A 55,875-nucleotide genomic window follows, 5' to 3' on the forward strand; every position below is an offset into this window, starting at 1 on the left:
AGCGCTCGAAACGCGACTCGAAGCGCCAGACGTCGCCCAGCTCGCCCTCGGCGAGGAGCCGGCGCAGGGTGAGGAAGTCGTTGTCCCAGCGGCGGTTCTGGAAGACGGACAGCAGCAGGCCGCGCTCCTCGGCCAGCGCCGCCAGCTCCCGCGCCTCGGCCGCCGTGCCGGCCAGCGGCTTGTCCACGACGACCGGCAGGCCCGCCTCCAGGGCGGCGGTGGCGAGCGGGACGTGCGTCTTGTTCGGGGACGCGACGACGAGCAGGTCGAGGTCGCCGGCGCGGGCGAGCAGGTCGTCCGGCGACGCGGCGACGCGCACGTCCGGGTGCTCGGCGCGCGCCTGCCGCTGCCGCTCGGGGTTCGAGGTGACCACCGTGTCGAGGGCGAGCCCCTCGGTGGTGGAGATCAGCGGGGCGTGGAAGACGGAGCCGGCCAGGCCGTAGCCGACGAGGCCCACGCGGAGGGGAGTAGCACTCATGCGCCCCACTTTCGCAACGCTGTTGCCAAAGTGCAAGCGCCAGGGACAATGGGAGGCGTGAAGAGGACGGAAGGCGGGGCCGGCGGGGTGAACCTGGGCGCCCTGCGCAGCCACAACACCGCGCTCGTGCTCGATCTGCTGCGCACGGCCGGCCCCGGCGGCATCAGCCGGCTCGAACTCGCCGAGCGCACCGGGCTCACCCCGCAGGCGGTCAGCAAGATCACGGCGCGGCTGCGGGACGACGGACTCGCCGCCGAGGCGGGCCGCCGGGCCTCCACCGGCGGCAAGCCGCGGACCGTGCTGCGGCTGGTCCCCGAGGCCGGGCACGCGGTCGGCGTGCACCTGGACCGGGACGAGCTGACGGCCGTGCTCTGCGACCTGACCGGCGCCGTCGTGGCCCGGCGGGGCGCTGCCCTGGATCTCGGGGCCGGGGCGGACACGGTCGTCGACCGGCTGGTGGGCGAGGTGACGGACCTGGTGTCCGGGGCCGCCCGGCCGGGCCCGGTGCTCGGCGTCGGGGTGGCGCTGCCCGGCCCGCTCGACCACCGGCGCGGTGTCCTGCACCGCGTCACCGGGTTCCCCGAGTGGAACGGCTTCCCGCTGCGCAATGTGCTCCTGCGGCAGCTGTCGCTGCCCGTCGTCGTGGACAAGGACACCAACGCCGCCGCCCTCGCCCTCGCCGTCGGCCCGGCGGAGACGGCCGGCGCCTCCTTCGCCTATCTGCACTTCGGGGCGGGACTCGGCGGCGGACTCGTCATCGGCGGGGCTGTGCACCGGGGCACCCGCACCGGCGCCGGCGAGTTCGGGCACCAGGTGGTCCAGCTGGACGGCCCGCCCTGCGGCTGCGGCAACCGGGGCTGTGTCGAGGCCCTGTGCCTGGCCGCCGTGGCCCGGGGCGACACGGCGGAGGCGGCCCGTGTGCTCGGCACCGCCGCCGGCAACCTGGTCGCGCTGCTCGACGTCGACCTCGTCCTGCTCGGCGGGCGCACCGTCGCCGCCGCACCGGACACCTTCGTCGACGGGGTCGCCGCCGTCCTCGACGCCCGCGCCCGCCGCGCCGGCGAGGAGGCGGTCCCCGTACGGCTCGCCCCCGGCGCGGGCGACGGAGTGGCCGAGGGGGCGGCGCAGCTGCTGCTCGCGCCGCTGTTCGGCCGGGCCGAGGGGTGACCCGGGCGGGCCGCGCCCGGCCGGGTGGCGGTCCTGCGCCGATCGGGCGGTTCCCCGCGTCCGTACGGGAAGGCGTCGCCCGAAAGGCCCTCCGGGCCGGCATGGTCATGTGTTCATGCGACTGCACACACCCGTAGCCCTCTGCCTCGCATCAGCCGCCCTCCTCAGCGTCGCGCCCCCGGTGGGCGCCGAACCCGCCGCCCCCGGCTGCGCCGGCGACGGCGGCACCTTCCCCCTGGCCACCCGCCTGCACGGCGGGCCGAAGACGTACACGGCGGGCGGCGGATCCGGCACCTGGTACCTGGACCTGAAGAACCGGACCGGACGCACCTGCACCGGCATCCACCCCGTCGTCGTCCTCGTCGACGACAAGCGCAGCCTGACCCCCTCCCAGCCGCGCCTGGAGTTCTACCCGGGCGGCCGCGACGACCGGCCCCGGCCCGTCCGCTTCGAGACCACCGACCAGGACGAACTCGTCGGCGCCTTCGACGGCTTCCCCGGCTTCACCGTCGGCCCCCGCAAGACCGTCACCGTGAAGGTGCGCCTCGCCCTCACCTCCGACGCCGTCCCCAACGAGGTCACCGCCAACGCGGCCGTCGTCCAGCGCCACGACGGCGACGGCGACTGGGTCGGCCAGTCCGACGACTACCGGTTCACCGTCGAGGCCGCCCCCGCCGACGAGGACGACCCGTCCCCGGCACCGGACCAGGACGGCACGGCCGGCCCGAGCGGCCCCGCCGAACGGGACGCCTCGGCCCTGCCCGCCGACCCGGACGCCTCCCCGTCCCCCAGCGAGACCCCCCGGGAGCGGCTCACCCTCGCCGACGAACTGGCCCGCACCGGCCTCACCTCACCGCCCGGCGTCACCTTCACCACCACCGTGGCCCTGCTGCTCGCCGGAGCCACCCTCCTGATCGCCCGCAAGCGCCGCTGAGCCGCCGGAGATCGGGCACGCGGCACGGGCCTTCCGGGGACGGCGGCCGGTCACGGATGATCGGCGAGGTCGGGGCCGTCCGATCCTGACTACGCTGGAGCAGCCGGTACGGCGTGGTTCCGGCACCCGCAGCCCGTCTCCGCACGCAGGCCAGGAGAGTCACATCACCATGGCAGACCGCAAGCCCATCGAGTCCTGGCTCACCGACATGGACGGTGTGCTCATCCACGAGGGCGTCCCCATCCCCGGCGCCGACGCGTTCATCACCAAGCTCCGCGACTCCGGCAGGCCCTTTCTCGTCCTCACCAACAACTCGATCTACACCCCGCGCGACCTGCACGCCCGCCTGAACCGCATGGGCCTGCAGGTGCCGCTGGAGAACATCTGGACGTCCGCCCTGGCCACCGCCCAGTTCCTGGCCGACCAGCGGCCCGGCGGCTCGGCGTACGTCATCGGCGAGGCGGGCCTGACCACCGCGCTGCACGACATCGGGTACATCCTCACCGACCACGAGCCGGACTACGTCGTCCTCGGCGAGACCCGCACCTACTCCTTCGAGGCCATGACCAAGGCGGTCCGGCTCATCAACGACGGGGCCCGCTTCATCTGCACCAACCCCGACGAGACCGGCCCGTCCGCCGAAGGGCCGCTCCCGGCGACCGGCGCGGTCGCCGCGCTGATCACCAAGGCCACCGGCAAGCAGCCGTACTTCGCGGGCAAGCCCAACCCGCTGATGATGCGGACGGGCCTGAACGCCATCGGTGCCCACTCCGAGACCAGCGCCATGATCGGCGACCGGATGGACACCGACGTCCTGGCCGGCATGGAGGCCGGTATGCAGACCTTCCTGGTGCTCACCGGCCTGACCCGGCCCGAGCACGTGGAGAACTTCCCCTACCGGCCGTCCCAGGTCGTCGACTCCATCGCGGACCTCGTCGAGCGGATCTGAAACTCCGTACGGGCCTGATCCGACCCGGATGGAGCAATGCGGGCCCCGCACAGGATGCGGGGCCCGCCTCGGCGGGGGAGCCTCCCTGTATCTGGAGGTTCACGATGGGATCACTGCGCGTCACCCTGAGTGCTGTCGCCGCCCTGGGGGCGGTGAGCGCCGTCCCGGCGGCCCACGCGGCGGACGGGGGTGTCTCGGTCGGCCCGTCGCCCGCCGTCCCCGGCGACGACGTCGCCCTCCGGGTGAGTGGGTGCCCGGGCCGGACCGCCACCGCCGTCTCCCCGGCGTTCGTCGCCGACGCCCGCCTGACGGTCACCGAGGACGGCGCCCTCGGCGGGGAGAGCCGGGTCCGGTCCACGCTGAAGGACGGCAGCTACGACGTACGGGTCCGCTGCGGGGAGACCACCCGCGCGGGTTCCGTCACCGTCGCGCGCCGCACGACCGGTCCGGCCGGGGCACAGCGCCACGGGGCACCGCCCCCGCCCGCCGCCAGCCCGACCGCCCCCGTCCGGGCCGGTGGGGGCGGCGCCACCCGCCTCGCCATGGTCGACGCCCGCGAGGCCGGACCCGGCACCGCCCACACCGTGACGGGGCTGGTCCTCGCCGGTGTCGCCGCGACCGCGGTGGCACTGCGCAGCGCCCGGCGGAGCCGGCGGCCCCGCTGACCGTGACCGCACGCGAACGCACCGGCCTCGGCGGCCGCCTGCTCACCGGCACGGTCTGGGCGGCGCTGCTCCTCGGGCTGTGGCTGTGGGGCTGGGAGGTCACCGACGTCCGGCCGCACCCGTCCACCCCGCCCGCGGCGGGCACGCTGATCCCCGCCGGCCCGCCGCCCGACGTACGGCTGCCCCCCGCGGCGCGGCCCCTGACCGACGCCGTGCCGCAGCGGGTCGAGATCCCGGCGCTCGGCGTACGGGCGCCCGTCGTCGCCCGCGGCCTGGACGCGCACGGCGCCGTCGACCCGCCCCCGTACCGGCAGGCGGCCGCCGTCGCCTGGTACGCGGCCGGCCCGGCACCCGGGGCCGCGGGAGCCGCGCTGATGGTCGGGCACACCGACACCGAGGCCCGCCCGGCCGTCTTCCACCGGCTCGCCGCGCTCCGGCCGGGCGCCCGGGTGCGGGTGCTGCGCGCCGGCGGCCAGGTCGCCGAGTTCACCGTGGACGAGGTGCGGACGGTGCGGCGCGAGCAGTTCGACGCCGGGTGGGTGTACGGCCCGCACCGCCCGGGCCGCGCGGAACTGCGCCTGATCACCTGCGCCGGCACCTTCGACCGGGCCACCCGGACGTACTCCGCGAACCTGGTCGTCTCCGCCTATCTCACCGGCCGCGGATAGCGCCGGAGGCGGCCCGCGGACCTCACGTGGCCCGCCACCGGGTATGTCAGGATTGAGCCTCGGAAGAGTGCACCCGAGGGGGAGCTGGATGTACCAGAAGAGGGGGGCCTGGGGGGTCGCTCGTGCGCGCACGTCCGCGGTGCTGCTGGGGGCGGCACTGCTGGTCGCGGGATGTTCCTCCGGGGACGGCGACACATCGGACGGCGAGAACGCCGCCGGGATCAGCCAACAGCCCAAGGACAGGAACCCGTTCTGGGTGAACCCGGACGGGAACGCGGCCGGACAGGTGGCCGCGTACGAGAAGGACGGCGAGAAGGAGGACGCCGAGCAGATCCGCAAGATCGCGGAGCAGCCCACCGGCGAGTGGATCGGCCCGGAGAACCCGGAGCGCGAGGCGCGCGGGTACACCGAGGCCGCCGCCAAGGCCGACCGCACCGCCCTGCTGGTCCTCTACAACATCCCGCACCGCGACTGCGGCCAGTACTCGCAGGGCGGCGCCGCCGACGGCGACACCTACCGGGAGTGGATCGACGGGGTGGCCAGGGGCATCGGCGACCGGGGCGCCACGGTCGTGCTGGAGCCGGACGCCGTGCTGCACCTGGTGGACGGCTGCACCCCGGACGAGTTCCACGAGGAGCGGTACGACCTCCTCAAGGGCGCCATCACCAAGCTCAAGTCGCTGAAGGACACCAAGGTGTACCTGGACGCGGGCAACGCCGGCTGGGGGCACCCGGACCAGATCTTCGAGCCGCTGAAGTGGGCGGGCGTCGAGCAGGCCGACGGCTTCGCGGTGAACGTCTCGAACTTCTACACGACCAAGGACTCCATCGCGTACGGCAAGCAGCTCTCCGCACGCGTGGGAGGCAAGCCGTTCGTCGTGGACACCAGCCGCAACGGCAACGGCCCCTACACGGGCGGCGACCCGAGCGAGCGCTGGTGCAACCCGCCCGGCCGGGCGCTGGGCGAGACCCCCACGACGAAGACGCCGGACCCGCTGGTCGACGCCTTCGTCTGGGTCAAGCGCCCCGGGGAGTCGGACGGCGAGTGCAAGGGCGGCCCGAAGGCCGGCCAGTGGTGGGCGAAGTACGCCCTCGGACTGGCCAGAGCCAGCAAGTGACCCGGTGAACGAGACGGCCCCGCACCCTCACAGGTGCGGGGCCGTCGTCCGTGCGGCCTCGGGAGCGCTACGGCACCCGGACCCACTGCGCCTCGGACGGCGTGCCCTGGTCGTCCGTCACGAAGAGCATGTACCAGCCCGACGGCACCAGGTTCCGGTTCGTCGGCACGGTCACCGTGAGCTTGTCGCCCGACGCCTGGAAGTCCAGCTTCACCGACCGCTGGTCCACGTCCGTGACGTGCGTGGACGCGCTCGGCCGCATCAGCCGTACGTTCTTCACGGACGAGGCGTGCCGCGAGCTGAACGTGCCCTTCCCGCCGCGCTTGATCGTCTGCGGGCCCCCCGACAGCGACGGGCGCGCGTCCCGGTACAGATACGGCGGCGTGTAGATCTCGATGCGCTGCTCGAACTTGCCCGGCTTGGTGTTGGCCTTGTCGGCGTAGAGCGAGTCCGAGCCGAAGAACATCACGCGGCCGTCGGGCAGCAGGATCGAGCCCGAGTGGTAGTTGCGTCCCACCAGCGGGTCGGCGACCCGGTCGAGCTCCTGGGCGCCCGGCCGGTACAGGTGCGCCTGGAGGATGTCGGAGTCGCCGCGGCCCCGGTAGTCCTCCGAACCGCCCGACACCAGCACCGTGTCGTCCGGCAGCACCGAGGTCTGCGGGTAGCGCGTGCCCTTCTCCAGCGACGGCCCGTCCACGAACTCGGGGTTGTCGTCCTTCAGGTCGATCAGCCGGGTCTTCTCGCTGGACTCCTTGGACTCGCCGACGCCACCGCCGCCGACCACCATGTACTTCTCGTCCTGCGCCGGCGGCAGCAGCACCGTGCCGGACGTCTCCATCAGGTTCGCGTCGCTCAGGCCGCGCAGCTTGGTGAACTTGTTGGTGTCCACGTCCCAGATGCCAGGCTCACGGCCCACGTCGTCGGGACCGTAGCCGGCGTTCGAACCCGAGTAGAAGATCTTGCCGTTCTGCAGCGGGAACAGCGCCGGGTACGTCGGGAACTGCCGGGTCTTGTCGAGGTACGTCCACTTCTTGGTCTTCGGGTCGTACACCTCGTTCTTGCCCGGCACGAGCTGCCCGATGTCGTCGAGACCGGAGACGCTGAGGATCTTGCCGTCGCCCAGGGTCGTGAGCGTCGGGTACCAGCGGGCCTCGTGCATCGGGTCGACCTTGATGTACTTCTCGGCCACCGGGTCGAACTCGTAGGCGTCCCGGATGCCCTGGAAGTCCTTCTTGTCGAGGGCGAGCTTCTGCGCGATGCCGTAGGTGTTGCGCGCGTCCACGCCGGACAGGCCCTGGATCCGGTAGTTGTCCTGGGTGCCCGTCTCGTACCTGGTGCCCTGCTTCTGCGCCTCGACGTAGATCCGGCCGAGACCGGGGTCGTTGCGCAGGAACTCGCCGGTGACCTTGTCGAACACCTTCTTCGCGCGCGGCACCAGCACCGGGTCCTTGGAGACGAACGTCTTGCCGTTCTCCTTGCCGGTGAACTTGGTGCCCGCGGGCAGTGTGATCGGCTGGTCCGGGTTCTCGTTGTGGACGATCATCAGGCCGCCGGCCTTGGTGACGTCACCCTTGAGCTTCTCGTACCGCTTGGTGCCGCCCGCGATCAGCAGGTTGCCGTTGGACAGCTGGGTGTGGCCCGTGCAGAACAGGTCGTTCGGCGTCGGCACCTTCTTGATGGTGCCCTTGACCGGGTCCCAGATCCGGGTGTCGTACTGCTTCGCGTCGAAGTTGTCCTGGTTGTTGCCCGAGCCCGCGATGAGCAGCACCTTGCCGGTGTGCAGGAGCGCCGCGTGAATCGTGTTCTGGCGGTACTCCTCGGGAAACTCGACGATCTCCCACTTGCCGTTCGCGGCTTTGTACTCGGGTTTGTTGATCTGGTACTGGTGGTATTTCTCGGTGCCGACGCGATAGAGCCACGGCCCGTTCATTCCGGCCAGCGCGAGCACCACCGCCGTGCCTATCGCGAGTCGACGGGCGCGGCGGCGGCCTGCACGGTCGTTCATTCCTTACGTCCCCCAAGTCCACCAAGGGCGATCTGCATCGTCTGGTCGTTGCCGCCGCCACCGCCCGACGCGGCCCAGGTCGGCTTCTGCTGGCCGTGGGGCGCGTGCGGCGTGGCGTGCGACGGCAGCGGCTGCGGCTGGTACGGCACCGCCGGGCCGGCTGCCGGTGCCGCGTCCTGCTGCCCGCTCCCGGCGGACCGGGCAGCGTGCGCGGCGGGCTTCTTCTTCTCCTGCCGCAGCATGTAGCGCCAGGCGAAAATCGGCGTCGCGGTGATCAGCATGGCGAACGTCGCCCAGATGATCATCGCCGGGTGGGAGTGTCCGTAGACGAATCCCGCCGTGATCGAGGCGCCGAAGATCGCGATGAAGTACCAGTGGTACCGGAAGGTGCCGAACCAGCGGTCGGGGCTCGCGGAGTCGCCCTTGGGCGTGACCACGAACTTGCTCTTCTTGCGCAGCACCGAGTCGATCAGGGCCTTCGCGTACAGCGGCGCCGACAGCGCGGACATCACCATGCCGGCCACACCGCCGGAGCCCTCCGGCTCGTGCGGCGAGACGTTGTGGCGGCGGTTCCAGACGTACAGGCCGATCTGGAGGGCCGAGGCGTTGCCGTACAGCATCAGCCAGATCGTGGGGTCGATGTTCACACCCGAGGCGCCCAGGCCCAGGAACAGCGCGCAGCTCAGCGCGGCCAGGATCCAGTTGAGGGCCGACATCGGATAGAAGATGATCATCATCGTGTAGTTGAAGAGCTTGCTCGGCGGCAGCGAGTACCAGCCCTTCCAGTACTGCTTGAGGATCGTCTCGTACGTCCCTCGCGACCAGCGCATCTGCTGGGTGAAGAAGTCCGTCCAGGCGCTCGGGCCCTCACCGACGGCGAGCACGTCCGGGGTGTAGACCGAGCGCCACTTGCGGCCCGTGGCCGGGTTCTTGTGGCGGTGGATCTCGAAGCCCGTCGCCATGTCCTCGGTGATCGAGTCGTACAGGCCGCCGATCTGCTTCAGCGCCTTGATGCGTACGGCGTTCGACGTACCCACGAACATCGGCGCGCCGTACTTGTTGCCCGCGCGCTGGATGAGGGCGTGGAAGAGGAACTGCTGGGACTCGGCGGCCTTGGTGACGAAGTTGTCGTAGTTGCCGTAGACCTGCGGGCCGATGACGAAGCCGACGTCCGGGTCGCGGAAGAAGCCGAGCATCCGCTCCAGGTAGTTGGGCAGCGGCACGTGGTCGGTGTCGACGGAGGCGAAGAAGTCGTAGTCGTCGCCGTGGGCGTCGAGCCAGGCGTTGTAGTTGCCGTGCTTGGTCTTGGCGCGGTGCGGGCCCTTGGCCTGGTTCCACTTGGCGACGCCCTTGCGGGAGAAGTGGCGCACACCGAGGCGGGCGCACACCTCCTTGACCTCGGGGTCGTCACCCTCGTCGAGCAGCCAGACGTGCATCAGACCCCGGTGGCGCAGCTTGACGGCCGCCTCCAGGGTTCTGGTCACCATCTCCAGCGGCTCCTTGCCGGGCACGAAGGAGGTGAGGAAGGCGACTCTCGTCCCGGTCTCCGGCACCACCGGGATCGGGTCGCGGGCGACCAGCGTGGCGTGCGCGTTGGAGAGGACGTTCATGCAGCGGAAGAACTCGATCAGGCCGATCGAGACGAGCATCACGATGTCGAGCGCCGGCAGCCAGTCGAAGGCGGGGTAGTCCCGCTCGGTCCAGTGCTCGGGCTGCAGCAGCCAGAAGAGCAGGACCAGCGAGAGCACCGGGGCCGCGGCCAGCATCAGGGCGACCCGGATGCGGTGCGGCTCCTGCGAGATCAGCGAGCGGTACTGGACCCGGTACGGCTTGTTCGGGTCGGGCTGGGTGAGGGGACCGGCCAGCCGGCTGTAGTGCTCGTAGTCGTACTTCGGCAGCGTCTTCTTTATCCGGCGAAAGGCCCCGGTCCGGTGCGTTGGCACCCTCAACTGGGTGGTCTGTGACGGGTCGAAGTCCCGCCGGGCGCCCGTCGGCGTCGACGTCATGAGTCATCCCCCCACACGCAGGTCACCGCGTGTATGTCGGTTCCGTTTACGACTGTGCCGATCCCCCTCGACCTTCACAGGCGTATCAGTGGCGGGCCGCGGTCACCACATCTTCCACACGTTAGACATGGAAACGCGACCTTCCGGTTGCATCATGCCCCCCTCGGCATGCGGTCGTGAAAACGGGGCCCCTGCTCCCCCGAAAACCGGCAACCGGCTCCTTGCCCCCCAACTGCCGCGTATGCGCAGCATCGTGAAAAACCCCACCCCAGGGTTCTACGCGGGTCCGCATGATCGCAAGATGCGAAACGCGGTGTTTACCGGTCATACGCGCTCATTGTGGCAGCTGTGGAGGTCCTGTGTGGCCGTCGTGGACACATGGGTGCCGGAACGCCGGAAGCCCCTCGCGCGAGCGAGGGGCTTCCGGACCGTCTGTGCGCCGCCAGGGACTCGAACCCCGGACCCGCTGATTAAGAGTCAGCTGCTCTAACCAACTGAGCTAGCGGCGCCTGCTGACGCCGCCACTCTACATGACCTTCGCCGGTGCCTCCGACCGCCCTCCGCGGGGCGCCGGGGCCGGGGGAGGGGCCTGTAAACCATTCGGACCGTCAACATGCGGGTGCGGACGACAGTTGGGAAACTGGCGAGGTGCACAGCCGAGGAATGTTCCGACTGGAGTGTGAAGGGAATCGCATGGAAACTCGGACTCCGGTGTTCGAGGAATTCGATCCGGCGAGTGACTGCGACTGCCCGGGATGCGTCCACTGGCGGCGCGTCCTGCCGCATTCCACGACCGGCCGCCACCCGGCGGCCCACCGGGCCCTGGTACTCGCCGCCGCCGCGTCCAGCACCCTCGCCGCCGCCCACACGGCCGCCGCGGCGGCACCCGAGGCGCCCGACCGGCCGGGCGTCCCCGCAGGTGACGAGCCCAGTACCCCGCAGGGCCGCCAGGCTCCGCTGCATGGTCCCGGCGGCACGCCCGCCACACCGGCCGCCGGGACGGAGACCCCCGCCACCACCCGTACGGAGATCATCAACCGGGCGAAGAAATGGGTCGCGGCGAAGGTTCCGTACAGCATGTACAAATTCTGGTCGGACGGATACCGGCAGGACTGTTCCGGATTCGTCTCGATGGCCTGGAGCCTGCCCGGGAACGAATGGACGGGAAGCCTCGCCCAGTACGGCGTCCGCATCAAGAAGGAGGATCTCGAGCCCGGCGACATTCTGCTGTTCCACAATCCGGCGGACCCCCAGAAGGGTTCGCACGTCGTCATCTTCGGCGGCTGGACGGACCACACCCACTCCTCCTACGTCGCCTACGAGTCGGCGCCCCCGCACGCGCGCCGCCAGACCACCCCGTACGCCTACTGGAGCCACTCCGACAGCTATGTCGCCTACCGCTACAAGGGGCTGGTGAAGGGCACGGCGGGGGCGAAGCCGGACACCGCCGGGCCGGAGCAGCCGAAGCCCGGGCAACCGCAGCCGCAGCGGCCGGCCGAACCGGCGAGTGCGGCGCCCTACCCGGGGCGTGCTTACTTCGGTCCCGGCGCCAACAACAAGCACGTCACCCGGCTGGGCCGCATGCTCGTCGAACGCGGCGCCGGCCGGTACTACGCCTCGGGCCCCGGACCGCGCTGGACGGACGCCGACCGCCGCGCGACCCAGGCGTTCCAGCGGGCGCAGGGCTGGCGGGGCCAGGACGCGGACGGGCTGCCCGGCCAGGCGACCTGGAAGCTGCTGGTCACCGGTCGGGGTAAGGACGTCCACGGCGGGGCGGGCGCGCCGGAGCAGCCCGCGTCCCACGGGGTGCCCGGCTATCCGGGACGGGCCGCGTTCCGGCCGGGCGCGGAGAACATGTACGTCACCAGGCTCGGCGAGCGGCTGGTGGAGAAGGGGTTCGGCACGTACTACAGGTCCGGGCCGGGGCCGCGCTGGGGCGATGCCGACCGTCGTGCCGTCGAGGCCTTCCAGCGCGCCCAGGGCTGGCGGGGCGGCGCGGCGGACGGCTACCCGGGGCCTGAGACCTGGCGGCGGTTGTTCGCGTAGCCGGACCCGGCGCGCGAAAGCGCGCACCGGACCGAGGGGCGGTCCGGACACCGGGTGCGCGCGCCGGGCGCCGCACCCTCATCCCCTGTGACGCATCTGGCGCGGAGGCTGGAGGCAACGCATGACCACGACCACTTCCCACACCCCGGAGCCCGACGGGCTCGACGGGCTCGACGGGCCGGCCAAGGCCCCCGTGCGGCCCGCACGGCTGATCCAGAACGAGGCGACCACCGAGATCCCCGTCCATCTGCTCTTCCGCGACGAACCGGATCCGGTGCCGGTGCCGCTGCGCCCGACGGTCGTGGCCCGCCGGCAGGGCACCGGGGAGCAGCCCCGGGTGCGCCGGCCGGTGCAGCCGAAGCCCCGGCCCGACCTCCGGGTCGACCCGGAGCTGGTGGAGCGGCCCGCCCGGGTGCTGCCGGGCGCGGTCGGCCTGATCGCCGGAGTGTGCGCGGCGGCCGGGGCGCTGGTCACCTCGTGGTGGGCGGGGGTGCTGCCCGCGGCGGCCGTGCACGCGCTGGGACTCCAGGCGTCGGCCGGGGCCGGGCTCGGACCGCCGCAGTGGGCGGCGTACACCGGTGCCGGGGCGCTCGGCCTGTTCGGCTTCGGCGGGCTGGCGCGCGGGCGGACCGGCGGGGCCTGGGTGCTGGGGCTGTTCGGCCGCTACCGGGGGACCGTACGGCGCACCGGTCTGCTGTGGGTCAACCCGCTGCTGCTGCGCCGCCGGGTCGACGTACGGCTGCGGCACTGGCGCAGCGAGCCGATGCAGGCGGCCGACGGCAGCGGGGTCGCGCTGCGGGCGGTCGTCCTGGTGGTGTGGCGGGTACGGGACACCGCGCGGGCCACGCTCGCGGTCGAGGACCACGAGTCGTATCTGCGCGAATGCGTGGAGGCGGCGCTGGCCCGGGTCCCGGTGGAGATGCCGGGCGCCTCCCGGGGCGCGGTGGAGGCGTCCGGGGACGCGCTGACCCGGCTGGTGGTGCGGGACGCCGGGGCGGTGGGGCTCGAGGTGTTCTCGGTCCGGCCGCTGCGGGTGGAGTACGCCCCCGAGGTGGCCGCGGCCATGAACCGGCGCCGGATCGCCGTGCTGGACGCCCAGAACCGGGCGACCGTGCTCACCTCGGTCGTGGACTCGGTGGAGGACACGGTGACCCGGCTGACCACGCGGGGCCTGGTCGACCTGGACGACTACGAACGCAAGGCGCTGGTGAAGGACCTGACGGTGGCGTTCTGCGCGGGGCGGGGCGAGACGGCCGGCTGACGGGGTGTCGAACAGAGCCCGCTATTGGTATGGACATGTTCAAGCGTCAGCAATAATCTGGGGCTTGGTCTAGACCTGCAAGCTCGTCGAACTTCCCCCACGTTCCCAGGAGCAGCAGTATGCGCAGAAGGACCAAGCTGTACGCCGCCGCGCTCGGACTCACCACGGCCGGAGCTCTCGCCCTGTCCACCCAGGGTGCGAGCGGGCACGGGTACACCGACCTCCCCGTCAGCCGCCAGAAGCTGTGTCAGAACGGCACTGTCGCCAACTGCGGGTCCATCCAGTGGGAGCCGCAGAGCGTCGAGGGCCCGAAGGGCTTCCCCGGCGGCGGACCTGCCGACGGGCAGATCTGCAACGGCGGACTCGGCCAGTTCAGCCAGCTGAGCGCGCCGAAGACGCCGTCCGGGGCCGCCTGGCCCACCACCAAGGTCACCGGCGGTCAGAACTACACGTTCCGCTGGCAGTTCACGGCCATGCACGCCACGACCGACTTCCGGTACTACGTCACCAAGCAGGGCTGGAACCAGAACCACAACCTGTCCCGCTCCGACCTCAACCTGACGCCGTTCTTCACGGTCCCGTACAACGGCCAGCGCCCGCCGTCCACGCTCTCGCACAGCGGCCGGCTGCCGACCGGGCTGAGCGGCCACCACGTGATCCTCGCGGTGTGGACGATCGCGGACACCGGCAACGCGTTCTACGCGTGCTCGGACGTCACCTTCTGAGGTTCCCTTGAGTCAGTGTCCCGGCCGGCGTGGGTAGGTTCCTGCCACGCCGGCCGTTCGAGGCCGGCCGTGACCTCGGGGGACCTTCATCATGGATGCGATCTTCTATGTCGTGCCCTGCCTGATCCTGGCCGTCGTGCTCTTCATCGGGTTCCGCGTGACCCGCCGCTCGTGGCAGATCCGCGCCGCCTGGAACAGCGGGCTGACGGCCGAGGGCCGCTGTCTGCGGACGTTCACGACGACGCACGGCGGCGGGCGCGACACCTCCGTGCACACGACGCTGCACCACGTGTACGAGTTCACCGCGCGTGACGGCCGCGTCATCCGCTTCGAGGAGGAGGACGGCCCGGCGACCACGGTGGAGGGCGACATCGTCACCGTCCACTACACGGAGGGCGCCCGGGTCGCCGCCACGGCACGCAGGCCGGGACGCGCCGGGCTGGCGGCATCCACCCTCGGCGTCCTGGCCGTCCTCGGCGCGGCCGCGGTGATCTGCGTCGCCTTCATGATCACGTACCACGGGATGTCGGCCGAGTTCGGCTCCGGCGGGAACACGGGCGAGACCGGCGACACGGTGGTCATCGACGGGGTCACGATGACGCCGTGAGAATCAGGGCAATCCGCACATGTCGAAGGGCCCCTCGCTCCCACGAGAGGCCCTTCCGGTGTGCGCCGCCAGGGACTCGAACCCCGGACCCGCTGATTAAGAGTCAGCTGCTCTAACCAACTGAGCTAGCGGCGCATGACTCACGCCGACCGCGTTCTCACTGCTCCCGCGGCTGGCGACGAAGAAAATACTACCCGGTCCGGAGGGGTGCTTCTGACCACCCGCCCGGGACCTAGATCGCCAGGGACAGGAGTACCGGTGCCGCGTTCCGGTTGAGGGCGTCCGCCGCCTGGCGGAGCCGGTGGGCGTGGCGTACCGGGAGCGACAGGGCCAGGCAGCCGACGGACGAACCGGCCGTGATCGGCACGGCCGCGCAGACCGTGCCCACCGCGTACTCCTGCAGGTCGAGGTGCGGGACCGTCGGCGGCTGGGACTCCAGGCGGGACAGCAGCACCTTGTCGCTGGTGATCGTGCGCGAGGTGAGCCGGGCCATCTTGTGCCGGGACAGATGGTCGCGCCGCCCGTTGTGGTCGAGCTGCCCGAGCAGGCTCTTGCCGATCGCCGTGGCGTGCGCCGAGTAGCGGAAGTCGACCCACTCGTTGACCACGGGGGTGGCCGGGCCGGCGGCGAACTGGTCGATGCGGATCTCCCCGTCGACGTACCGGCTGACGTAGACGGCCGCGCCGACCGAGTCGCGCAACCGGTCCAGGGTGCGCTGCAGGTTCTCCCGCAGCGCCCGCGCCCGGCTCTCCGCGGAGCCGAGGCGGGCCAGCGCCTCCCCGGCGACGTACGCCCCGTCCGTCACCTGCTCGACGTACTCCTCCCGGCGCAGCATCCGCAGGAGGCCGGTCAGGCGCTCCGGGCCGATGCCGGTCTGCCGGGCGAGCTCGGTGCCGGTGACTCCGGTGCCGTGACGGACCACGGTCTCCAGGACGCGCAGGGCGCCCTGTGCCGCGTGGTACGGCGTCCTCGGCTCGTGCTGCAGCGCCACGGTCCCCCCTGCGGTCGCACAGTGCTTCCCGATGCGGGTCTGGTCCGGTCCCCTTCACGATAGCGGCCAAGGGGACCGTGTCGAGCGGTCGTTGACGAGATTCCGGTGCCCTCAACTGCGGCATCGACACACTGGCACATGCCACCGTCATGGGACCGGGCGACGTCACAGGACAGCGCCGAGGAACTCCCGCGTGCGCTCGTTCTCGGGGTCGTTGAAGATCTTCTCCGGGCTGCCGGACTCGATCACCCGGCCGGAGTCGAACATCATGACCTGGTCGGAGATGTCCCGGGCGAAGTTCATCTCGTGCGTCACGCAGAGCATGGTGATGTCCGTGCTGCGCGCGATGTCCCGCAGCACGTCGAGGACGCCCGCGACCAGCTCCGGGTCGAGCGCCGACGTCACCTCGTCGAGCAGCAGCACCTGCGGCCGCATGGCCAGGGCCCGTGCGATCGCCACCCGCTGCTGCTGACCGCCGGACAGCTGCGTCGGGCGGGCGTCGCGCTTGTCGGTCAGGCCCACCATCTCCAGCAGCTCCCGCGCCCGCGCCTCCGCCTCGTCCTTGGACATGCCGAGGACAGTGACCGGGGCCTCGGTGATGTTCCGCAGCACGGTCATGTTCGGGAACAGGTTGAACTGCTGGAAGACCATCCCGATCTTCTTGCGGATCTCCCGGACCTGCTTCTCGCCGGCCGGATACAGCTGGTCCCCGTCGACGGTGATCCGGCCCTCGTCCGGCTTCAGCAGGGTCATCAGCAGCCGCAGGATCGTGGTCTTGCCCGATCCGGACGGGCCGATGAGGGTGACGTGCTTGCCGGCGTCCACGGAGAAGTCCAGGTGGTCCAGGACGGTGTGGTCGCCGAACCGCTTGGTGACCTGCTCCAGGCGGATCAGTTCGCCGGTGCCGCGCGGGGCCGCGTCGTCCCGGGCGCGCTCGGGCTTCTTCTCGAACGGGGCGTGGGTGTCAGTGGACAAGGCGTCGCTCCAGGGCTCGCAGGGCAAGGGAGGCCAGGTAGGAGATGACGATGAAGGCAACGCCGATCACCGTCAGGGGCTCGGTGAACTGGAAGTTCTGCTGGGCGAACAGCCGTGCCTCGCCGAGCATCTCCAGCACGGTGATCGCCATCAGCAGGGGCGTGTCCTTCAGCATCGAGATGACGTAGTTGCCGAGCGCGGGCACCACCCGGCGGACGGCCTGCGGCAGGATCACCACGGTCCACGTGCGGCGCAGCGGCAGGTTCAGCGCCGTCGCCGCCTCCCACTGGCCCACCGGCACGGCCTCGATCCCGGCCCGGTAGACCTGCATGGTGTACGTCGAGTAGTGCAGCCCGATGGCGAAGACGCCGGTGGTCAGCGCCGAGGCGGTGATCCCCCACTCGGGCAGCACGTAGAAGAGGAAGAACAGCTGCACCAGCAGCGGGGTGTTGCGGACGAACTCCGTGACGGCGCCCACCGGCCAGGTCACCCAGCGCGTGGGCACCCGCATGAGCAGCGCCCACACCAGTCCCAGCGCGAAGGAGATCAGCGAGCCCAGGACCAGGATCTGCAGGGTGACCAGCAGTCCGTCCCAGAAGTACGGCATGAAGTCGGAGACGGCGCTCCAGTCCCACTTCACGAGACACCACTTCCCTCGGGCACGCGCACGGCGGCGGTCTCCTTCTTCGGCGCCCTGCCGACCCCGGCCTTCAGCCGCTTCTCCAGTCCGCGCATCGTCCGGGTGAGCAGGAAGGCGATCAGGAAGTAGATGAGCAGGATGTAGGTGTAGATCTCCGCGCTCTCCTGGAGCGCGAGGCGCACCAGGTTGCCGCTGAACGCAAGGTCGCCCATGCCCATGATCGACACCAGGGCGGTGCCCTTCAGCAGCTCCACGAGCAGGTTGGAGAACGGCGGGATCATCTCCGGCACGGCCTGCGGCAGCAGGATGAGCCTCATCCGCTGCCAGGGTGTGAAGCTGAGCGCGATCCCGCCCTCGCGCTGGGCCGGGTCGACCGCGCCGAGGGCACCGCGCACGATCTCCGAGCCGTAGGCGCCGTAGGTCAGGCCGAGGGCGAGGGTACCCGCCCACAGCGGCACCAGCTGCCAGCCGAAGGCGGGCGGCAGCACGAAGAACACCCAGAAGATCATCACCAGCGCCGAGGTCCCGCGGAACACCTCGGTGTAGAAGCCCGCCAGGAAACGCACGACCTTGAGCCGGTGCGTGCGCGCGATGCCGACCACGAAGGACACGGCGGTCGCCAGCAGCGCGCTGAGGACGAGCAGCTGGACCGTGACCCATATGCCCTTGAGTACGAGTTCCCAGAGTCCTGAGGTCATCCGCCGCACAGCTCCTTCGCGGTCAGATCCGTCATCTCGTCCTCGGTGAAACCGAAGGGCTTCAGGATGCGGAGCAGTTCACCGCTCTTCTTGAGCTCGGCCAGTTCGCGGTTGAAGGCGTCCCGGAGCTTGGTCTCGGTGGGCCGGAACGCGAACGCGCCGCCGTCGACGTGCGGTTGGCCGTCCACGAGCGGCTTGAAGGGTTCCGTGGCCTCCGCCTTGGAGGACCTCTTCACCACCTCGCGGGTGGTCAGCGCGGTCCCGGCGAAGACGTCGACCCGTCCGGCCTCGACGGCGTTCAGGCCGGCGACCTGGTCGGGGACGATCAGGATATCGCTCTCCTCGTACCCGGCCTCGACGGCGTACGCGATCTCCGCGTAGCCGGTGCCGGTGGCGAACCTGGCCTTCTTCTCGACGACGTCCTTGTAGTCGCGCAGGCCCATCGGGTTGCCCTTGCGCACGATGAAGGAGTCGAGCATCTGGTAGTCGGGGTCGGAGAAGATGACCTGCTCGCAGCGCTCGGGGTTGACGTACATCCCGGCCGCGACGACGTCGAACTGCTGGGAGTTCAGGCCGGGTATGAGCGAGCCGAACTCCGTGGGGACCGGCTGGACCCGGCCGACGCCCAGCCGCTGGAAGATGACACGCGCCAACTCAGGCGCCTCGCCGGTCAGTTCGCCGTTCCTGTCGATGTATCCGAAGGGGATCTCACCGGCGATGCCGAGCCGGACCACGCCCGCCGCACGCAGCCGTTCGAGCAGGTCACCGCCGTGCTTCGTCGACGCCGTGGCCACGCGTGAGCAGCCCGCGGCCCCCAGCCCACCGAGCGCCGCCACCCCCGCGAGCAGCGACCGGCGTGTGGTCCCCGAGGTGTCTCTGTCGTTCCCATTAGGTGGAGCCATGGCGGCGCGGCTACCCGAGACCATGCGGAGTATGCACCCTGGAACCCATGACTGGTTCATCGAGGTGTCGCTGGTCGAACGCGGTATTCACTGCAGGGCCGAGCTCCTGGACGACCGCGTCCGCGTACCTGTGCCGCCGTCTGGGACGCGCGGCCCCTGTCGGGCGACGTGTACCACGCCAAGTACGCGCGAAACGAGGTCTACGCACTCTTCCCGCCCCTCGCCCCGTCGGAGCCGCTGCTGCTCAACGGTGACGTCGGCTGGGTGCCCGGCATCGTCTGGGGCCGGGTCGTGGACGGTCTGGAGCGGATGGCCGAGGGCTGCAACGACCTGTGGCGCTCGGGGGCCGCGGGGGAGTCACTGCGCTTCCGCAGGCTCTGACCCGCCGAACTCGGGCGTGGTCGTCTTGCCGAGGAACACGGCGCCCTGCTCGCGCAACCGGGCCACCGACGGCGCGTCCTCGTCCCAGCGGCCCCGCTCCGGGACCGTCCGGGAGCCGCGCAGCGTCGGCGTGCCCCGCATCAGCAGGATGTCCTTCACCGTGACCGGCACACCGTCCAGCGGCCCGGCCGGTGTGCCGTGCCGCCACCGCCGTGCGGCCTCGGCGGCCCGCGCGAGAGCATCCTCGGCCGTCAGCCGGACGAACGCGTGACCCGTGGCTGGAGCCGCTCGGCCCGCTCCAGCGCGGCGCGGGTCGCGTCGACCGGGTCGAACCGCCCGGTGCGGTATCCGTCGAGGAGTTGTACGGCGGTCAGTCCGGCGAGGTCCGTCATGCGCCCTCCAGGCTCGGGTCCGTGCGCGGTTCAGCGTCCGGGGACGTACCCGCGCCGTTTGTCCACCACGTTCAGCAGCGGTCTGCCCGCCTCCCAGCGCTCGTACAACTCCACGAACTGGGCGCCGAGCCGATCGCGCCAGCCCACCGTGTCCCCGCTCATGTGCGGCGAGACGAGCAGCCCGGGCGCCTGCCACAACGGGCTGTCCGGGCCGAGGGGTTCGTGCTCGAAGACGTCGAGCGCCGCCCCCGCGATCCAGCGTTTCGCCAGCGCCTCGGCCAGCGCCTCCGTGACGACGAGCTGCCCCCGCCCGACGTTGATGAACCGGGCCGAGGGCTGCATGACGCCGAAGCGCCTCAGGTCGAACATGCCGCGGGTCTGCTCGGTCAGCGGTGCCGCCGCGATCACCCAGTCGGCGCGCGCGATCAGCCGGTCGAGGTCCTCGGGGCCGTGGATGCCGGTCCGCGGGACGCGGCCCACCAGCGCGGTCGTGACGTCCAGCGCCTTCAGGGTGCGGGTGATCGCCCGGCCGATGGGACCGGACCCGACGACACAGGCGCGGGTGCCCGCCACCTGCTGCCCCTCGCGGTGCCGCCACTCCCGGGCGCGCTGGAGGTCCAGGGTCCGCGGCAGGTCCTTGGCCATCGCCAGCACCAGCGCGGCCACGTACTCGGCGATCGGCTGGTCGAAGATCCCGCGCGCGTTGGTGACCACGGTGTCGGACGCGGTGAGCTCCGGGCACATCAGATGGTCCACGCCCGCGCTCGCGGTGTGCACCCAGCGCGGCCGGGGTCCCTCGCCGGGCCAGGCGTGGCGCACGGCGTGCGAGGTGAAGTCCCAGACGAGCAGGACGTCCGCCTGCGGGAGCCGGGCGGCGAGCGTGCCGGCGTCCGCGTGCTCGACCCGGACCCGTCCGGTGAGACGGCCCAGGCGGGGCGGGGGGTCCGCGTCGAGCACGAGGAGTGTGGGCCGGGACGCGGACGGGACGGGTGGGGTCATGCGGGGTCGCTTCTCCGGAGGTGTGAGGCGGCGGGGGCCGAGGGCCGGCTCCTGGGAGGGCGCGGGTGCGGTCGCGCGGGGTCCACGTGCGGGTACGGACCGTCTGACATGCGAGGTTTGACCACGCTCGCACCCGAACCTACCTTCGTCAACACGGGTGCACGCACGGTCCGTTGATCAGCCGTGTCTCGTAGTGAGGACGGTGCCCGCCATGGACGCCATGGACCTCTCCGTCCTCGGCGGACCCCGCCCGCAACGCGGCGAGCGGGCGCTGTGCGAGGCCATGACCCGGGCCGGCGCGGTGCCCGCGGTGACCACCTCCGGGGCGCTGCTGGAGGCGCTGACCGAGCTGCGGGTCCGCCGGGTGGCGCTGGTGACGCCGTACACCGACTCGGTGACACGGGCCCTGGAGGAGTACGTGGCGGAGGCCGGGTTCACCGTCGCGGGGTGCGCGTACATGGGGCTGACCCGGCACATCGGGAAGGTGCCGTACCGGGAGGTGGCCGAGATGGCCCGCCGGGCCGTGCGCGCCGCGCCCGACGCGCTGTTCATCAGCTGCACCAACCTGCCCACCCACGCTCCCGCAGCTGGAGGCGGAGCTGCGCATACCGGTGATCTCGGCCAACCAGGTGACGATGTGGGCTGCGCTGCGCCGGTTGGGTACCCGCGCGGTGGGACCGTATCAGGCGCTGATCGATCCGGCGGCGCGTGGCGGCCAGGTCCTCCCGGACGTGCCGGACGTGCCCGAACAGGAACAGCAGTAGCAGCCCGACGTGAGCACCGACCAGCAGAAAGGCCGACATGACCGCACTGGGATTCCTCTACCCGGGCCACTTCGCCGAGGACGACTACCCGCGCGTCGAGCAGTTGCTCGCCAGCGACATCCGGCTCGACGTGGTGCACACCGACATCGGTGAGGACGCGCACCGGGTGGACGCGCCGCTGAGGACGGGGTCCGCCGAGCAGCTGGCCTCGGGCATCGAGGAGCTGCGGCTCACCGGTGCCGAGGCGGTCGTATGGGCGTGCACCAGCGGCAGCTTCGTGTACGGCTGGGAGGGCGCCCACGACCAGGTGCGCTCCCTGGCCCAGGCGGCGGGCATGCCTGCGTCGTCGACGTCGTTCGCCTTCGTGCACGCCATGCGTGAGCTCGGGGTGCACCGGGTGGCGGTCGGCGCGACCTACCCGGACGAGGTGGCGGGGCTCTTCGCCCAGTTCCTCCGGGCCGGCGGCGCGGACGTCGTCGCGGTGCGCGGCGCCGGGGCCGCCACCGCGGCCGAGGTCGCGACCTGGGGGGAGAAGGAGCTGTTCGCGCTGGCGCGGGAGGCCGACCACGCCGACGCCGAGGCGGTCCTCCTGCCGGACACCGCCCTGCACACCGCCTCCCACGTCCCCGCCCTGGAGGAGACGCTCGGCAAGCCGGTTCTCACCGCCAACCAGGTCACCGTCTGGGAGGCGCTGCGGCTCACCGACCGCCGGGTGAACGCTCCGGCCCTCGGCACGCTGTTCACCCGGGAGCCGATCGTGCAGGTGTGACCCGTCCGGCGGCCCGCCGCGGGGCCCGGGAATAAAGCGGAGACCCCCTCCTGTTACCGCCCTACGCACACCGCACGGCGATACGCAGGAGGAAGACGTGGCCGCAGACGACACCGGGGCCGACGGGATCCGGGGCACGACACACGGCACGGCACCGACGCCGCTGTCCGTGCTGGACCTCGTCACGGTCAGCGCCGGCCACACCGCCACCGACGCCCTGCGCACCAGCGTCGAGCTGTCCCGGCTGGCCGAGTCGCGCGGCTTCCACCGCTACTGGGTCGCCGAGCACCACTCCATGCCGGGCGTGGCGTCCTCCTCCCCGGCCGTGATCCTCGCGCACCTCGCCGCCCACACCGGGCGCATCCGCCTCGGCTCCGGCGGCGTGATGCTCCCCAACCACGCGCCGCTGGTCATCGCCGAGCAGTTCGGCACCCTGGAGGCGCTGGCGCCGGGGCGCGTCGACCTCGGCCTCGGGCGCGCGCCCGGCACCGACGGCGCCACCGCGGCGGCCCTGCGCCGCACGGACCACCTCAACGAGGGCGCCGACGACTTCCCCGAGCAGCTCGCGGAACTGATCCGCTTCCTCGACGACGACTTCCCCGACGGGCACCCCTACCGGCGGATCCACGCCGTCCCCGGCCCCGTGCAGGGGACCTCGCCCGGCGGTGTCCAGTCCACCCACCGGCCGCCGGTCTGGCTGCTCGGCTCCTCCGGGTTCAGCGCCCGGCTCGCCGGCGTCCTCGGCCTGCCGTTCGCCTTCGCCCACCACTTCTCGGCGCGCAACACCGTCCCGGCGCTCGACCTGTACCGGGAGACCTTCCGGCCCTCCGCCCTCCTCGACCGGCCGTACGCGCTCATCGGCGTCGGCACGCTCGCCACGGACGACGAGAAGGAGGCCCGGCGCCAGCTCAAGGCCGCCGCGCTCAGCATGATCCGGCTGCGCACCGGCCGGCCCGGCCTCGTCCCCTCGGTGGAGGAGGCGGAGCGCTACGAATTCACCGAGATGGAACGCGACTTCGCCGACTCCTGGAACGCCGACATCGTCCACGGCACGCCCGATGAGGTCCGCGCCGGACTGAACGACCTCCAGAAGCGCACCGGTGCCGACGAGTTGATGCTCACGAGCAATGCCCCCGGCATGGACGTCCGGCTGCGCTCCTACGAACTCATCGCCGACGCCTACGGGCTGCCGGCGGCCTGACGCGTTCCGTCAGACCTTGACGCCGAGCAGCTCGGAGATGCGGTCCGGGGACACCGGCCGGGAGTACAGCCAGCCCTGGCCGGTGTCACAGCCGATCCGCCGCAGCCGTGAGGCCTGCGCCAGCGTCTCCACGCACTCCGCGGTGACCGTCAGGCCCAGCCGGTGGGCGAGCTGGATCATCGCCTCGACCACCACCTCGTCGGCCGGGTTGGGCGTCACCGCCGCCGTGTCGTCGCCCTCGTACTGGAAGCCCCGGACGAAGGCGCCGTCCAGCTTCAGCACGGACACCGGCAGCCGGCTCAGATACGCCAGGTTCGAGTAGCCCGTGCCGAAGTCGTCGATGGCGATGCGCACTCCCATGTCGCTGAGCGCCTGCAGGTCCCGCAGGGGCCGTCCGGCGGAGCCCATCACGGCCGACTCGGTCAGTTCCAGCTGGAGCAGACGGGGTTCGAGACGCGTCTCCTCCAGGATCCGGGCCACGTCCGTCACCAGGTCGGAGTCCCAGACCTGGCGCACGGCCACGTTCACGCTGACGAAGATCGGCGGTTCGCCGGGGTGGGCGGTCTGCCAGTCGACGGCCTGCCGGCAGGCCGTCGCGAGGATCCAGCGGCCGAGCGGCACGATCGAGCCGTCCTCCTCCGCCAGCCCGATGAACCGATTCGGCTGCAGGACGCCGAACTGCGGGTGGTTCCAGCGGACCAGCGCCTCGACCCCGCGCAGCCGACCGTCCTCCATGCTCACCAGCGGCTGGTACTCCAGCGCGAACTCCCCGCGCTCGATGGCCGGCCGGAGCGTGGCGGCGAGCGCCTGCCGGGTGATGAGGTGCGCGCTGCGCTCGGGGTCGAAGAGCGTCCAGCGGTCCTTGCCGTCGGCTTTCGCCCAGTACAGGGTGGTGTCGGCGGCCTGCATCAGGGCGGTCGGCGTGGTGCCGGCCGCGTGCCGTTCCACGACGCCGATCGACGCCGACACCGACAGCCGCCGGCCGGGCAGGTCGAACGGCTCCCGCACGGCCTCCAGCAACGACTCGGCGAGGTCGGCCAGTTGGTCGGTGCCGGTCGAGTCCTCCACGAGCAGCGCGAACTCGTCACCGCCGAGCCGCGCGACCAGCGGCGGGACCGACCGGCTGCGCCCGGCCTCCTCGGCGCAGCGCGTGAGCCGTTCCGCGACGGCGGCCAGCAGCTTGTCGCCGATGCGGTGCCCGAGGGTGTCGTTGATCGCCTTGAAGCCGTCGAGGTCCAGGTAGCACAGGCCGATCCGTCCGGTGCTGCCGCTGTCGTCGTACGACTCCACCTCCAGCGCGGCCGACAGCCGTTCGAAGAAGAGGGTCCGGTTGGGCAGCCGTGTCACCGGGTCGTGCATCTGCAAGTGCCGCAGCCGCGCCTGGAGTTCGCGGTGGGCGCTGATGTCGGCGACGGACAGCAGGACCCCGGCGGACTCCTCGCCGGGCAGCGGCGCGACGGTGACCCGCGCCCACAGCGAGCGCCCGTCAGGGTGCTTGAGGCGGCGCGTGCAGCGCAGTTCGGCCTGCCGGCCGCGCAGCACCTCCCGGTACGCGTGCCAGGTGCGCGCGTCGGAGGCGAGGTCGACCAGGTCGGCGGCGACCGACCCCGCCAGCTCGTCGGCCCCGGTGCCGAGCAGGTCGGCGAAGCTGGGGTTGGCCCCGGTCACCAGGCCCTCGGGGTCGACCGTCGCCATCGCCAGCGGCGCGGCGCGGAAGACGGCGGCGTAGGGCGGCCCGCCGGTACCGGGGGACGGCTGTTCACCACTCTCTGTGACGGCCGGCCGGATGAGGTCTGCCGCGGGCGCCGGCCCTTCGGACGTTCCGCTCACCGCTCGCTCCCGCAGTGCACTCGATCTTCGGATGGGTCTCATCGGAATGGGTGGCCGGGTGGCGATCCGGTCGCCGGGCCGTGTCCGTGCAGGAAAGTGTCAGGAAAGTGTGCCGATCATAGAGGCTGGCTCAGGGGCCTTCCACCTACTGCCCAGTGTTCCCACACGGGCCGCGCTCGCGCCAGATCGTTTCTGCCCGCACATGGACGGCTTCTTGGGGTCCCCGACCAGTTGTGACGTTCCGTGAGCGAACCGGGGTGTCGCCCTGGCGGTTGTTGAGCACTCTCACCCGTCCGGTGCAGCCCAACAGGACGTAGTACGACAATCCGACACAGGCTGGGTGCGGTGTCCCGCGAACCGCTCCCGGAGGTCGTCGTGCCGCGTCAGTTCCCCCTGCTCCCTGGGACGGGCCTGCCGCGGGACCGGCGCCGACTGCGCAGCACCGCCGCGGTGTTCACCACCATGTCGGCGCTCGCGGCCACCTCGCTGATCGCGGGCCCCTCGTCCGCCGAACCGCTCGACGCGGCGCCCTGCGCCCTGGCCCGCACCGACGCGCACCACTCCGAGGGCCTGGACACCTGGAACGCCGCCTATCCGCAGCCCACCCGGAAGCTGGACGCGGTGATGGTGTTCCTGTCCTTCCCGGACTCCCCGCCGCAGACCACGCCCGCCGAACTGGCCGCCGACCACTTCCCGGTCACCAGCCACTTCTTCGAGCGCGCCTCCTACGGCAGGTTCAGCCTGCGCGCCCATCCGATGGGGCACTGGCTGCGCATGCCGAAGCCGTCCACGGCGTACGCCATACAGCGTGACTGGCGGGCCGCCGACCGGGCCGCCTATCTGCGGGACGCGCTCGCCGTGGCGGACCGGGAGGTGGACTTCTCCCGCTACGACATCGTGTACTTCGTCGCCGACCCGGACGCGCCCGGCGTCGACTCCGACGCCACGAAGGTCGTCAACCTGGAGACGCCGCTGCGGGCCGACGGCGCGGACATCCGGCGGGTCGTCACGGTCTTCGAGAACCATCCGCCGGACCGCCTGGTCCTCGCCCATGAGACCGGCCACGTGTTCGACCTGCCGGACCTCTACCACCGCCCGGTGGACGGCAAGGGCGACTGGGACACCTACGTCGGGGACTGGGACCTGATGGGCAGCCAGTTCGGGATGGCACCCGACCTGTTCGCCTGGCACAAGTGGAAGCTGGGCTGGCTGGACCCCCGGCAGGTGGTGTGCGTACGGGGCATGGGCTCCCGTTCGACACGGCTCACCCTGGAGCCGCTGGCGGCCGGCGCGGGCGTCCCGGTGCCGGTGGGAGCCGCCGGGGCGCCCGGGTTCTCCGGCACGCCCGGCACGGTGCCGGGGTTCGGGCTGGGCAACGGCGTCAAGCTCGCGGTCGTGCGCACCGGGGCCGACAGCGCGCTGGCCTTCGAGGTCCGCAGCCCGGCGGGCAACGACGTCCAGGCGTGCCGGGAGGGCGTGCTCGTCTACCGGGTGCGCAGCCACACCGAGTCCGGCGGCGGGCCCGTGGAGGTGGTGGACGCCCATCCGGGGAGCGAGGCGTGCTGGGAGGAGTCCGTGTATCCGCCGCTCGCGGACGCGCCCGTCGGGCTGGGCGAGAGCTTCACCGTGCCGGAGGACGGTGTGCGCGTGGAGGTGGAGGGGCGGTCCGTCTCGGGGGCGTGGACGGTGAGGATCACGACAGTGGGGTAGCGCCCGCGCCCGGCCCGGGGTCGCGCGACCGGATCACGAACGCGCCGCGTGGGCCGGTACGCCCGAGGGAGTGCGGACAGCGTGCCCCGAGCATGCGAGAAGCCCCCCGCTCGCGCGAGGGGCTTATCACTGTCTGTGCGCCGCCAGGGACTCGAACCCCGGACCCGCTGATTAAGAGTCAGCTGCTCTAACCAACTGAGCTAGCGGCGCCTGCTGACGTCGTAGACCTTAGCACCCTGATCGGCGTGGGGAAAAATCGATATCCGCACGGTCGCCCGGGCCGCCCGCACGGCCGCCCAGAGGAGCACCTCCGGGCCCGGTAACCAGGGATTACGGGTGTCCGGCGCCACCAGCCAGCGGGAGTCGCGCGGGGCCCCGGCGGCCGTGCGCGCGTCGGTCGCGGCGGGGACGGTCACCGCGTCGCCGGCGCCGTGGCACAGCAGGGGCGGGATGCCCTCCGTACGGCCGAAGTCCTCCCAGCGCAGGAGGGAGGGCAGCCGCTGGGCGGTGCCCGGCGCGGCGAACATCAGCAGCCGGCCGCGATGGGCGGCCACGGGCCCGGAGCCGGGGCCCTCGTTCCACAGCCGGTCGAGCATGCGGCGCCCGAAGACGGCGGGCGCGCTGACGACGTCGAAGACCGAGCCGCACGGCAGGACCACGGGGGCCTGCGGGCGCTCCCGCCAGAGGGTGAGCGTGCTGCGCGGATACGTTCCTGCGGAGGCGAGCCAGGCGGCGCCGTCGCGGGTGACCCCGGTGACGTCGCAGCGGTCGTCCTGGAAGAGTGCGTCCGGTGTGCTGCTCATGCCGTCTACATCTACCGATGGTGAGCGCCCGGTATCGCTGGGTTGCCGAAAGGCGGGACAGAGCAGGACGCGAGCGGGTATCTTGCGCGCCGTCCTGGCATATGCCGTGTCGGGGTGCCCGGGGCGAGGTCACACGGGGTCGACGGTCCCCGCGCCCTCCACGCCGCGCAGCAGGTCCCTGCCGAACTCGACCATCTTCTTGGCGTAGTCCTCGGTCCACTCGGCCCGCTCGGCGATGTCGGCGGGCGTGAGCCGGTCGAACCGTCGCGGGTCGGCGAGCTGGGCCGCCGCCATGGCCTGGAACTCCATCGCGCGGTCCGTCGCCGCCCGGAACGCCTGCGTCAGCTCCGTCGCCCGGGCCAGCAGGGCCCGCGGGTCGTCGATCGACTCCAGGTCGAAGAAGTGCTCCGGGTCGGCCGCCGCCTGGGTGGGCTCGAAGAGCAGGGGCGCGGGGCGTAGCCGCGGTTCGTTCCTGTGCGGCGTGGGCTCCGCCATGTCGTGTCCTCCTCGTACGTCACCGGTCCCCGGTACCGATACCCACCCTCGCGGGCGCGCACCGCGGCGGACCGGTTCATCGTCCATTGTCCCGCGCCCGCGCAAGAGGGCGCCGGGGCAGCCCGGCCCGCCGACTCCACGCACTTCAAGGCAGCGGGAGCGCGAGATGTTCCGGGCGGCGGGCCGGGCATGGGGTGCCGGGTGGGGCGGGGGTGTCATGGCCGCCAGGTCACCCGGTGTTCCGCCAGGCGGGCGAGGACCGCGTGGTCGGCCTCCCAGCCGTCCGGGGCTGTGCTCTTCGGCCGCCTCCGGCGGCGGTGCCGGACCGTGTGCGGCGGTGGGACTGGCCGGGCAGGGGTGCCGGGTGGGGCGGGGGGGTGTCATGGGCGCCAGGTCACCCGGTGTTCCGCCAGGCGGGCGAGGACCGCGTGGTTGGCCTCCCAGCCGTCCGGGGCTGTGTTCTTCGGCCGCCTCCGGCGGCGGTGCCGGACTGTGTGCGGCGGTGGGGCGGGCCGGGTATGGGGTGCCGGGTGGGGCCGGGGGGTGTCATGGGCGCCAGGTCACCCGGTGTTCCGCCAGGCGGGCGAGGACCGCGTGGTTGGCCTCCCAGCCGTCCGGGAACTTCACCAGCGTGCCCAGCTGGACCGGCTCCGTGGACGGGTAGTCGTCCAGGAGTTCCCCGACGCCTGCCCGGCACACCACGATGCACGCGTGCCGGTGCCGGGAGGCCAGGACGCACAGGCGCCCCGTCTCCAGGTGGAACGCCGTGGCGTCGGGGCGGCCGGACAGCGGGTGCAGGACCACCGTCACGTCGTACTCCCGGCCCTGGAGGCGGTTCGCGGTGTCGACCGTGACGTCCTTCACCCCCAGCTCGGCCAGTGCCGCGCGGACCGCCGCCGCCTGGTCCCGGTGCGCCGTGCCGACCGCGATCCGGCCGGCCGTCAGCGGCGCCGGGTCGGGGGAGCGCTCCGAGGTGGCCGCGCCGCCCCGGTCCAGCAGGCGCCGTACCACCGCGGCGACCGCCCGCACCGCCTCCGGGTCCGTGCGCGGGGTGTGCCGGGCGGGCAGCTCCAGCAGCCCCCAGCCCGACACGGCCGCCTCGTCGATCACCCGGTCGGGGCCGGAGCCGTCCGACGCCACGGCGAAGGAGAGCCGCCGGTCGCCGGGACCGGTACCGCTGCGGAACGGCGTGTACGGGTAGAAGGCGTCGGAGACCAGGGGTGCCGCGGACGCCGGCAGCCGCCACGACACCGGGAGCCGGTGCTGGGGCAGGTCGGGGTTGTGGGCCAGCAGCGTGGTGACGGCGGAGGCCGACGGGTCGTACGTCAGACCCGCCCACTGCTCACCGCCCACGATCGAGAACGGGTCCAGCTGGCCCGGGTCACCGACGAACAGCGCCCGCTCGAACAGCCCGGCCACGGCGAGCAGCGCGTCCGAGCGCATCTGGTACGCCTCGTCGACGATCGCGTGCGGCCAGGGCTCGTCGGTCTTCACATGCCCCCACTTGGCCGCCGTTGAGACGACCACCGGCAGCCCCGCGAGATCCCCCGCCTTCGCGGACGTGCGGACCTGCGGATGCTCGTCCAGCGCCTTGTCGTACGGATCGGCGTCACTGCTGTGCAGACGGCCCACGGGCAGCTCGGGGTTCTTCGCGGCGAGCGACAGCACCAGGTCGTCCACCTGCGCGTTCGTCTGCGCAACGATCATCAACGGGCGCCCCGCCTCGGCGAGTTCCAGCGCCGCGCGCACCACGAGGGTGGACTTGCCGGCGCCGGGCGGGGAGTCGACCACCACGCCGCGCGCGGTGCCGTGCAGGGTGTCGCGGAGGATCGCCCCGGTGGCCTCGGCCGCCGCGGCGCCCGGATCGAACGTGACGGTCACAGGACGTCCTCCTCGGTCAGCGGATCGGCGGCCTCGGGCACCTGCTCCCCGGGCGGGCCGCCGTGCGTCCACGGTGTGTGCTCCGGCTCGGGCAGTTTCGGCCCGCCCCGCTGCTCGTGCTCGAACAGCGTGAAGCACAGGCGGTCGCCCTTCTCGGGCACCGAGCCCTCCTCCGGCTCCTTGCCGCGGCCCATCTTGTCCAGGACCCGCACCACCACCAGGACGTCGCCGCCCCCGTCGACGGCCCCCTCGTACCCGACGAACTCCGCCGACTGCGGCTTCCCGCCCAGCGAACGGAACACCTTGGCGCGCTCGCCCAGATGCGGCCGGTCCTCGGTGCGGACGGTCACCAGCGGGCGCGGGCTCGGCCGCTTGCCCTCGCTGTACGCCATCACCACGTCGACGACCTCGCCGGCGAACGCCTCCCCGGCCAGCCGCCGCCCCGCCATCACCAGCGGGTCGTCCAGCGCCTCCTGGGCTTCCAGGCGCGCCTGCTCGCGCTCGCGCGCGGCGAGCTTGGAGGCGGCGGTCACCGCGTCGTCGCGGCGCGGCTGCGGAGGCTCCCCGGCGAGCACCCGGTCGCGGTGGCCGGTGAACGACCAGCGGTCGCGGGTCCACCGCTCCTCCACCCGGCTGCCCTCGGGCAGCTCCCGCAGCCGGTCGAGGCCCCGCCACACCGCTTCCCAGGTGGGCAGGGTCCGGCTCTCGACGAGGGCGCGGATCTCGCGCTCGGCGGCGGTGAGGTCGCCGAGCCGGTCGTCGGCCTCCAGCCCGTCCTCGGCGGCGGCGAGCGCGGTACGGGCGCGGTCGTAGCGCTCGATGGCCGGGGCCAGCAGCTTGTTGTCGAACGCCGGGTCGGTGGCGGGGCCGGCCGGAGGGCACAGCAACTGGCCGTCCCGGTCCCGGCCGAGCTCGGCGCGCAGGGCCGCCTCGGCGCCGGACCCGCCCCCGGGCGGGTCGATCCAGGCGAGCAGCGCGCCCAGGTGCTGGTCCTCCAGCGTGGACTGGCCGGTCACCCAGTGCCGGGCCAGGACGTCCGTCATGGCCAGCAGCAGCGAGGAGCCGGGCACCCGGGCCCGCTCGCCGAAGTGGGTCAGCCACCGGCCGAGCAGCGGCACGCGCGGCGGCGCCGGATACGGGGCCTCCGGGTCCTGCTCCGCCGTCCGGCGGAACCGCATCGAGCGGCCCAGCAGCCGGACGAAGTCGACGCCCGCGCGGCTCGGCACGATCAACTGCGGGGCGTCCGCGCACAGGTCCACCTCGACCTTGACCCGCTTGCCGGTCTCCGGGTCGGTCTCGGTGCGCTCGGCCGCCTCCACGGCCTCGGCGTGGGCGTCGACGTACGGCAGGACGATGTCCGCCAGCTCGGCCAGGAACGCGAACCGCAGGTCCCGGTCGCGCGGCTGCGGCACGGCCAGCAGGTGCGGGGCGTCCCGGTCGGTGCCGACCAGGGCGCCGAGCGGGGCGCCGGCCTCGCCCGCGGTGGTGAGCGGGACGAAGACCAGCGGGCGGTCGGACAGATGCCGGTGCCGCACGGTCGCGGCGGGCTGGGCGCGGCCGGACTCGACCGCCTCCAGCCGGGCGAGCGTGGCGATCAGGGACACGGGACCGTCTCCTTCGCCGCGAGGGCCTCGGCCCGCAGCCGGGCCGCCCGGCGCAGGGCCGCGACCGCCGGGTCGTCCGGGTCGCCGGACGTGCCGCGGGCCGCCGACAGGACGTCCTCGACCGTGCTGAGCCCGCCGAGCTCGGCCCGCACCGACCGGCCCAGCGAGGTGACCGCGCCGGACGCGCGGGAGCGGGCCCGGCAGTGGAACGCCAGCTCGCACGCGGACAGGCACTCCGGCGCGTAGCTCGCCGGGACGGACTCGACGGCGGCCGTCAGCTCGGGGGCGGGCAGCTCGGGCGAGAAGCAGGTGCCCTCCGGCAGCGCGGCCGCGATGTCCTCGATGCGGGTGAGGCGGGCCAGCTGGCGGGCGGTCACCGCGCGCTGCTTGCGGACGTCCACGGCGGCGGCGGTGGGCAGGTTGGAGAAGTCCTTCGGGCAGACGAGGAGGACGCGATGGCGCACCCTCGGGACCTCCACCCCGCCCGCGCCGAGGCGGGCGGCGGCCTCCTCCAGGGCCAGCACGTACACCGCGGCCTGACGGGCCGCCGCGCCGACCTTCGCGGGGTCCGCCGAGCCGTCCAGCATCGGGAACGACTTGATCTCCACGACGGTCCAGCTGCCGTCCGGGTGCACGACGACCGCGTCCGGCTCCAGGAAGGCGGGCGACCCGGCCACGTCCAGCGCGAGCATCGGGTGGTCGAGCAGGGTCCACTCGCCGCGCGCCTCGCCGGCCTCGCGCAGCTCCAGCTCCGTACGGGCCCTCCGCCCCTCGGGGCCGGTCGCGGCGAGCTCGGGCACCCGCGCGCGGGCGGGGGGCTCGGCGCGGCGGTCCAGCTTCTCGTGCACCAGCCGCAGCAGCTCCGCGCCGCCGTCCGCCTTCACCTTCGCCTCGAAGGCGTTCCCCCGGGTGAAGGCGAACTGCGACTGGCCGAAGGCCGACGGCGCGCCCAGCGCATCGGCCAGCGCCGCCTTGTTCACCCCGGCGCCGTCCAGGAGGGCGCGCCGTCTGCAGCCCGGGTTGGCGGCGAGGGCCGCCAGGGCCCGGGCGTCCAGCGCCTTGGCCGGGACGTCGGGACCGCGCAGCTCAGCGAGCCGGTGCCGGAGCGCCGTCCCCCGCGTCCTGGGGGGCGGCACTCGGCTCGGCTCCGGATCCGAACCGGGACTCGCGCTGCCGTGGAATTCGCTCACCCGCGGAAGTCTGGCATCCGGCACTGACAACCGGGACGGGGGCGTCGCCCGGGACCGCCGTGGCGGAGGCGGCGGAGGTGACCGCGCGCCGCGTGGCGTACCGGGAGCGCACGCGCTCGGCGGCCCGCAGCACGTACGGCGTCAGCAGCAGCCCCACGCCCATCACGGCGGCGCCGGCGACCGCGTCGAGGAAGTAGTGGTTGGCGGTACCCATGACCACGATCGTGGTGATCAGCGGGTAGGCGACGGCGGCCGTCTTCGCCAGGCGCGTGCCGCCGTACCGCCACAGCATGACCCCGCACCACAGGGACCAGCCGACGTGCAGGCTCGGCATGGCGGCGTACTGGTTGGTCATGCCGCCCATGCCGCGGGGGGCGCTCGCCTCGCCGCCCCACCACCCGTACGAGCTGTACTGGGCCATCGTGTCCACGAAGCCGTGGCGATCGGCCAGCAGCCGGGGCGGGCAGGTGGGGAGCAGCGTGAATCCGATCAGGCCGATGAAGGTCGACGTCATCAGCCAGGTGCGGGCCGCGCGGTAGCGCACGGCACGGGACCGGAACAGCCAGACCAGGATCACCGGCGTGACCAGGTAGTGCAGCGACGCGTACCAGAAGTCGGCCGGGACGCCGATCCAGGGCTCGCGCGTGAAGAGCCGGTTGAGGGGGTGCTCCGCGTTGAGGAACAGCGCCTTCTCGATGTCCAGGATCGCCAGGCCGTGGTCGACGGCCGTACTGACGTCGCCCCGGGCGAGCAGGCGGCCCGCCGAGTAGCAGGCGTACACCAGCAGGATCAGCGGCAACTCGGTCCACCAGCGCAGGCGGGGTCGAGGCGTCGCCTCCACGCCAGCTATGTCGGCGTGCGGCATCCGATCGCCTCCCCCTTCTCGTCACGGCGTCCGGTGGACAGGTCGTGACACTTTACGGTGTCCTCGGGCGCGTCCGTCGGCCGCCCTGGCCCACTAGACGCAGAGATCGCCCCCCGGGTTGCCCTGACACGCCGTACGCGATGATGGACGGGTTCCACCGCTCGTACCTCCCGGAAGGTCCCCCGTCCATGGCATCGCGCATGCTGCTGGCCCGGCACGGACAGACGTCCTGGTCGCTGGCCGGAAAGCACACCGGCAGGACCGACGTCCCCCTTCTGGAGGAGGGCCGCCGGGGCGCGAAACTGCTGGGCGAGCGCCTGCACCGCGCGCCCTTCGACGCCCTGACGGACGTCGAGGTGCGCACCAGCCCGCTCTCCCGCGCGCGGGAGACATGCGACCTCGCCGGCTTCGGCGAGCGCGCGCGGACCTGGGACACGCTCATGGAATGGGACTACGGCGCCTACGAGGGCATGACGCCGGCGGAGATCCAGGCCGTCCGGCCCGGCTGGCTGATCTGGCGGGACGGCGTCCCCGGCGGCGAGAGCCTGGCCGAGGTCACGGCCCGGGCCGACGAGGTCGTCGCCTGGGCGCGCGAGGCGGACCGGGACGTGCTGGTCTTCGCGCACGGGCACATCCTCCGGTCCATCGGCGCGCGCTGGCTGGGGCTGCCGCTGGACTTCGCGTCCCGGCTCCGGCTGAACCCGACCTCGCTGTCGGTGCTGGGCTGGGCCTACGGCGAGCCCGCGATCGAGAGCTGGAACGACCTGGGCCATATGAGCCCCTGACGTCCGAGGCGTCCCTCACGCGGTGCGCGGCAGCGACGCGTGCCGGTCCAGGAACGCCGACACCCCGCTCGCGCGACGGTGCGGCAGCAGCACCCGCGCCGTGCCGGCCAGCATGGTCTGCACCCGCGAGGACTGCACCTGGTCCAGCAGGTCCAGCACCCGCATCCCGGCCGCGGCCGCCTCGTCCGGGCTGCCGCCGCGGGCCAGGTCGTCCGCCAGCTCCGCCGTGTACAGCGCGATGTTCCGTGTGAAGTGGGGGTCCTGCAGGTGGGCGGCGCGCCCCGCGTGCCGGGCCGCGCGCCGCCAGTTGCCCAGCGTCGACCAGCACTGCGCCTCCAGGATCTCCAGCTCGGCCTCTCCGTAGAAGCTCATCCACTCGGGGTCGGCGTCCGAGTGGCCCCGCTCGTAGAGGGCCTGCGCGCGCACCAGGGCCTGCTCGCAGCCGGTGCGGTCGGCGAGCCCGGCCCAGCCGCCCGCCTCGCGCAGCGACAGCAGGCTCATCAGCCGGGACGAGCCCAGAGCGCGCGCCACGCGCTGGGCGGCCTGCGCGGCACGGACCGCCTCCCGGGGCCGGCCCGCGTCGCGGGCCAGGAAGGAGGTGTTGCAGAAGGCGTGTGCCTCCAGGGCCGCGTCCCCGGCCATCCGGGCGGTCGCCAGGGCCTCCGCGTAGTGCGAGCGCGCGTCGTCGAAACGGCCGGAGTCGTGGGCCAGCCAGCCCACCGAGATGGCCAGTTCGCCCGCGCCGGAGTGCAGCCGTTCGCTGGTCGCCTGCCGGGCCGTACCGGCGTCGAGCAGTTCGTAGGCGGTCCGCAGCGGTGCGGCCGCGCGCCGGTAGAGGCCGTCGGCGCCGTGCCGGTCGTCGAGCAGCCGGATGCGGCGGACGGCGTCCTCCAGCGCGCCGGCCTCGCGTACCCCGACCCGCCGGTAGGGGCGGTCCGTGGCGGCGGCGTCATGGGCGAGGCCCAGGGGGGTCAGGGAGGCGGCGGCCACGGTGGCGCCCCCACCGGTCATGAATGCGCGACGCAGCACGTCGCTCTCCTCGTGGTTCTGCGCGGTGCCGAACGGCACGCGCGCGGCGTACGGATCCTGCGGGTTGTTACGGTCGTACGGCTCGTGGGCACCTCTCGTCCGGTCTGTGGCGTGTGCCGGGCGCGCGGTGTGTGCGCCGGGCGCCTCCTCCACCGCGTGCGCCCGGCGTCCGCGGACGGTCGAGCGGGGCGCGAAGCCGAGGTCGGTGAGCGTGCGGCCGGGGAACATGTGTAGGAACACCCGTTCGTACGCGTAGTTGGGACAGCGGATCTCGCCGGCCTCCACCCGTCCGATGTACCGCGCGTCACAGCTGACCCGCTCACCGATCTCGCGAGCGGCCCGGCGGACCGCCGCGGCGAACTCGGCCGGCGAGTGCTGCCCGCGCAGCTGCCGGAAGGCGGTGTTCGGCCGCGATGGCCTGGGGAGCTGGGACGAGGTCAGGTCTGACGACGCCATGGCCGGGTCCTCTCGTGCGAACCGTCGAACCATGCCGGGGTCGGGACGAGACGGACCGTGATCCGTGGGGCGCCCCTGTCTCCGGCGGGCAAGAACGTACCTGCTGTAGCGAAGCCGCCACACAGTGTTTAGCTACAAAACGGATATCTCATCCTGGATCTGCCATGAACTGCCATCCTTTGCGGCGGACTTCCGCCGTAGCCGTTGACGTTGTGCCGCGTTGAACTATCCGGACTTGCTGAAAGGGTTCCGTGGTGGAGGTCGGGTTGGAGACCAGCCAGAGCAGCGTTCCCCGAGCCGCGTCGACGGCGGCGGGACAGACGCCGGCCGGGGAGTGCGGCGAGCCGCCGGGCACGGGGTGCGACGTGGTCACGGTCCCGGCGCGCCAGGGCCTCGAGGCGGTCGACATCCTGCGGCGCGGCGCCGGGGACGGGGTCGGGCCCGTCCTGCACGACGGCGGCTGCGACACCCTCGGCTTCGTCGTCCCGCCCGGCACGGCCGCCGCCTGGGACATGCCCGGCAGCACCTGTACCGAGACCGACGGACGGGGTCTCAGCCTGGACGCACACCCCGAGCGGCCCGTCGACGGCTCCGGCTGGCTGCTGCCGCCCGGCGAGGCCGACCTCGCGACCGACCCGGCGGTGCTGCGGGCGGCGCTCGGCGAGGCCGCCCGGCTGATCCGGGCCGCCGACGGCTGCCGGTGACGGACGGCTGACTCGCGCCCCGGCCCGGGGCGCGAGGCGTGGACCGTGCGCCGGGATAATGGCCGCATGGGAAAGTCGAGGAAGTCCCGGCGCGGGGCCGTCGCGGCCTCCGTCACCGAGACGGTCGACGGCGGGCTGGCCGAGCTCATACCCGACCCGGACCGGGCGCGGGCCTGGACCCTGCTCCTCGACGGGGCGCCCCAGTCACACGTCGACCTGGACGACCCGGCCTTCCTCTCCTTCGAGTACCAGCGCCGGCTCGGGCATGTCATCGACCTCGTCGCCCCGCCCGGCAAGCCCGTGCGGGCCGTGCACCTCGGCGGCGGCGCCCTGACCCTCGCGCGTTACGTCGCCGCCACCCGGCCCCGCTCCACCCAGCAGGTCGTCGAACGGGACGCGCCCCTCGTCGGCCTGGTCCGCAGGGAACTCCCGCTGGACCGGACCGCCCGCATCCGGGTGCGCTCCGTCGACGCGCGCGAAGGGCTCGCCAAGGTGCCGGACGGCTGGGCCGACCTCGTCATCGCCGACGTCTTCAGCGGTGCCCGCACCCCGGCCCACCTCACCTCGACGGAGTTCCTCGACGAGGTCCGCCGGGTGCTCGCGCCGGGAGGCTGGTACGCGGCCAACCTCGCCGACGGCCCCCCGCTCACGCATCTGCGCGGCCAGATCGCCACCGCCGCCGCCCGGTTCGCCGAGGTCGCCCTGGTCGCCGACCCCACGGTGCTGCGCGGCCGGCGTTTCGGCAACGCCGTGCTCCTTGCCACCGACCAGCCGCTCCCGGTCGCCGAACTCACCCGCCGCGCCGCCTCCGACCCGCATCCGGGCCGGGTCGAACACGGCCGCTCCCTGCGGGACTTCACCGGGGGCGCGACCCCGGTCACGGACGCGTCGGCGGTCGACTCCCCGGCCCCGCCGGAGTCGGCGTTCACCTAGGCCGTCAGAACTGCTGTTGTTCGACGCCGGGCGGGAGCATGCAGGGGGTGCGCACGGCGAAGGAGAGCGCCTGGGGCTTGGTCTTCCCGGAGCCGACGGTCTCGGCCGTGACGCGGTAGTGGCTCTTCCGGTCATTGGCCCTGAACACCGCCGACGTGTAAGCGTCCTTGAACTCCCGGTAGCCCGTGACCTCGTATCCCTGTTTCTCCAGCTTTTGGCGGAGCGTCCGCACGACGCGGGTGTGCTCGGTGACGGGCGCGAGGGAGTCGACGTAGTAGAAGAGGCTGTATCGCCCGTCCTCGGCGACCTCGTCGTTCGCTCCCAGGCAGTTCTCGAAGTGCACGGTGGCCGTTGAGGGCTTCAGCTGGACGTCGGTGATCTCGGCCATGTACGCGGTGCGATCCTTGGCCCACCGCAGGGCGTCGTCCTTCGCTGTCCGGGGCAGGGGCACGTTCGGATCCTCACTTCCGGACGTGCAGCCGCCTGTCAGAAGCAGGGCGGCCAGAACCGTGACGACCGCGCGGAGCGTCCCCGTCGATGTCGCCGGCATCAGCCGAAGTCGTTCGTGGCGGCGGTGAGGCGCGTACTGACCGTCGCGTCGTACGTCGGCATGGTGGTGCCGTACGAGGTGCGCGGGTCCGGGATGCCGTCGCCGGACCCACGGTGCACAGGTTGGACGCCCGGGGAACCGCCCGGATGCCCGAGGACGGGCCGCTCGCCGGGGCTCGGGAGCAGGACGGCGGGCATCGCGCCGGGGGTGGCCTGGGTCGCGGTGCCGGTCTTCTCGAAGTCCTGGGCTGTCCGCTCCTCGTTCCATTCGTGGCCGTCCGCGGACGACCTGAGGTTGTCGCGGCCGGCCTGGATGCGGGCGTGCAGCCCGTCGAGGGCCGGTTTCCAGCTGGTGGCGATCTCCGTCAGGGCGGGGCCGAGGGACCAGCCCGCGAGGGAGCCGCCCGCGGTCCTCGACTCCTTGACGGCGTTGTCAGCCGGCTCTTTCAGGGTGTGCGCGATGTCGTCGCAGGCTCCGGCGGACGCGCGCAGTTCGGCCGGGTCGACGTCGGTGGTCCGGGACACGTTCGGTTCCTCTCAGCCGGTCAGAACTGCTGCTGCTTGGCGCCGGGTGGGAGCATGCAGGGGGTGCGCACGGCGAAGGAGAAGCGCTGAGGCTTGTTCTTCCCGGAGCCGACCGTGTCCGCCTCGACCGTGTAGTTGTTCTTCTTGTTGCGGGCCCCGAGTATGGCCGACTCGTAGGCGTTCTTGAACTCCCGGTAGTCGGTCACCTCGTAGCCCCGCTTGGGGAGTTCGCTGCGCAGTCGGCGCACGATGCGGGTGTGGTCGCTGGCCGGGGCGGGGGAGTAGACGTAGTAGAAGAGGCTGTACCGGCCGTCCTCGGCCACCTCGTCGTTCTTTCCGAGGCAGTCCTCGAAGTGGACCTTCTCCGTGTCCGGAAGCAGCTCCACGTCGGTGAGCTTCGCCATGTAGGCGGTGTAGTCCTTGGCCCACCGCAATGCCTCGTCCTTCGCCATGCGCGGCAGCGGGGCGTTGACGTCGTCACCCTGGGACACACAACCTCCAGTTGAGAGCAGGATCGCGAAGACAGCGAGCAACGTGCGGAGAAAGGACCTAGAGTCCGGGGACGATGTAGCCCTCGGGGGGCAACTCGGAGCCCTCCTTGGGAGCTTCCGCGGGCGGCTTCCCCGCGATGATCGCTCCTTGGTTGGCCAGCGAGCGGCTTCCTTCGTCCCAGTAACCGCTGTGTCCATGTGTGTCGATCCGGATGTTGTTCCCACCGAAGCCTCCCAGCATCGGGTCGCGGCCGAGGGTGTAGTCGGAGGTGTTGTTGGCGACGGCGTCGTCCTGCGCCGTGCCGATCCACACGTGCTCCGGGTCCATCTGGAGGTCGGAGGCGCGGTTCACGGTCATGCCCGGGCTGCCGACCGCGACGACGTCGTCCGCTCCCAGCCCGTCGCCCCCCGCTGCCGCGGCGCCCACCACCGTGGTGCCGTAGCTGTGCCCGAGGACAGTGGTGTGACTGGGCGACCCGTCGTGAGCGGCTTGGGTGCCCGCGACGAACTGCCGCAGGTCCGGAGCCGCATCCTCGGCCCGGTCCCGCGTGGCGACGCTGCCGGGGTCGGTCGGCTTGAACTCCGGGGCGTCGTAGCCGATCCATGTGATCATCGCCACGCTCTCGCCGTCGGACTGCTTCGCGGCGGAGTTCTGGAGCCTGTCGATGCGGGTGAGCTGGCCATCCACACCGCTCATCTCCGTGTTGGTCCCTGGTACGAGGATCCCTGTGTGCGCCGCGGTGTCCGGGTTGCCCATGGCGATGATGGCCCGCCCATCGTCCTTCGAGTCGTAGCCGAGGAGGTACAGCTCCCTGCCCTTCGGGGCGCTGTCCGACGCTTCGAGCCGGTCGTTGAGCATCTGCAGGTTGTCGAGGCGTTTGTTGACCGTTTCGTCGGAGTCCCCGGGGAACCCTTCGTCCCAGTTGCCCTCCTGAATCAGGTTCATTTCCTGGCCGAGCGCCGTGCGATTGGCGTCGTCCCGTACGTCCGTCGGCAGGCCGTCGGTCGCTCCGATCTGCTTCGGATAGAGCGTGGTGTAAGCCTGGCGTTCCTCCGGGCTGAGGGCCTTCCACCACTCGGCGGCGGCCTTCGGATCGTCCGAGGGGATCTGTGGGGCCTGGACGCCCACGGCCTTCATCGCGTTCTTGACGTCCTGGGTGGACTCCGCCGCCGCGTCATGGCTGAGCGGGTCGGTGAGGATGTCGCCGTTCAGCTCCCCGAGGGCCTTGGCGCCGTCGTCACTCGCCTTGTGCGCGGCGGTCAGCGCCTTGTCGATGGCGGCGCGGTGCTCGCCGAGCAGGGCGCTGCGGTCGGCGATGATCTGCTGGGCCTCGGGATCCTGGCGGGGGAGGTCCGAGGTCGTCCGGTCGCTCACCCAGCCGTCGTCGTCGACGTCGAAGCCGTCCTGCTCCGCCCGCTGCACCGCGTTGCGCAGGTCGGTCTGGGCCTGCTCCATCCAGAACCGGGTGGTGTCGAGGACCTCCGCGATGGCCATGGCCTCCGTCTCGACCACACCGATGCGCGACTCGACGTCCTCCAGGTAGTACAGGGCCGCATCGGCGTCGTCGCCCTTCCAGGACTGGTGCAGCGGCCCAGTCACCGCCGGCGGTGGCGGTCGGTGAGCGAGTCCGTGGTCGTCGACAGCCCGCGCCACGACTTGATCGCGGCTTCCAGGTCGGAGAAGTCCTGCTTCATCAGCCGCGAGAAGTCAGAAGCCACGTCGGCTCCCGCCCCGTCGGCCGAAGCGCTTCCCGGAGCATGGCGAAACAGCCCAAGTGCACATGAGGCAACCCCCGTTGCTACTCACTCATGTGTTCGAGTCGGTCAGCCTAGCCGACGGCTCTCCCCGCTTCCCCGGCAGTATCCGGGGCGGGGCGATGGGCTCAATATGTCCCGATCTCCACGCGCGGCGGCCCGTCGTGCCAGGTGCAGAAGACCGACACCCGGTCCGCGCCCGCGCTGAACTCCACCCGGATCCACGACTCCGTCTTCCACACCTGCATCGACCAGCCCGCTCCCGGCGCGGCCGAGACCAGGGACGCCGAGGACTCGCCGATGTCGAAGACGACCCGGCCGCCGTCGGTGTCGTAGCTCTTGACCTGGCCCGCGGCGTCCGGGGAGGAGGCGGGAGGGGAGGTTTTTGGCGGTGGGGCGGAGGTGGCCGGAGTGCTGGGCGTGCGCGACGGCTTGGGGGAGCGGGTCGACGGACTCGGCGACGGCGTCGGCCGGTTGGTGGACGACGCCAGCGGCTCGGAGTCCCGCGTCGTCACGTCGGCCGCCGTGATGGGCAGGGCGCGCGGCCGGTCGTAGACCGTCCCGGCCATGACCGTGTGGACCCCCCACCACGACAGCGTGACCGCCGCGCCCGTGGCGAGCGACCACGCGAGTACGTGTACGACTCCTCTGTGCATCGCGGGCCATACTGCCTCACGCGCCCCACGGGTGTCGTGTCCCCTTCCACAGCGGCCGAGTTGTCCACAGGCCCGGACCGGTCTCGCCGCCATGGCGTACGGTGCGGCGCATGGCAAGTGTGCTCGTGGTCGAGGACGACCAGTTCGTGCGCTCGGCGCTCATCCGGCACCTGACCGACGCCACCCACACGGTGCGCAGCGTCGGCACCGCGCTGGAGGCGCTGCGCGAGGTCGCCCATTACCGTTTCGACGTGGTCATCCTGGACCTCGGCCTGCCCGATCTCGACGGCTCCGAGGCCCTGAAGATGCTGCGCGGCATCACCGACGTGCCGGTCATCATCGCCACGGCACGGGACGACGAGGCGGAGGTCGTCCGCCTGTTGAACGCCGGCGCGGACGACTATCTGACCAAGCCCTTCTCGGTCGAGCACCTGTCGGCCCGGATGGCGGCCGTGCTCCGCCGCGCCCGGGCCGGCGGAGTGGAGGCGGCACCCTCCAGCGTGCTGCGCGTCGGCGGGCTCACCGTCGACCCGCTGCGCCGCCAGGCCGAGTTGGACGGGGTGCGCCTGGACCTCACGCGGCGCGAGTTCGACCTGCTCGCCTTCCTGGCCGGACGGCCTGGCGTAGTCGTCCCCCGCAAGGAGCTGCTCGCCGAGGTCTGGCAGCAGTCCTACGGCGACGACCAGACCATCGACGTCCATCTGTCCTGGCTGCGCCGCAAACTGGGCGAGACGGCGGCCAACCCGCGCTATCTGCACACCCTCAGGGGCGTCGGCGTGAAGCTGGAGCCGCCGGCCGTGCAGTCCTTCGGCGCGGACCCCGTGGGGGAGCAGCCGCGATGAGATGGGCGCTGGTCAAGGTCAGCCTGGCGGTCACCACCATGGTCGTGCTCGCCTTCGCCGTCCCGCTCGGACTCGTCATCCGGGAGATGGCCCGCGACCGCGCCTTCTCCAACGCCGAGCGGCAGGCCGCCGCCGTCGCCCCCGCGCTGTCCATCACCACCGACCGGGACCAGCTGGAGCGCGTCGTCGCCTCCGCCGGGTCGGACGCCGGCATGGCCGTCCACATCCCGGCGTCGGGCAGGAGCGCCGCCGTCGACCTCGGCCGGCGGCGGGCCGCCGCCGGGGACGTCGCGACCGTGCGCCGGCTGGGCCGCGCCTCCACCACCGAGGTGCCCGGCGGCTCCACGCTGCTCCAGCCGGTCGCGCTGAGCACCGGCGAGATCGCCGTCGTCGAGGTGTACGTCCCCGACTCCGAGGTCACCAACGGGCTGGCCACCGCCTGGGCCGTCCTGGCCGGCGTCGGCGTCGCCCTGATCGTCGGCTCGGTCGCGGTCGCCGATCGGCTGGGCGTGCGCATGGTGCGGCCCGCGCAGCGCCTGGTCGAGGGCGCGCACGAACTGGGGGAGGGCAAGCTCGGCGCCCGCGTCCCGGAGGAGGGGCCGAAGGAACTGCGGCTCGCGGCGGTCGCGTTCAACGCGATGGCCGACCAGGTCGTACAACTCCTCGCCAACGAGAGGGAGCTGGCCGCCGACCTGTCCCACCGGCTGCGCACCCCGCTGACCGTTCTGCGGCTGAACGCGGCCTCCCTCGGGGACGGCCCGGCGGCCGACCAGACCCGGGCCGCGGTGGCCCAGCTGGAGGGCGAGGTCGACACCATCATCCGTACGGCACGCGAGGCCAAGCCGCAGACGGTCGCGGCCGGACCGGGCGCCGGGTGCGACGCGGCCGAGGTGGTGCGCGAGCGGATGGCGTTCTGGTCGGCGCTCGCCGAGGACGAGGGCCGCAAGGTGCGGGTGGCCGGCGTGGACCGTCCGGTGCGGATACCCGTGGCCCGGGCGGACCTGGCGGCCGCGCTGGACGCCCTCCTGGGCAACGTCTTCCGGCACACCCCCGAGGGCACCGCCTTCGCGGTCGACGTCCACAACGGCGAGGACGCCGTGATCGTGCTCGTCTCCGACGCCGGGCCCGGCATCGCCGACCCCGAGGCCGCCATGGCGCGCGGGCACGGCTCGGGGAGCGCCGGCTCGACCGGGCTGGGCCTGGACATCGTGCGGCGGCTCGCGGAGTCCACCGGCGGTGACGTACGGATCGGCTCCTCGGTGCTCGGCGGGACCGAAGTACGCCTGTGGATACAGCTCGACGGCAGGGCACCGGTCCGCAGGGGGCACCGCGGCGCCGTGCGGCGGCGCCGACCCGGCCGATTGGTCTCGACCTTTAACCGCTCCCGATCCCTTCCTTAAGCGCACCCTAAGGTCCCCGGCCGCCGTCCGGATCAGGACCTTTGTCCGATTCCCGATCGCTAGCGTGCTGCCGCACCCACCCCCCACCCCCGAACAGCGAGGGCAGACACGCGATGAGCACCCACCGGCGCAGGATCAGCGGCAGGAACAAGGCGATCGGCGGTCTCGTCGCCGCGGCCGTGGTCGGCGGCGGCGCGCTCGTGGTCACCGGGACGGCCCAGGCGGCCGGCGCCGGCGCCGTCTACACGAGGACCAGCGACTGGTCGACCGGGTACACCGCGCAGTACGTCGTCACCAACGACACCGGTGAGGTCAAGAAGGACTGGAAGCTGGAGTTCGACCTGCCGTCCGGCTCGAAGCTCAGCTCCCTGTGGAACGCCGAGTCCAGCGTGCGCGACGGCCATGTCACTGTGACCCCGCCGAAGTGGGACACCGACGGTCTCGCGCCCGGCGAGTCGATCACGGTCGGCTTCGTGGTGAGCGGCACCGCGTCACCGAAGAGCTGTCTGATCGACGGCACGAGGTGTTCCACGGACGACACCGCGACGCCCGAGCCGAGCGGCCGCCCCACCGAGACCGCCACGCCGAAGCCCACCCCCACGGCGACGGCACCGCGGCCCACCGCCACGCCCTCCGGCTCCGCGACCCCCACCGGCAAGCCCTCCCAGAGCCCGGGCACCGGCACCAAGGCCGCGGCCGGCTTCGCCCCGTACATCGACACCTCGCTCTACCCGGCGTTCGACATGGCGGCGAGCGCGGCGGCGACCGGCGTGAAGAACTACAACCTCGCCTTCGTCACCGACGGCGGCGGCTGCACCCCGAAGTGGGGCGGTGTCACGGACATCGGCGCCGACGCGGTGGCCGCCCAGATAGGCGACCTGCGCGCCAAGGGCGGCGACGTGCGCGTCTCCTTCGGTGGAGCGGCCGGCAGCGAGCTCGCCACGACCTGCTCCTCGGCGGACGCGCTGGCGGCGGCGTACGGCAAGGTCGTTGACGCCTACCGGCTGACCAAGGCCGACTTCGACGTCGAGGGCGGCGCGCTGCCCGACAAAGCGGCCAACACCCGCCGCGCGCAGGCGATCGCCAAGCTCCAGAAGCAGCACCCGGACCTGGACGTCTCCTTCACCCTCCCGGTCATGCCGGAGGGCCTCACCCAGCCCGGCGTCGACCTCCTCGCCGACGCCGAGCGGAACGGCGTGCGCATCGACGCCGTCAACATCATGGCGATGGACTACGGCCCCGCCTACAGCGGCGACATGGGCACGTACGCCGAGCAGGCGGCCACCGCCACCCAGGCCCAGATCAAGGGCGTGCTCGGCCTCTCCGACGACGCCGCCTGGAAGACCGTCGCGGTCACCCCGATGATCGGCGTCAACGACGTCGTCACGGAGGTCTTCAAGGTCGACGACGCCACCCAGCTGGTGGACTTCGCCAAGTCCAAGGGCCTGGCCTGGCTGTCGATGTGGTCGGCGACCCGTGACCAGCAGTGCGCGGGCGGCGAGAAGCCGGCCGCGGACGCCACGTGCAGCTCGATCCTCCAGGACAAGTTCGCCTTCTCGAAGGCCTTCGCGGCCTACAACTGACGGCCTACAACTGACGGCCCGCGACCGGCGGTTCGCAGGCCGACCGCCTGCGACCGACCGCTCGCCACCGACGTCGCCCGGCTCACGCCCGGCGACGCGCGGCCCGCGCACGACCGAGCGGGCCGCGCCACCCACGGGGGGCGCGCCCCGGCCGGCCTTCCCCCCATCCGGCCGGGGCGCGGCGCGTCCCCTAATCCGCGCCGCGCCCCGCCCCCCGCTCCGTGCCCGGTCGACCGGCCGGTCTAGAAGACCTCGTCGACCTCGGGCAGCGTGCCCGTGCGGGCGGCCTTGCCGTACCAGTGGGCGCTCGACTTCGGCGTCCGCTCGAGCGTCGTGTAGTCCACGTACACGGCGCCGAAGCGCTTTTCGTAGCCGTACGCCCACTCGAAGTTGTCCAGCAGGGACCACAGGTAGTAGCCCCGGACGTCCGCGCCGTCGGTGAGGGCGCGGCGGACCTCCGCCAGGTGGCCGTGAAGATAGGCGATCCGCTCCGGATCGTGCACCCGGCCCTCGGGGTCGGGCTTGTCGTCGTAGGCGGCGCCGTTCTCCGTGATGTACAGCGGCAGGCCCGGCACCTCGCGCTCGTACCGCATGATCAGGTCGTACAGCCCGGTCGGGTCGATCGACCAGCCCATCGCCGTCCGGTCGCCGGGCGGCTGGTGGAACAGCACGTCGTCCGCGGCGGGCCACGGCGAGTGCTCGCTCGCCCCGTGCCCGTCGGCGCGCGGCCCGGTGTGGTCGGGGCCGGCCGCGGAGACCAGCGCGGGGGTGTAGTAGTTCAGGCCGAGCGCGTCGAGCGGCTGGTGGATCGTGGCGAGGTCGCCGTCCTGGACGTACGACCAGTCGGTGAGCTGCCGGGTCGCCGTGAACAGGCTCTCCGGGTAGGCGCCGTGCAGGATCGGGCCGTGGAAGATCCCGTTGGCCAGGTCGTCGATCTTGCGGGCCGCCGCCAGGTCCGCGGCGTCCTGCGTCAGCGGGCGCACGGTGGAGGAGTTCAGGCTCAGCGCCACCGAGTTGCGCGCGGGCATCACCGAGCGCAGCGCCTTGGCGCCGAGGCCGTGCGCGAGGTTCAGGTGGTGGGCCGCGCGCAGCGTCGCGGCCGGCTCGGTGCGGCCCGGCGCGTGCACCCCGGAGCCGTAGCCCAGGAAGGCGCTGCACCACGGCTCGTTGAGCGTGATCCACTGCTCCACACGGTCGCCGAGCGCCTCGCCGACGATCTGCGCGTACTCGGCGAAGCGGTAGGCGGTGTCGCGCTCCGGCCAGCCGCCCGCGTCCTCCAGCTCCTGCGGCAGGTCCCAGTGGTAGAGGGTGACGGCCGGCTTGATGTCCTTGGCCAGCAGTTCGTCCACCAGCCGGCGGTAGAAGTCCAGGCCCCGCTGGACCGCGGGCCCGCGCCCCGTGGGCTGCACCCGCGACCAGGAGATCGAGAAGCGGTACGCGCCCAGGCCGAGGCCGGCCATCAGGGCCACGTCGTCGCGGTAGCGGTGGTAGTGGTCGACGGCGACGTCACCGTGATCGCCGCCGGCCGTCTTGCCCGGGGTGTGGGCGAAGGTGTCCCAGATCGACGGGGTGCGTCCGTCCTCCCGGACCGCACCCTCGATCTGGTACGCGGAGGTCGCGGCGCCCCAGAGGAAGGTGGAGGGGAAGGACACGGGGGACATGGGCTCAGGCATGGAAGCGCTCCCATAGGAGGTCGTGGAGACCGACGGGTACGAGTAGGGGGGAAGGGGAGGGGGAGGAGCCGGGGGCCGGGGCGACGGTGACGCGGCCCCCGGGTGGCCGTGCGACGGGGAAGCGCGTCAGCCCTTGACCGCGCCCTGCATGATGCCGCCGACGATCTGCTTGCCGAACAGCAGGAAGGCGATCAGCAGGGGCAGCGTGCCGAGCAGGGCACCCGCCATGATCACCGCCTGGTCCGGGACATAGCCGGTGCCCAGGGAGTTGAGCGCGACCTGCACGGTCGGGTTCTCCTGGTTCAGGGCGATGATCGGCCACAGGAAGTCGTTCCAGGCGAATACGAAGGTCAGCAGGCCGAGGACGGCCATGGCGGGCCGTGCCGCCGGGAACACCACGTGCCATACGACGCGCAGACTGCTCGCGCCGTCCACCCGCGCCGCCTCGATCAGCTCCGTCGGCAGCGCCTGGAGCAGGTACTGCCGCATGAAGAACGTGCCGAAGGCCGTGCACAGGGTCGGCAGGATGACCGTCTGGAGCTGGTTCGACCAGCCGAGGTCCGCCATCCACAGGTACAGCGGCACGACCGCCAGCTGCGGCGGGATCATCATGGTGCCGATCGTCAGCAGCAGCAGGGCACCGGAGAACCGGAAGCGGAGCTTGGCGAAGGCGAAGCCGGCGAGCGTGGAGAACAGCACCGTGCTGATGGTGATCATGCCGGCCACGAAGATCGTGTTGAACATGGCCGTGCCGAGGCCGCCCTCCTCCCAGGCCCGCTCCATGTTCTTGAACAGGTTCCCGCCGAACCACAGCGGCGGGGGCGTCTCGGCGAGGCGCTGGTTGGTGCGCGAGGCCGCGACGGCCGTCCACACCAGCGGCGCCAGCGAGACCAGCGCGAACAGGGTGAGCACGACATAGGTGAGCGGACCGGCGTGCAGCTGCTTGCCGGCACCCATCACCCGGGTCCGCTCGCGACGGGGCTTCGCGGGCTCCTCGGCCCGAGGGAGCGTGAGTTCTGTCGCGGTCATTGGGACTTCCTCAGCCGTCGGGAGATCAGCAGCTGGATCACGGCGACGATCAGCAGGATCAGGAACATCGTCCAGGCGATGGCGGACGCCTTGCCGAGGTTGCCGATGATCCAGCCCTGGTCGTACATGTACAGACCGAGCGTCTGGTACTGGTGCTCGGAGCCGCCCTTGGAACCGGAGACCCCGCCGAACAGCAGGGGCTCACCGAAGAGCTGGGTCGCGCCGATCGTGGAGACGACCACGGTGAACAGGATCGTCGGCCGCAGCTGCGGGACCGTCACATGGATGAACTGCTGCCAGCGGTTGGCGCCGTCGATCGCCGCCGACTCGTAGAGGTCGGCCGGGATCGCCTGCATCGCGGCCAGGTAGATCAGCGCGTTGTAGCCGGTCCAGCGCCAGATCACGATGGACGACACCGCGAACTGCGAACCCCAGTCGGACTCGCGCCAGTTGACCGGGTCGATGCCGACGAAGTCCAGCAGCCAGTTGATCATGCCGCCGTCCCACGAGTACAGCAGCACGAACACCAGCGTCGCCGCCGCCACCGAGGTGGCGTACGGGGTGAGCATCACGACCCGCCACACGGTCGAGCCGCGCAGCTTGTAGTTGAGCAGGTGGGCCAGGCCGATGGCCATGACCAGCTGCGGCACCGTGGAGATGACGCCGATGGTGAAGGTGTTCCACAGCGCGTTCCAGAAGAAGTCCGAGGACAGCAGGTTCTCGTAGTTCTTCAGGCCGGCCCAGGTCTGGCCGTCGAGGTTGGCGAGCTGCACGTCGTGCAGCGAGTACCAGGCCGTGTAGAGCAGCGGGACGAGCGAGAACGCCCCGAACACGATGAAGAAGGGGGCGATGAACGCGTACGGCGACGCCTTCATGTCCCAGCGGTACAGCCGGCTGCGCCAGGAGTCGTTCCCCGGAGATGGCGTACCGCGACCGTGAGCGCGGGGCGCCGCGCCCGGCTGATCACCGGGCGCGGCGTCGGCGCTCGACGCGGGATGCGCGAGGGCCTGCTTGGGACTGCTCACTGGCCGAGCACGTCCTTGATCTCCGCGGTGGCGGCGTCCCAGCCCTGCGCCGGGGACTTGCCCTTCTGCTCGACCTGGAGGATGCCGACGTCGGTGATCGCGGTGCCGATCGGCTGGTCCTTGGTGCCCAGGTACTGGGTCGGGATCGTCTTGGCGGAGTCCGAGAAGATCTGGGTGATCGGCGCGCCGGAGAAGTACTCCTGGGTGGCGGCCGCCGGCTTCAGGCTCCCGTACGCCGACGGGGTCGACGGGAAGCTGGCCTGCTTGGCGAAGACCTTCGCCTGCTGCTCGGGCGCGGTCAGCCACTTCGCCAGGGCGACGGCCTCCTTCTGGTGCTTGCTCGCCGTCGGCACGCCGATGAACGAACCGCCCCAGTTGGCCGCGGTCGGCGCCGCCGCCACGTCCCACTTGCCCTTGCCGGCCTCACCGGACTTCTCCTGGATGTAGCCGATCATCCAGGCGGGGCAGGCCACGGTGGCGAAGGTGCCGTTGGCGTAGCCCTGGTCCCACGGCTTGTCGAACTGCTTGAGCTTGGCGGACATGTCGCTGGTCGCCACGTCCATGGCGACGTTCCACGCCTTCTTCACACCGGCGGACTTGTCCCAGACGACGTTGCCGTCCTTGTCGTAGTACCGCTCGACCTCGCCGCCGAGGGCCGCGTTGTAGACGGAGGACGCGGAGTCCACGAACTTGGTGCCGCTCGGCGCCTTCTTCATGTACTGCTTGCCGAGGTCGACGTACTTGCCCCAGTCGCCCTTCCACTGCTCGGCGAGCTTGGTGCGGTCGGTCTCGAGGCCGGCCTTCTCGAAGAGGTCCTTGCGGTAGCAGATCGCCATCGGGCCGATGTCGGTGCCGAGGCCGATGAGCTTGCCGTCCTTGGTGGTGGCCTGGGTGTTCTTCCAGTCCAGCCACTGGGACTTGTCGGCCTCCTTGCCGAGGTCGACGAACTTGTCGGCCTGGGTCTGGACGGCCTCGGTGATGTTGCCGACCTCGATCGCCTGGATGTCGTCGGTGCCGGAGCCGGCCTGGAGCCGGGTCAGGGTCTTGGGCCAGTAGACGTCGGTACGAGTGGTGACGTTCTCCTTGATGCTGACGTCGGGGTGCAGCTTCATGTACTCGTCGTAGAGGCCGGCCTGCTTGTAGCCGAAGACACCGAAGGTGCCGATGGTCAGCGTGGTCTTGCCCCCGCCGCCGTTGCCACCGCCCTCGTTCGAAGAGCCGTCGTCCGAGTCCTCGGCGCAGCCGGCGAGCAGCCCTGTCGTCAGCGCGGCCACGGCCGCGAGGGCCATCAGCCGGCGGGACCCGCGGGTACTCGTGCGCATTGCGTCCTCCTGTTGCCTGACGTGCCGACCCCCCGGCCAACTGCACTGTTGGGCCCGTTCATCTTGCTAGCTGCGGCTCGGGCGGGGAACGTGCGGGACATGTATGTGTCAGGTACTGTGGGAGCGCTCCCACAGGTGATGAGTTGAAGGTTCGTCGGTCGGGGCGGGGGTGTCAAGGGACCGGACACGCACTCGTGCGTTCAGTTATCGGCCTGTTAACAAACCCCGCGCCCCGAGCACTCAGGGAGCCAAACCGGCCAAAAACGGCGGGACTTGGCCGAGGGGGGAAAGTCGATCACTGTCCCCCGCACACGGTTCCGTGCCGGACGGGACTGTTAAATTCCAGGCCGACGACACGGTCAACGGAGGCGGAGCCCATGGCAACCCACGGAACGCGGGGCCGCAGCGGCGGCCGGCCCACCCTCGAAGAGGTGGCGGCCCGGGCCGGTGTGGGCCGTGGCACCGTCTCCCGGGTGATCAACGGCTCGCCGCGGGTCAGCGACGCCACGCGCGCCGCGGTGGAGGCGGCGGTCGCGGAGCTGGGCTACGTCCCGAACACGGCGGCCCGCGCGCTGGCGGCGAACCGCACGGACGCGATCGCGCTGGTCGTGCCCGAGCCCGAGACGCGCTTCTTCGCCGAGCCGTACTTCTCGGACATGCTGCGGGGCGTCGGCGCCGAGCTGTCCGACACCGAGATGCAGCTCCTGCTGATCTTCGCGGGCAGCGACAAGGAACGGCGCCGGCTCGCCCAGTACCTGGCCGCGCACCGCGTGGACGGCGTCCTGCTGGTCTCCGTGCACGCCGACGACCCGCTGCCCGACATGCTGGCCCAGCTGGACATCCCCGCGGTGATCAGCGGCCCGCGCTCCGCCGCGGAGACCCTGACCTCGGTGGACTCCGACAACTACGGCGGCGCCCGCTCAGCCGTCGAGCACCTGGTCTCCCACGGCCGCCGCCGCATCGCCCACATCACCGGCCGCCTCGACGTCTACGGCGCCCAACGGCGTGTGGACGGCTACCGCGACGCCCTGCGGGACGCCGGCCGTCCCGCCGACGAGCTGCTGATCGAGGCGGGCGACTTCACCGAGGAGGGCGGTGTCCACGCGATGCGGGCGCTGCTCGCGCGCCGCCCCGACCTGGACGCCGTCTTCGCCGCCTCGGACGTGACGGCCGCGGGCGCCCGGCAGGCGCTGCGCGAGGCGGGCCGGCGCATCCCGGAGGACGTCGCGCTTGTCGGCTACGACGACTCGGCCATCGCCCGCCATATGGATCCGCCCCTCACCAGCGTCCGTCAGCCCATCGAGGAGATGGGCCGCAAGATGATAGATCTCCTGCTCACGGAGATCGCCGACCGGCGGCCCGCGGTGTCCCGGGGCCTGGCGGAGCGGACGCAGGTGGTGCTGGCCACGGAGCTGGTGACCCGCGCCTCGTCGTGAGGGCGGGGCCGGACCCGGTGGATCCTGGAACGAGATCAGCCGGTGACCTCCATGAGGTCACCGGCTGATCGGTGAGGGTGAGTGACGGGACTCGAACCCGCGGCATCCTGGACCACAACCAGGTGCTCTACCAGCTGAGCTACACCCACCACGACCGGATCCGGGTTTCCCCGACCGGCCGAGAAAAAGTGTACAGGGTCCGAAGGGGTGCTCGCGCACACATTCCGCGGCGCCGCCCGGCACCCCTCCCGCACCCCTACTGAGCAGGCAGGACGTGCTTGGCGGCGATCGCCTTGGCGGTGTCCGAGTCGGGCCCCGGCTGGGGTACGAAGATGGCCTCGCGGTAGTAGCGCAGCTCGGCGATCGACTCGCGGATGTCGGCGAGGGCGCGGTGGTTGCCGCTCTTCTCGGGGCTGTTGAAGTAGGCGCGCGGGTACCAGCGGCGGGCCAGCTCCTTGATCGAGGAGACGTCCACGATCCGGTAGTGGAGGTAGTTCTCCAGCCTCGGCATGTCCCGCAGCAGGAAGCCCCGGTCGGTGCTCACGGAGTTGCCGCACAGCGGCGCCCTGCCGGGCTCCTTCACATGCTCGCGGACATAGGCGAGGACCCGCTCCTCGGCGTCGGCGAGCGTCGTGCCGCCGGCGAGTTCGTCGAGCAGACCGGACGCGGTGTGCATCTGACGCACCACCTCCGGCATCGTCTCCAGCGCCGAGTCCGGCGGGCGGATGACGATGTCGATCCCCTCGCCGAGGATGTTCAGCTCGGAGTCGGTGACGAGGGCGGCAACCTCGATGAGCGCGTCGTCGGACAGCGAGAGGCCGGTCATCTCGCAGTCGATCCACACCATGCGATCGTTCATGCGACCACCCTAAAGCTGGCGCCCTTGTTTCGGATGCCCGGTGTCGCCTCCGGCGCACCCGGGGCGCGCCGGGACGCCGGGCGGGCGGCGCTGCGCCCGCCCGGCGTCACGAGGTCATGCTCCGCTGCGCTGCCCGGGCAGACTCGCCCGGCCGCCGACGTACAGCTCGCGTCCGTGGTCGGCGGGCGCGGGCGACCCCACGGGAGCGGGGGTGCGCCGGGTCTGCAGCGGGACCGGTCCGCCCTCCGGGTAGGGGGCGGGCGGCGGGCCCTGCGGGGTGTGGCCGGTGCCGACGGTGTGCTCCGGCTCGGTGGGCCGGTCGCCCTGCGGGCGCCGGGCGCGGTACGCCGCCCGGTACGCGGCCGGCGACGAGCCGAGCTGGCGGCGGAAGTGCCCGCGCAATGCGACCGGCGAGCGGAAGCCGCAGCGTCCGGCGACCTCGTCGACCGAGTAGTCGGACGTCTCCAGCAGGCGCTGCGCCTGGAGGACCCGCTGGGTGATCAGCCACTGCAACGGGGCGCTGCCGGTCAGCGAGCGGAAACGGCGGTCGAAGGTGCGGCGGCTCATGTACGCGCGGGCCGCCAGCGTCTCGACGTCGAACTGCTCGTGCAGGTGCTCCAGCGCCCAGGCGACGACCTCGGCGAGCGGGTCGGCGCCGATCTCCTCCGGTAAAGACCGGTCGAGGTAGCGCTCCTGACCGCCGGTCCGGCGCGGCGGGACCACCAGGCGGCGGGCGAGCGCTCCGGCCGCCTCGTTGCCGTGGTCCGTCCGCACGATGTGGAGGCAGAGGTCGATTCCGGCCGCGGTGCCGGCCGACGTCAGCACGTCGCCGTCGTCGACGAACAGCTCCCGTGGATCGACGTGGACCGACGGATAGCGCTTGGCCAGCGTCGGTGCGTACATCCAGTGGGTCGTCGCCGGACGGCCGTCCAGCAGGCCGGCCGCCGCGAGGACGAAGGCGCCGGTGCACAGCCCGACGATGCGGGCGCCCTCCTCGTGGGCCCGGCGCAGCGCGTCGAGAGCCTCCTCCGGTGGTGGCGAGGTGATCGAACGCCAGGCCGGCACGACGACCGTGCCCGCCCGTGAGATCGCCTCCAGGCCGTGTGGCGCGGTGAGTTCCAGGCCTCCTGTGGTCCGCAGAGGGCCTTCCTCGCCGCCGCACACCAGTAGTCGGTAGCGCGGCACGCCGGCGTCCTGGCGGTCTATCCCGAACACCGACAGCGGTATGGAACTCTCGAAGATGGGGCCGCCGCTGAACAGCAGCACCGCGACGATCTCCTTGCGGCGTCGCCCGGAGAGTTTCCGGGCCGCGGCTTCCGGCGCGGCGGTGGAGTCGTGGCTCATCCTGCTAAGCCCCCCTCGGTGGTCGCGGCTCCTCGGTTGTGTCGCTCCTGCACGTTTCCCCTCGGTCCTGCACGAGTCCCCCGCCGTAGACAGTCAAGATCGAATCTACTGTGTCGCGCCGTGCCGCAGTGGCCGGTTCGGCACTCGGCACATTGTCGACTTGGCAACTTGGCGTGAAGCATTCGATCACGAAGCGTTGCACTCCCGCGCCGTGCAGGGAAGTACGCCTTGTGGCAGTGGCCGATCCCCATACGGTGCGCGGGGGCCTCCGGGGCCTTTTCGCGCAGGTGGGGCGGGGGTTGGGGGGTGTGGTGGGCAGGGGATGCCCGCGCGCCGGAAGTTGGCTGAAAACCAACGCGTGCGTGCGCGGAAACCGGTCAGCCGCCCGGTGTAATCCGTCCAGTGTGCCGTCCACCGCGATGCGCACCGGTCCCGGTGCGATGGTGACGGCCGCGACGGCGCGGCGACGGGCCGGCGCGCTCCATGTCCCGTGCGCGGGCCGCCCCGCGCTCCGACCGGCGCAGCAGCAGGCGGCAGGCGGCGGTGACGGCCGCGAGGCCGAAGGCGGTGCCGGCGGCGCCGGCGAACGAGGTGCCGTACCAGAGGAGCACGACGGGGACCAGGACACAGCTGAAGGCCGCCCAGCGGACCACCTCGGTCACGCTGTCCTCGGAGGGGGTGCGGGGTCCGGTCATGCCTGTGTGTGCTCCTGGAGTACCGGGCGGACGGCTCGTGGTGATCAACGCGGGGACGGGCCGTCGGTCACTGGTGGACGATCGGGTTCTCGCCGGGCGGGGGCGTGCTTCAGCGCAAACCGCCTGTACACCGCAGCAACCATTGCGTTACGGGCGCACCCTCGTGCATGCTCCCTGGAACCCGCACGGACCTCGCGCGGGTATCTGGGCTAAGGAGGCGTGCCGCCGTACCCTTGGGGTATGGGCTTGGGAAGACCATTCCCGGACACCGCTTTCCCGAGACCGCCGCATCCGTCACGGAGCTCCGCTCGCGAGCCCATCCATCAAAGGATCACAACGCCGAGACAGCCATGGCCGGTCACGAATTCTTCGAACCCGCGGACCGCAAGCGGCCCGTCGCCGATCCCACGGCGGCCGATCCCCTCGCGGCGGAAGAGTCACGCCACTCCTGCGATCCCGCCTTCAAGCACGGCGTCGTCGTGGGCTTCGACGGTTCCACATCCAGTGAGCGGGCCCTCGCCTACGCCATCGGCATGGCCCACCGCTCCGGGGCGGGTCTGATCATCGTCCATGTCGCCAACCGGCTGCCCACCACGGTGTGGGCGGGCTGCGAGCCGCCGGTCTTCGTCGACGTCCCGGACCACCGCACCGAGGTGCTCGGCCTCGAACTGGCCTGCGCCGACTATCTCGCCGAGGTCCCCTGGATCCTGGTCGAGCGCGGCGGCGACATCTGCCACGAACTCGAGGAGGTCGGGGTGGAGTACGAGGCGGACGCGATCGTCGTCGGCTCCACGCACGGCATCGTCGGACGGCTCTTCGGCTCCGTCGCCGGGCGGCTCGCCAAGCGGGCCAAGCGCCCGGTCGTCGTCATTCCCTGACGCTCCCTCGCGGGAACACCTTCGCATCCGCCGGCCTTCGCGCCCCCCGACGCACGGAACCCCTCGTGCGCCGTGGCGTGACGAGGGGTTCCGCGGTGTGCCGGGTTCGGTCCCGCTACTCGACGGTGACCGACTTGGCCAGGTTGCGCGGCTTGTCGATGTCCCGGCCCAGCGCCAACGCCGTGTGG

At 72.2% G+C, this 55,875-nt stretch carries 52 protein-coding genes, 4 tRNA genes and 3 pseudogenes (2 of these 59 cut by a window edge); 23 read left to right on the plus strand and 36 right to left on the minus strand.

Annotated elements, in window-relative coordinates; translation table 11 throughout:
- A protein-coding gene (locus ABZ899_RS00530; protein WP_361338670.1) for a Gfo/Idh/MocA family oxidoreductase crosses the window boundary here: on the minus strand, positions 1–478 show its 5' end (the start). Its footprint begins 596 nt before the window's first position; only the first 478 of its 1,074 coding nucleotides appear in the window; the start codon lies at positions 476–478; its stop codon lies off the left edge, out of view.
- A gap of 48 nt (positions 479–526) precedes the next feature.
- On the opposite strand from ABZ899_RS00530, the gene ABZ899_RS00535 reads away from it, so the two are divergent.
- From ABZ899_RS00535 to ABZ899_RS00560, 6 genes are all read left to right on the plus strand, one after another.
- Positions 527–1,645, plus strand: a complete 1,119-nt coding sequence (locus ABZ899_RS00535; protein WP_361338673.1) for an ROK family transcriptional regulator — start codon at positions 527–529, stop codon at positions 1,643–1,645.
- A gap of 115 nt (positions 1,646–1,760) precedes the next feature.
- Positions 1,761–2,579 (plus strand): hypothetical protein, encoded by an 819-nt coding sequence (locus ABZ899_RS00540; RefSeq protein WP_361338675.1) that lies wholly within the window; start codon positions 1,761–1,763, stop codon positions 2,577–2,579.
- A gap of 169 nt (positions 2,580–2,748) precedes the next feature.
- A complete protein-coding gene (locus ABZ899_RS00545) occupies positions 2,749–3,528 on the plus strand; it encodes an HAD-IIA family hydrolase (RefSeq protein ID WP_361338677.1) in 780 nt (259 codons plus the stop codon).
- A gap of 104 nt (positions 3,529–3,632) precedes the next feature.
- Complete coding sequence (locus tag ABZ899_RS00550; protein ID WP_361338679.1) at positions 3,633–4,193, plus strand: hypothetical protein; 561 nt, start codon at positions 3,633–3,635, stop codon at positions 4,191–4,193.
- A 2-nt stretch (positions 4,194–4,195) separates the two neighbouring features.
- Positions 4,196–4,861 (plus strand): class F sortase, encoded by a 666-nt coding sequence (locus ABZ899_RS00555; protein ID WP_361338681.1) that lies wholly within the window; start codon positions 4,196–4,198, stop codon positions 4,859–4,861.
- Between the two features lie 88 nt (positions 4,862–4,949).
- On the plus strand, positions 4,950–5,978 hold the full coding sequence (locus ABZ899_RS00560; RefSeq protein ID WP_361338683.1) for a glycoside hydrolase family 6 protein: 1,029 nt from the start codon (positions 4,950–4,952) through the stop codon (positions 5,976–5,978).
- Between the two features lie 67 nt (positions 5,979–6,045).
- On the opposite strand, the gene ABZ899_RS00565 is transcribed toward ABZ899_RS00560, so the two are convergent.
- The 3 genes from ABZ899_RS00565 to ABZ899_RS00575 all read right to left on the minus strand — a co-directional run bounded on the left by ABZ899_RS00565 (position 6,046) and on the right by ABZ899_RS00575 (position 10,498).
- Complete coding sequence (locus tag ABZ899_RS00565; protein WP_361338686.1) at positions 6,046–7,983, minus strand: kelch motif-containing protein; 1,938 nt, start codon at positions 7,981–7,983, stop codon at positions 6,046–6,048.
- Positions 7,980–9,989, minus strand: a complete 2,010-nt coding sequence (locus tag ABZ899_RS00570; protein WP_361338688.1) for a glycosyltransferase family 2 protein — start codon at positions 9,987–9,989, stop codon at positions 7,980–7,982. The genes ABZ899_RS00565 and ABZ899_RS00570 overlap by 4 nt, the downstream gene beginning before the upstream one ends.
- Positions 9,990–10,424: 435 nt before the next feature.
- A tRNA-Lys gene (locus tag ABZ899_RS00575) sits at positions 10,425–10,498 on the minus strand.
- A gap of 184 nt (positions 10,499–10,682) precedes the next feature.
- Here ABZ899_RS00575 and ABZ899_RS00580 point away from each other — a divergent pair.
- The 4 genes from ABZ899_RS00580 to ABZ899_RS00595 all read left to right on the plus strand — a co-directional run bounded on the left by ABZ899_RS00580 (position 10,683) and on the right by ABZ899_RS00595 (position 14,628).
- Positions 10,683–12,035, plus strand: coding sequence for a peptidoglycan-binding protein (locus ABZ899_RS00580; protein WP_361338691.1), 1,353 nt, complete (start codon positions 10,683–10,685; stop codon positions 12,033–12,035).
- 121 nt (positions 12,036–12,156) lie between these two features.
- The gene (locus tag ABZ899_RS00585; protein WP_361338693.1) at positions 12,157–13,296 is read left to right on the plus strand and encodes an SPFH domain-containing protein; all 1,140 of its coding nucleotides are present in this window, start codon (positions 12,157–12,159) and stop codon (positions 13,294–13,296) included.
- A gap of 119 nt (positions 13,297–13,415) precedes the next feature.
- Positions 13,416–14,021 (plus strand): lytic polysaccharide monooxygenase, encoded by a 606-nt coding sequence (locus tag ABZ899_RS00590; protein WP_361338695.1) that lies wholly within the window; start codon positions 13,416–13,418, stop codon positions 14,019–14,021.
- 91 nt (positions 14,022–14,112) lie between these two features.
- The gene (locus ABZ899_RS00595) at positions 14,113–14,628 is read left to right on the plus strand and encodes a DUF3592 domain-containing protein (protein ID WP_361338698.1); all 516 of its coding nucleotides are present in this window, start codon (positions 14,113–14,115) and stop codon (positions 14,626–14,628) included.
- Between the two features lie 61 nt (positions 14,629–14,689).
- On the opposite strand, the gene ABZ899_RS00600 is transcribed toward ABZ899_RS00595, so the two are convergent.
- From ABZ899_RS00600 to ehuB, 6 genes are all read right to left on the minus strand, one after another.
- Positions 14,690–14,763, minus strand: a tRNA-Lys gene (locus ABZ899_RS00600).
- A 97-nt stretch (positions 14,764–14,860) separates the two neighbouring features.
- Positions 14,861–15,619: an IclR family transcriptional regulator C-terminal domain-containing protein gene (locus ABZ899_RS00605; RefSeq protein WP_361338700.1), complete on the minus strand. Its 759-nt coding sequence runs from the start codon at positions 15,617–15,619 to the stop codon at positions 14,861–14,863.
- 165 nt (positions 15,620–15,784) lie between these two features.
- Entirely contained in the window at positions 15,785–16,594 is an 810-nt protein-coding gene (gene ehuA, locus ABZ899_RS00610) for an ectoine/hydroxyectoine ABC transporter ATP-binding protein EhuA (RefSeq protein WP_361338703.1), read from the minus strand.
- A complete protein-coding gene (gene ehuD / locus ABZ899_RS00615; protein WP_086870787.1) occupies positions 16,584–17,234 on the minus strand; it encodes an ectoine/hydroxyectoine ABC transporter permease subunit EhuD in 651 nt (216 codons plus the stop codon). The genes ehuA and ehuD overlap by 11 nt, the downstream gene beginning before the upstream one ends.
- The gene (gene ehuC / locus ABZ899_RS00620) at positions 17,231–17,932 is read right to left on the minus strand and encodes an ectoine/hydroxyectoine ABC transporter permease subunit EhuC (RefSeq protein WP_361338706.1); all 702 of its coding nucleotides are present in this window, start codon (positions 17,930–17,932) and stop codon (positions 17,231–17,233) included. The genes ehuD and ehuC overlap by 4 nt, the downstream gene beginning before the upstream one ends.
- Complete coding sequence (gene ehuB / locus ABZ899_RS00625) at positions 17,929–18,834, minus strand: ectoine/hydroxyectoine ABC transporter substrate-binding protein EhuB (RefSeq protein WP_361338709.1); 906 nt, start codon at positions 18,832–18,834, stop codon at positions 17,929–17,931. The genes ehuC and ehuB overlap by 4 nt, the downstream gene beginning before the upstream one ends.
- Positions 18,835–18,865: 31 nt before the next feature.
- Here ehuB and ABZ899_RS00630 point away from each other — a divergent pair.
- Positions 18,866–19,215 (plus strand): annotated as a pseudogene (locus ABZ899_RS00630) (DUF3830 family protein).
- Positions 19,216–19,218: 3 nt separating this feature from the next.
- Here ABZ899_RS00630 and ABZ899_RS00635 read toward each other — a convergent pair.
- Both ABZ899_RS00635 and ABZ899_RS00640 read right to left on the minus strand, forming a co-directional pair.
- A pseudogene (locus ABZ899_RS00635) lies at positions 19,219–19,607 on the minus strand (amidase family protein); the annotation flags it as partial.
- Between the two features lie 30 nt (positions 19,608–19,637).
- Positions 19,638–20,606 carry a D-2-hydroxyacid dehydrogenase gene (locus tag ABZ899_RS00640; protein ID WP_361338712.1) on the minus strand — a complete coding sequence of 323 codons (969 nt, stop codon included), beginning with the start codon at positions 20,604–20,606 and terminating at the stop codon, positions 19,638–19,640.
- A gap of 259 nt (positions 20,607–20,865) precedes the next feature.
- Here ABZ899_RS00640 and ABZ899_RS00645 point away from each other — a divergent pair.
- From ABZ899_RS00645 to ABZ899_RS00655, 3 genes and pseudogenes are all read left to right on the plus strand, one after another.
- A pseudogene (locus tag ABZ899_RS00645) lies at positions 20,866–21,370 on the plus strand (aspartate/glutamate racemase family protein); the annotation flags it as partial.
- Between the two features lie 37 nt (positions 21,371–21,407).
- Complete coding sequence (locus tag ABZ899_RS00650) at positions 21,408–22,139, plus strand: decarboxylase (protein WP_361338714.1); 732 nt, start codon at positions 21,408–21,410, stop codon at positions 22,137–22,139.
- Positions 22,140–22,236: 97 nt separating this feature from the next.
- Positions 22,237–23,340, plus strand: a complete 1,104-nt coding sequence (locus ABZ899_RS00655) for an LLM class flavin-dependent oxidoreductase (RefSeq protein ID WP_361338717.1) — start codon at positions 22,237–22,239, stop codon at positions 23,338–23,340.
- A 9-nt stretch (positions 23,341–23,349) separates the two neighbouring features.
- Here ABZ899_RS00655 and ABZ899_RS00660 read toward each other — a convergent pair whose 3' ends face one another.
- Positions 23,350–25,170 carry an EAL domain-containing protein gene (locus ABZ899_RS00660; protein WP_361338720.1) on the minus strand — a complete coding sequence of 607 codons (1,821 nt, stop codon included), beginning with the start codon at positions 25,168–25,170 and terminating at the stop codon, positions 23,350–23,352.
- Between the two features lie 345 nt (positions 25,171–25,515).
- On the opposite strand from ABZ899_RS00660, the gene ABZ899_RS00665 reads away from it, so the two are divergent.
- A complete protein-coding gene (locus tag ABZ899_RS00665; protein WP_361338723.1) occupies positions 25,516–26,880 on the plus strand; it encodes a M6 family metalloprotease domain-containing protein in 1,365 nt (454 codons plus the stop codon).
- Positions 26,881–27,016: 136 nt separating this feature from the next.
- Here the strand turns inward: ABZ899_RS00665 and ABZ899_RS00670 are convergent.
- The 7 genes from ABZ899_RS00670 to ABZ899_RS00700 form a co-directional block, all read right to left on the minus strand.
- A tRNA-Lys gene (locus tag ABZ899_RS00670) sits at positions 27,017–27,090 on the minus strand.
- Positions 27,081–27,683: a bifunctional DNA primase/polymerase gene (locus tag ABZ899_RS00675; protein ID WP_361338726.1), complete on the minus strand. Its 603-nt coding sequence runs from the start codon at positions 27,681–27,683 to the stop codon at positions 27,081–27,083. The genes ABZ899_RS00670 and ABZ899_RS00675 overlap by 10 nt, the downstream gene beginning before the upstream one ends.
- 129 nt (positions 27,684–27,812) lie before the next feature.
- Positions 27,813–28,178 carry a hypothetical protein gene (locus ABZ899_RS00680; protein WP_361338729.1) on the minus strand — a complete coding sequence of 122 codons (366 nt, stop codon included), beginning with the start codon at positions 28,176–28,178 and terminating at the stop codon, positions 27,813–27,815.
- A 546-nt stretch (positions 28,179–28,724) separates the two neighbouring features.
- A complete protein-coding gene (locus tag ABZ899_RS00685; protein WP_361338731.1) occupies positions 28,725–30,059 on the minus strand; it encodes an AAA domain-containing protein in 1,335 nt (444 codons plus the stop codon).
- Complete coding sequence (locus ABZ899_RS00690; protein ID WP_361338733.1) at positions 30,056–31,663, minus strand: hypothetical protein; 1,608 nt, start codon at positions 31,661–31,663, stop codon at positions 30,056–30,058. Before ABZ899_RS00690 ends, ABZ899_RS00685 begins: the two co-directional genes overlap by 4 nt.
- Positions 31,654–32,799 (minus strand): hypothetical protein, encoded by a 1,146-nt coding sequence (locus ABZ899_RS00695; protein WP_361338735.1) that lies wholly within the window; start codon positions 32,797–32,799, stop codon positions 31,654–31,656. Before ABZ899_RS00695 ends, ABZ899_RS00690 begins: the two co-directional genes overlap by 10 nt.
- A complete protein-coding gene (locus ABZ899_RS00700; protein ID WP_361338738.1) occupies positions 32,750–33,718 on the minus strand; it encodes a phosphatase PAP2 family protein in 969 nt (322 codons plus the stop codon). Before ABZ899_RS00700 ends, ABZ899_RS00695 begins: the two co-directional genes overlap by 50 nt.
- A 188-nt stretch (positions 33,719–33,906) precedes the next feature.
- On the opposite strand from ABZ899_RS00700, the gene ABZ899_RS00705 reads away from it, so the two are divergent.
- Positions 33,907–34,503 carry a histidine phosphatase family protein gene (locus tag ABZ899_RS00705; protein ID WP_361338740.1) on the plus strand — a complete coding sequence of 199 codons (597 nt, stop codon included), beginning with the start codon at positions 33,907–33,909 and terminating at the stop codon, positions 34,501–34,503.
- A 15-nt stretch (positions 34,504–34,518) separates the two neighbouring features.
- Here the strand turns inward: ABZ899_RS00705 and ABZ899_RS00710 are convergent, their stop codons facing one another.
- Positions 34,519–35,988, minus strand: coding sequence for a hypothetical protein (locus tag ABZ899_RS00710; protein WP_361338743.1), 1,470 nt, complete (start codon positions 35,986–35,988; stop codon positions 34,519–34,521).
- 365 nt (positions 35,989–36,353) lie between these two features.
- Here ABZ899_RS00710 and ABZ899_RS00715 point away from each other — a divergent pair, with 365 nt between their 5' ends.
- The gene (locus tag ABZ899_RS00715) at positions 36,354–36,692 is read left to right on the plus strand and encodes a hypothetical protein (protein ID WP_361339520.1); all 339 of its coding nucleotides are present in this window, start codon (positions 36,354–36,356) and stop codon (positions 36,690–36,692) included.
- A gap of 66 nt (positions 36,693–36,758) precedes the next feature.
- Entirely contained in the window at positions 36,759–37,625 is an 867-nt protein-coding gene (locus ABZ899_RS00720) for a fused MFS/spermidine synthase (protein WP_361338746.1), read from the plus strand.
- Positions 37,626–37,629: 4 nt separating this feature from the next.
- On the opposite strand, the gene ABZ899_RS00725 is transcribed toward ABZ899_RS00720, so the two are convergent.
- The 6 genes from ABZ899_RS00725 to ABZ899_RS00750 form a co-directional block, all read right to left on the minus strand.
- On the minus strand, positions 37,630–38,076 hold the full coding sequence (locus ABZ899_RS00725; RefSeq protein ID WP_361338749.1) for a hypothetical protein: 447 nt from the start codon (positions 38,074–38,076) through the stop codon (positions 37,630–37,632).
- Between the two features lie 98 nt (positions 38,077–38,174).
- The gene (locus tag ABZ899_RS00730; protein WP_361338751.1) at positions 38,175–38,699 is read right to left on the minus strand and encodes a type VII secretion target; all 525 of its coding nucleotides are present in this window, start codon (positions 38,697–38,699) and stop codon (positions 38,175–38,177) included.
- Positions 38,700–38,719: 20 nt separating this feature from the next.
- Positions 38,720–39,190, minus strand: a complete 471-nt coding sequence (locus ABZ899_RS00735; RefSeq protein ID WP_361338753.1) for a hypothetical protein — start codon at positions 39,188–39,190, stop codon at positions 38,720–38,722.
- Between the two features lie 58 nt (positions 39,191–39,248).
- Positions 39,249–40,790, minus strand: coding sequence for an alpha/beta hydrolase (locus ABZ899_RS00740; protein ID WP_361338755.1), 1,542 nt, complete (start codon positions 40,788–40,790; stop codon positions 39,249–39,251).
- Positions 40,787–40,909, minus strand: a complete 123-nt coding sequence (locus tag ABZ899_RS00745; RefSeq protein ID WP_361338758.1) for a hypothetical protein — start codon at positions 40,907–40,909, stop codon at positions 40,787–40,789. The genes ABZ899_RS00740 and ABZ899_RS00745 overlap by 4 nt, the downstream gene beginning before the upstream one ends.
- A gap of 164 nt (positions 40,910–41,073) precedes the next feature.
- A complete protein-coding gene (locus ABZ899_RS00750; RefSeq protein WP_361338760.1) occupies positions 41,074–41,601 on the minus strand; it encodes a hypothetical protein in 528 nt (175 codons plus the stop codon).
- A 110-nt stretch (positions 41,602–41,711) separates the two neighbouring features.
- Here ABZ899_RS00750 and ABZ899_RS00755 point away from each other — a divergent pair, with 110 nt between their 5' ends.
- From ABZ899_RS00755 to ABZ899_RS00765, 3 genes are all read left to right on the plus strand, one after another.
- Complete coding sequence (locus ABZ899_RS00755; RefSeq protein ID WP_361338763.1) at positions 41,712–42,443, plus strand: response regulator transcription factor; 732 nt, start codon at positions 41,712–41,714, stop codon at positions 42,441–42,443.
- Complete coding sequence (locus tag ABZ899_RS00760; protein ID WP_361338766.1) at positions 42,440–43,843, plus strand: HAMP domain-containing sensor histidine kinase; 1,404 nt, start codon at positions 42,440–42,442, stop codon at positions 43,841–43,843. The genes ABZ899_RS00755 and ABZ899_RS00760 overlap by 4 nt, the downstream gene beginning before the upstream one ends.
- A 113-nt stretch (positions 43,844–43,956) precedes the next feature.
- Positions 43,957–45,426 (plus strand): cellulose binding domain-containing protein, encoded by a 1,470-nt coding sequence (locus ABZ899_RS00765; RefSeq protein ID WP_361338767.1) that lies wholly within the window; start codon positions 43,957–43,959, stop codon positions 45,424–45,426.
- A 242-nt stretch (positions 45,427–45,668) separates the two neighbouring features.
- Here the strand turns inward: ABZ899_RS00765 and ABZ899_RS00770 are convergent, their stop codons facing one another.
- The 4 genes from ABZ899_RS00770 to ABZ899_RS00785 all read right to left on the minus strand — a co-directional run bounded on the left by ABZ899_RS00770 (position 45,669) and on the right by ABZ899_RS00785 (position 50,475).
- Positions 45,669–47,099, minus strand: coding sequence for a GH1 family beta-glucosidase (locus ABZ899_RS00770; RefSeq protein WP_361338770.1), 1,431 nt, complete (start codon positions 47,097–47,099; stop codon positions 45,669–45,671).
- Positions 47,100–47,225: 126 nt separating this feature from the next.
- Positions 47,226–48,128, minus strand: coding sequence for a carbohydrate ABC transporter permease (locus tag ABZ899_RS00775; protein WP_361338773.1), 903 nt, complete (start codon positions 48,126–48,128; stop codon positions 47,226–47,228).
- Complete coding sequence (locus ABZ899_RS00780) at positions 48,125–49,153, minus strand: sugar ABC transporter permease (RefSeq protein WP_361338775.1); 1,029 nt, start codon at positions 49,151–49,153, stop codon at positions 48,125–48,127. The genes ABZ899_RS00775 and ABZ899_RS00780 overlap by 4 nt, the downstream gene beginning before the upstream one ends.
- Entirely contained in the window at positions 49,150–50,475 is a 1,326-nt protein-coding gene (locus ABZ899_RS00785) for an ABC transporter substrate-binding protein (RefSeq protein ID WP_361338778.1), read from the minus strand. Before ABZ899_RS00785 ends, ABZ899_RS00780 begins: the two co-directional genes overlap by 4 nt.
- 377 nt (positions 50,476–50,852) lie before the next feature.
- Between ABZ899_RS00785 and ABZ899_RS00790 the strand changes: the two genes are divergently transcribed.
- Positions 50,853–51,911 (plus strand): LacI family DNA-binding transcriptional regulator, encoded by a 1,059-nt coding sequence (locus tag ABZ899_RS00790; protein ID WP_361338781.1) that lies wholly within the window; start codon positions 50,853–50,855, stop codon positions 51,909–51,911.
- A gap of 76 nt (positions 51,912–51,987) precedes the next feature.
- Here the strand turns inward: ABZ899_RS00790 and ABZ899_RS00795 are convergent.
- The 4 genes from ABZ899_RS00795 to ABZ899_RS00810 all read right to left on the minus strand — a co-directional run bounded on the left by ABZ899_RS00795 (position 51,988) and on the right by ABZ899_RS00810 (position 54,809).
- Positions 51,988–52,060, minus strand: a tRNA-His gene (locus tag ABZ899_RS00795).
- A 107-nt stretch (positions 52,061–52,167) separates the two neighbouring features.
- Positions 52,168–52,770 (minus strand): oligoribonuclease, encoded by a 603-nt coding sequence (gene orn, locus ABZ899_RS00800; protein ID WP_361338783.1) that lies wholly within the window; start codon positions 52,768–52,770, stop codon positions 52,168–52,170.
- A 114-nt stretch (positions 52,771–52,884) separates the two neighbouring features.
- Positions 52,885–54,114, minus strand: a complete 1,230-nt coding sequence (locus tag ABZ899_RS00805) for a helix-turn-helix domain-containing protein (RefSeq protein ID WP_361338785.1) — start codon at positions 54,112–54,114, stop codon at positions 52,885–52,887.
- Between the two features lie 377 nt (positions 54,115–54,491).
- Positions 54,492–54,809: a hypothetical protein gene (locus ABZ899_RS00810; protein WP_361338787.1), complete on the minus strand. Its 318-nt coding sequence runs from the start codon at positions 54,807–54,809 to the stop codon at positions 54,492–54,494.
- 350 nt (positions 54,810–55,159) lie between these two features.
- Here ABZ899_RS00810 and ABZ899_RS00815 point away from each other — a divergent pair, with 350 nt between their 5' ends.
- Positions 55,160–55,687 (plus strand): universal stress protein, encoded by a 528-nt coding sequence (locus ABZ899_RS00815; protein WP_361338790.1) that lies wholly within the window; start codon positions 55,160–55,162, stop codon positions 55,685–55,687.
- A 115-nt stretch (positions 55,688–55,802) separates the two neighbouring features.
- Here ABZ899_RS00815 and glmS read toward each other — a convergent pair whose 3' ends face one another.
- On the minus strand, positions 55,803–55,875 hold the end of the coding sequence (gene glmS / locus ABZ899_RS00820; RefSeq protein ID WP_361338792.1) for a glutamine--fructose-6-phosphate transaminase (isomerizing). It continues 1,745 nt past the right edge of the window; the window shows 73 of its 1,818 coding nt (coding positions 1,746–1,818); its start codon lies beyond the right edge, outside the window; the stop codon is at positions 55,803–55,805.

This window comes from Streptomyces sp. NPDC046859 (genome assembly GCF_040645135.1).
GTDB lineage: Bacteria > Actinomycetota > Actinomycetes > Streptomycetales > Streptomycetaceae > Streptomyces.

Bases quoted from the DNA above. Each gene is read 5' to 3' on its own strand.
- ABZ899_RS00535 (WP_361338673.1), top strand. From the start codon at position 527: ATGGGAGGCGTGAAGAGGACGGAAGGCGGGGCCGGCGGGGTGAACCTG.
- ABZ899_RS00540 (WP_361338675.1), top strand. From the start codon at position 1,761: ATGCGACTGCACACACCCGTAGCCCTCTGCCTCGCATCAGCCGCCCTC.
- ABZ899_RS00545 (WP_361338677.1), top strand. From the start codon at position 2,749: ATGGCAGACCGCAAGCCCATCGAGTCCTGGCTCACCGACATGGACGGT.
- ABZ899_RS00550 (WP_361338679.1), top strand. From the start codon at position 3,633: ATGGGATCACTGCGCGTCACCCTGAGTGCTGTCGCCGCCCTGGGGGCG.
- ABZ899_RS00560 (WP_361338683.1), top strand. From the start codon at position 4,950: ATGTACCAGAAGAGGGGGGCCTGGGGGGTCGCTCGTGCGCGCACGTCC.
- ABZ899_RS00565 (WP_361338686.1), bottom strand. From the start codon at position 7,983: ATGAACGACCGTGCAGGCCGCCGCCGCGCCCGTCGACTCGCGATAGGC.
- ABZ899_RS00570 (WP_361338688.1), bottom strand. From the start codon at position 9,989: ATGACGTCGACGCCGACGGGCGCCCGGCGGGACTTCGACCCGTCACAG.
- ABZ899_RS00580 (WP_361338691.1), top strand. From the start codon at position 10,683: ATGGAAACTCGGACTCCGGTGTTCGAGGAATTCGATCCGGCGAGTGAC.
- ABZ899_RS00585 (WP_361338693.1), top strand. From the start codon at position 12,157: ATGACCACGACCACTTCCCACACCCCGGAGCCCGACGGGCTCGACGGG.
- ABZ899_RS00590 (WP_361338695.1), top strand. From the start codon at position 13,416: ATGCGCAGAAGGACCAAGCTGTACGCCGCCGCGCTCGGACTCACCACG.
- ABZ899_RS00595 (WP_361338698.1), top strand. From the start codon at position 14,113: ATGGATGCGATCTTCTATGTCGTGCCCTGCCTGATCCTGGCCGTCGTG.
- ehuC (WP_361338706.1), bottom strand. From the start codon at position 17,932: ATGACCTCAGGACTCTGGGAACTCGTACTCAAGGGCATATGGGTCACG.
- ehuB (WP_361338709.1), bottom strand. From the start codon at position 18,834: ATGGCTCCACCTAATGGGAACGACAGAGACACCTCGGGGACCACACGC.
- ABZ899_RS00640 (WP_361338712.1), bottom strand. From the start codon at position 20,606: ATGACCCCACCCGTCCCGTCCGCGTCCCGGCCCACACTCCTCGTGCTC.
- ABZ899_RS00650 (WP_361338714.1), top strand. From the start codon at position 21,408: ATGACCGCACTGGGATTCCTCTACCCGGGCCACTTCGCCGAGGACGAC.
- ABZ899_RS00675 (WP_361338726.1), bottom strand. From the start codon at position 27,683: ATGAGCAGCACACCGGACGCACTCTTCCAGGACGACCGCTGCGACGTC.
- ABZ899_RS00680 (WP_361338729.1), bottom strand. From the start codon at position 28,178: ATGGCGGAGCCCACGCCGCACAGGAACGAACCGCGGCTACGCCCCGCG.
- ABZ899_RS00700 (WP_361338738.1), bottom strand. From the start codon at position 33,718: ATGCCGCACGCCGACATAGCTGGCGTGGAGGCGACGCCTCGACCCCGC.
- ABZ899_RS00705 (WP_361338740.1), top strand. From the start codon at position 33,907: ATGGCATCGCGCATGCTGCTGGCCCGGCACGGACAGACGTCCTGGTCG.
- ABZ899_RS00710 (WP_361338743.1), bottom strand. From the start codon at position 35,988: ATGGCGTCGTCAGACCTGACCTCGTCCCAGCTCCCCAGGCCATCGCGG.
- ABZ899_RS00720 (WP_361338746.1), top strand. From the start codon at position 36,759: ATGGGAAAGTCGAGGAAGTCCCGGCGCGGGGCCGTCGCGGCCTCCGTC.
- ABZ899_RS00750 (WP_361338760.1), bottom strand. From the start codon at position 41,601: ATGCACAGAGGAGTCGTACACGTACTCGCGTGGTCGCTCGCCACGGGC.
- ABZ899_RS00755 (WP_361338763.1), top strand. From the start codon at position 41,712: ATGGCAAGTGTGCTCGTGGTCGAGGACGACCAGTTCGTGCGCTCGGCG.
- ABZ899_RS00760 (WP_361338766.1), top strand. From the start codon at position 42,440: ATGAGATGGGCGCTGGTCAAGGTCAGCCTGGCGGTCACCACCATGGTC.
- ABZ899_RS00765 (WP_361338767.1), top strand. From the start codon at position 43,957: ATGAGCACCCACCGGCGCAGGATCAGCGGCAGGAACAAGGCGATCGGC.
- ABZ899_RS00770 (WP_361338770.1), bottom strand. From the start codon at position 47,099: ATGCCTGAGCCCATGTCCCCCGTGTCCTTCCCCTCCACCTTCCTCTGG.
- ABZ899_RS00775 (WP_361338773.1), bottom strand. From the start codon at position 48,128: ATGACCGCGACAGAACTCACGCTCCCTCGGGCCGAGGAGCCCGCGAAG.
- ABZ899_RS00785 (WP_361338778.1), bottom strand. From the start codon at position 50,475: ATGCGCACGAGTACCCGCGGGTCCCGCCGGCTGATGGCCCTCGCGGCC.
- ABZ899_RS00790 (WP_361338781.1), top strand. From the start codon at position 50,853: ATGGCAACCCACGGAACGCGGGGCCGCAGCGGCGGCCGGCCCACCCTC.
- orn (WP_361338783.1), bottom strand. From the start codon at position 52,770: ATGAACGATCGCATGGTGTGGATCGACTGCGAGATGACCGGCCTCTCG.
- ABZ899_RS00805 (WP_361338785.1), bottom strand. From the start codon at position 54,114: ATGAGCCACGACTCCACCGCCGCGCCGGAAGCCGCGGCCCGGAAACTC.
- ABZ899_RS00810 (WP_361338787.1), bottom strand. From the start codon at position 54,809: ATGACCGGACCCCGCACCCCCTCCGAGGACAGCGTGACCGAGGTGGTC.
- ABZ899_RS00815 (WP_361338790.1), top strand. From the start codon at position 55,160: ATGGCCGGTCACGAATTCTTCGAACCCGCGGACCGCAAGCGGCCCGTC.